Annotated in this window: 50 protein-coding genes (1 of these 50 only partly in view); 23 read left to right on the forward strand and 27 right to left on the reverse strand. The window is 65.1% G+C overall.

Translation table 11 applies throughout. The features are described 5' to 3' along the window. The 3 genes in view from metH to Q0996_RS12230 are tightly spaced (at most 22 nt apart) and all read right to left on the reverse strand, a layout consistent with a single transcriptional unit that may run on beyond the window. Positions 1-2,072: the 5' portion of a methionine synthase gene (gene metH, locus Q0996_RS12220; protein WP_299619720.1), read on the reverse strand. Its footprint begins 1,435 nt before the window's first position; the window shows 2,072 of its 3,507 coding nt (coding positions 1-2,072); its start codon is at positions 2,070-2,072; its stop codon lies off the left edge, out of view. Beyond that, on the reverse strand, positions 2,069-3,022 hold the full coding sequence (gene metF / locus Q0996_RS12225) for a methylenetetrahydrofolate reductase [NAD(P)H] (protein WP_299619723.1): 954 nt from the start codon (positions 3,020-3,022) through the stop codon (positions 2,069-2,071). Before metF ends, metH begins: the two co-directional genes overlap by 4 nt. Before the next feature lie 22 nt (positions 3,023-3,044). Then, entirely contained in the window at positions 3,045-3,977 is a 933-nt protein-coding gene (locus Q0996_RS12230) for a metalloregulator ArsR/SmtB family transcription factor (protein WP_299619726.1), read from the reverse strand. 272 nt (positions 3,978-4,249) lie between these two features. On the opposite strand from Q0996_RS12230, the gene Q0996_RS12235 reads away from it, so the two are divergent. Further along, entirely contained in the window at positions 4,250-5,206 is a 957-nt protein-coding gene (locus Q0996_RS12235) for a patatin-like phospholipase family protein (protein WP_299619729.1), read from the forward strand. Between the two features lie 216 nt (positions 5,207-5,422). Here Q0996_RS12235 and Q0996_RS12240 read toward each other — a convergent pair whose 3' ends face one another. Next, a complete protein-coding gene (locus Q0996_RS12240) occupies positions 5,423-5,809 on the reverse strand; it encodes a histone H1-like repetitive region-containing protein (RefSeq protein WP_299619732.1) in 387 nt (128 codons plus the stop codon). A gap of 539 nt (positions 5,810-6,348) precedes the next feature. Between Q0996_RS12240 and Q0996_RS12245 the strand changes: the two genes are divergently transcribed. The 5 genes from Q0996_RS12245 (at position 6,349) to mdoH (ending at position 12,385) form a co-directional block, all read left to right on the forward strand. Further along, a complete protein-coding gene (locus tag Q0996_RS12245) occupies positions 6,349-7,326 on the forward strand; it encodes a YdiY family protein (RefSeq protein WP_299619735.1) in 978 nt (325 codons plus the stop codon). 97 nt (positions 7,327-7,423) lie between these two features. Further along, positions 7,424-7,861, forward strand: a complete 438-nt coding sequence (locus Q0996_RS12250) for a PRC-barrel domain-containing protein (RefSeq protein WP_299619739.1) — start codon at positions 7,424-7,426, stop codon at positions 7,859-7,861. Between the two features lie 496 nt (positions 7,862-8,357). Then, the gene (locus Q0996_RS12255; protein WP_299619742.1) at positions 8,358-9,773 is read left to right on the forward strand and encodes a glucan biosynthesis protein; all 1,416 of its coding nucleotides are present in this window, start codon (positions 8,358-8,360) and stop codon (positions 9,771-9,773) included. Beyond that, positions 9,758-10,285 carry a hypothetical protein gene (locus Q0996_RS12260; protein ID WP_299619745.1) on the forward strand — a complete coding sequence of 176 codons (528 nt, stop codon included), beginning with the start codon at positions 9,758-9,760 and terminating at the stop codon, positions 10,283-10,285. Before Q0996_RS12255 ends, Q0996_RS12260 begins: the two co-directional genes overlap by 16 nt. A gap of 9 nt (positions 10,286-10,294) precedes the next feature. Continuing rightward, complete coding sequence (gene mdoH / locus Q0996_RS12265) at positions 10,295-12,385, forward strand: glucans biosynthesis glucosyltransferase MdoH (protein ID WP_299619748.1); 2,091 nt, start codon at positions 10,295-10,297, stop codon at positions 12,383-12,385. 28 nt (positions 12,386-12,413) lie between these two features. On the opposite strand, the gene Q0996_RS12270 is transcribed toward mdoH, so the two are convergent. The 5 genes from Q0996_RS12270 to Q0996_RS12290 form a co-directional block, all read right to left on the reverse strand. Continuing rightward, entirely contained in the window at positions 12,414-13,157 is a 744-nt protein-coding gene (locus Q0996_RS12270; protein WP_299619751.1) for a TIGR02186 family protein, read from the reverse strand. Between the two features lies 1 nt (position 13,158). After that, positions 13,159-14,079: a sulfite exporter TauE/SafE family protein gene (locus Q0996_RS12275; protein WP_299619754.1), complete on the reverse strand. Its 921-nt coding sequence runs from the start codon at positions 14,077-14,079 to the stop codon at positions 13,159-13,161. Positions 14,080-14,205: 126 nt separating this feature from the next. Next, complete coding sequence (locus tag Q0996_RS12280) at positions 14,206-15,156, reverse strand: DmsC/YnfH family molybdoenzyme membrane anchor subunit (protein ID WP_299619756.1); 951 nt, start codon at positions 15,154-15,156, stop codon at positions 14,206-14,208. A gap of 19 nt (positions 15,157-15,175) precedes the next feature. After that, on the reverse strand, positions 15,176-15,928 hold the full coding sequence (locus Q0996_RS12285; RefSeq protein ID WP_299619759.1) for a 4Fe-4S dicluster domain-containing protein: 753 nt from the start codon (positions 15,926-15,928) through the stop codon (positions 15,176-15,178). Beyond that, positions 15,925-18,954 (reverse strand): molybdopterin oxidoreductase family protein, encoded by a 3,030-nt coding sequence (locus Q0996_RS12290; protein ID WP_299619762.1) that lies wholly within the window; start codon positions 18,952-18,954, stop codon positions 15,925-15,927. Before Q0996_RS12290 ends, Q0996_RS12285 begins: the two co-directional genes overlap by 4 nt. A 474-nt stretch (positions 18,955-19,428) precedes the next feature. Here Q0996_RS12290 and Q0996_RS12295 point away from each other — a divergent pair, with 474 nt between their 5' ends. Further along, positions 19,429-19,971, forward strand: a complete 543-nt coding sequence (locus tag Q0996_RS12295; RefSeq protein ID WP_299619765.1) for a M48 family metallopeptidase — start codon at positions 19,429-19,431, stop codon at positions 19,969-19,971. Positions 19,972-20,133: 162 nt separating this feature from the next. Here Q0996_RS12295 and Q0996_RS12300 read toward each other — a convergent pair whose 3' ends face one another. The 8 genes from Q0996_RS12300 to Q0996_RS12335 form a co-directional block, all read right to left on the reverse strand. Then, positions 20,134-20,901: an SDR family NAD(P)-dependent oxidoreductase gene (locus Q0996_RS12300; RefSeq protein ID WP_299619768.1), complete on the reverse strand. Its 768-nt coding sequence runs from the start codon at positions 20,899-20,901 to the stop codon at positions 20,134-20,136. A 49-nt stretch (positions 20,902-20,950) separates the two neighbouring features. Next, the gene (locus tag Q0996_RS12305; RefSeq protein WP_299619771.1) at positions 20,951-21,655 is read right to left on the reverse strand and encodes a pentapeptide repeat-containing protein; all 705 of its coding nucleotides are present in this window, start codon (positions 21,653-21,655) and stop codon (positions 20,951-20,953) included. A 92-nt stretch (positions 21,656-21,747) separates the two neighbouring features. Beyond that, the gene (locus tag Q0996_RS12310; RefSeq protein WP_299619774.1) at positions 21,748-22,587 is read right to left on the reverse strand and encodes an amidohydrolase; all 840 of its coding nucleotides are present in this window, start codon (positions 22,585-22,587) and stop codon (positions 21,748-21,750) included. Positions 22,588-22,619: 32 nt separating this feature from the next. Beyond that, positions 22,620-23,654 (reverse strand): aldo/keto reductase, encoded by a 1,035-nt coding sequence (locus Q0996_RS12315; protein WP_299619777.1) that lies wholly within the window; start codon positions 23,652-23,654, stop codon positions 22,620-22,622. A gap of 3 nt (positions 23,655-23,657) precedes the next feature. Further along, complete coding sequence (locus Q0996_RS12320) at positions 23,658-24,743, reverse strand: ABC transporter ATP-binding protein (protein ID WP_299619780.1); 1,086 nt, start codon at positions 24,741-24,743, stop codon at positions 23,658-23,660. Between the two features lie 69 nt (positions 24,744-24,812). Next, on the reverse strand, positions 24,813-26,270 hold the full coding sequence (locus tag Q0996_RS12325) for an ABC transporter substrate-binding protein (RefSeq protein WP_299619783.1): 1,458 nt from the start codon (positions 26,268-26,270) through the stop codon (positions 24,813-24,815). A 112-nt stretch (positions 26,271-26,382) separates the two neighbouring features. After that, positions 26,383-27,390, reverse strand: coding sequence for a carbohydrate ABC transporter permease (locus Q0996_RS12330; protein WP_299619786.1), 1,008 nt, complete (start codon positions 27,388-27,390; stop codon positions 26,383-26,385). After that, the gene (locus tag Q0996_RS12335; RefSeq protein WP_299619788.1) at positions 27,387-28,256 is read right to left on the reverse strand and encodes a carbohydrate ABC transporter permease; all 870 of its coding nucleotides are present in this window, start codon (positions 28,254-28,256) and stop codon (positions 27,387-27,389) included. Before Q0996_RS12335 ends, Q0996_RS12330 begins: the two co-directional genes overlap by 4 nt. Positions 28,257-28,614: 358 nt before the next feature. On the opposite strand from Q0996_RS12335, the gene Q0996_RS12340 reads away from it, so the two are divergent. After that, a complete protein-coding gene (locus Q0996_RS12340) occupies positions 28,615-29,379 on the forward strand; it encodes a sulfotransferase (protein WP_299619789.1) in 765 nt (254 codons plus the stop codon). Here Q0996_RS12340 and Q0996_RS12345 read toward each other — a convergent pair. From Q0996_RS12345 to Q0996_RS12360, 4 genes are all read right to left on the reverse strand, one after another. Continuing rightward, complete coding sequence (locus Q0996_RS12345) at positions 29,376-30,104, reverse strand: sulfotransferase (protein WP_299619791.1); 729 nt, start codon at positions 30,102-30,104, stop codon at positions 29,376-29,378. The genes Q0996_RS12340 and Q0996_RS12345 overlap by 4 nt on opposite strands. A 67-nt stretch (positions 30,105-30,171) precedes the next feature. Beyond that, positions 30,172-31,035, reverse strand: coding sequence for an FkbM family methyltransferase (locus Q0996_RS12350; RefSeq protein WP_299619793.1), 864 nt, complete (start codon positions 31,033-31,035; stop codon positions 30,172-30,174). Positions 31,036-31,151: 116 nt separating this feature from the next. Beyond that, positions 31,152-32,078, reverse strand: a complete 927-nt coding sequence (locus tag Q0996_RS12355) for a sulfotransferase (RefSeq protein WP_299619795.1) — start codon at positions 32,076-32,078, stop codon at positions 31,152-31,154. Next, positions 32,075-33,520 carry an oligosaccharide flippase family protein gene (locus tag Q0996_RS12360; protein WP_299619797.1) on the reverse strand — a complete coding sequence of 482 codons (1,446 nt, stop codon included), beginning with the start codon at positions 33,518-33,520 and terminating at the stop codon, positions 32,075-32,077. The genes Q0996_RS12355 and Q0996_RS12360 overlap by 4 nt, the downstream gene beginning before the upstream one ends. A 165-nt stretch (positions 33,521-33,685) precedes the next feature. On the opposite strand from Q0996_RS12360, the gene Q0996_RS12365 reads away from it, so the two are divergent. The 3 genes from Q0996_RS12365 to Q0996_RS12375 all read left to right on the forward strand — a co-directional run bounded on the left by Q0996_RS12365 (position 33,686) and on the right by Q0996_RS12375 (position 36,544). Continuing rightward, on the forward strand, positions 33,686-34,837 hold the full coding sequence (locus tag Q0996_RS12365) for a glycosyltransferase (protein ID WP_299619799.1): 1,152 nt from the start codon (positions 33,686-33,688) through the stop codon (positions 34,835-34,837). 11 nt (positions 34,838-34,848) lie between these two features. After that, entirely contained in the window at positions 34,849-35,742 is an 894-nt protein-coding gene (locus Q0996_RS12370; RefSeq protein ID WP_299619801.1) for a hypothetical protein, read from the forward strand. A 79-nt stretch (positions 35,743-35,821) separates the two neighbouring features. Continuing rightward, entirely contained in the window at positions 35,822-36,544 is a 723-nt protein-coding gene (locus tag Q0996_RS12375) for a sulfotransferase family 2 domain-containing protein (RefSeq protein ID WP_299619803.1), read from the forward strand. A gap of 31 nt (positions 36,545-36,575) precedes the next feature. Here Q0996_RS12375 and Q0996_RS12380 read toward each other — a convergent pair whose 3' ends face one another. Further along, complete coding sequence (locus Q0996_RS12380; protein WP_299619805.1) at positions 36,576-37,484, reverse strand: SMP-30/gluconolactonase/LRE family protein; 909 nt, start codon at positions 37,482-37,484, stop codon at positions 36,576-36,578. A gap of 318 nt (positions 37,485-37,802) precedes the next feature. Here Q0996_RS12380 and Q0996_RS12385 point away from each other — a divergent pair, with 318 nt between their 5' ends. Next, positions 37,803-38,462, forward strand: a complete 660-nt coding sequence (locus Q0996_RS12385; RefSeq protein ID WP_299619807.1) for a hypothetical protein — start codon at positions 37,803-37,805, stop codon at positions 38,460-38,462. Between the two features lie 33 nt (positions 38,463-38,495). Here the strand turns inward: Q0996_RS12385 and Q0996_RS12390 are convergent, their stop codons facing one another. Together Q0996_RS12390 and Q0996_RS12395 are read right to left on the reverse strand one after the other, a co-directional pair. Continuing rightward, positions 38,496-39,494, reverse strand: a complete 999-nt coding sequence (locus Q0996_RS12390; RefSeq protein ID WP_299619809.1) for a glycosyltransferase family 1 protein — start codon at positions 39,492-39,494, stop codon at positions 38,496-38,498. Between the two features lie 5 nt (positions 39,495-39,499). Continuing rightward, positions 39,500-40,297: a UDP-2,3-diacylglucosamine diphosphatase gene (locus Q0996_RS12395; RefSeq protein ID WP_299619811.1), complete on the reverse strand. Its 798-nt coding sequence runs from the start codon at positions 40,295-40,297 to the stop codon at positions 39,500-39,502. A gap of 575 nt (positions 40,298-40,872) precedes the next feature. Between Q0996_RS12395 and Q0996_RS12400 the strand changes: the two genes are divergently transcribed. The 5 genes from Q0996_RS12400 to Q0996_RS12420 all read left to right on the forward strand — a co-directional run bounded on the left by Q0996_RS12400 (position 40,873) and on the right by Q0996_RS12420 (position 44,530). Beyond that, the gene (locus Q0996_RS12400; RefSeq protein ID WP_299619813.1) at positions 40,873-41,643 is read left to right on the forward strand and encodes a DUF1045 domain-containing protein; all 771 of its coding nucleotides are present in this window, start codon (positions 40,873-40,875) and stop codon (positions 41,641-41,643) included. Positions 41,644-41,691: 48 nt separating this feature from the next. Beyond that, complete coding sequence (locus tag Q0996_RS12405; RefSeq protein ID WP_299619816.1) at positions 41,692-42,276, forward strand: phosphonate degradation HD-domain oxygenase; 585 nt, start codon at positions 41,692-41,694, stop codon at positions 42,274-42,276. A gap of 18 nt (positions 42,277-42,294) precedes the next feature. Beyond that, positions 42,295-42,867, forward strand: coding sequence for a phosphonate metabolism protein/1,5-bisphosphokinase (PRPP-forming) PhnN (phnN, locus tag Q0996_RS12410; RefSeq protein WP_299619819.1), 573 nt, complete (start codon positions 42,295-42,297; stop codon positions 42,865-42,867). Positions 42,868-42,982: 115 nt separating this feature from the next. Then, positions 42,983-43,303: a hypothetical protein gene (locus Q0996_RS12415; RefSeq protein ID WP_299619822.1), complete on the forward strand. Its 321-nt coding sequence runs from the start codon at positions 42,983-42,985 to the stop codon at positions 43,301-43,303. Between the two features lie 447 nt (positions 43,304-43,750). Next, positions 43,751-44,530 (forward strand): DUF1194 domain-containing protein, encoded by a 780-nt coding sequence (locus Q0996_RS12420; RefSeq protein WP_299619825.1) that lies wholly within the window; start codon positions 43,751-43,753, stop codon positions 44,528-44,530. Between the two features lie 66 nt (positions 44,531-44,596). Here Q0996_RS12420 and Q0996_RS12425 read toward each other — a convergent pair whose 3' ends face one another. Together Q0996_RS12425 and Q0996_RS12430 are read right to left on the reverse strand one after the other, a co-directional pair. Beyond that, positions 44,597-45,190, reverse strand: coding sequence for a PEP-CTERM sorting domain-containing protein (locus Q0996_RS12425; protein WP_299619828.1), 594 nt, complete (start codon positions 45,188-45,190; stop codon positions 44,597-44,599). 177 nt (positions 45,191-45,367) lie between these two features. Beyond that, a complete protein-coding gene (locus tag Q0996_RS12430) occupies positions 45,368-46,717 on the reverse strand; it encodes a tetratricopeptide repeat protein (protein WP_299619831.1) in 1,350 nt (449 codons plus the stop codon). 286 nt (positions 46,718-47,003) lie between these two features. Between Q0996_RS12430 and Q0996_RS12435 the strand changes: the two genes are divergently transcribed. The 6 genes from Q0996_RS12435 to Q0996_RS12460 all read left to right on the forward strand — a co-directional run bounded on the left by Q0996_RS12435 (position 47,004) and on the right by Q0996_RS12460 (position 56,070). Then, complete coding sequence (locus Q0996_RS12435; RefSeq protein WP_299619833.1) at positions 47,004-47,759, forward strand: DUF3047 domain-containing protein; 756 nt, start codon at positions 47,004-47,006, stop codon at positions 47,757-47,759. Positions 47,760-47,806: 47 nt separating this feature from the next. Beyond that, positions 47,807-48,499, forward strand: a complete 693-nt coding sequence (locus Q0996_RS12440) for a hypothetical protein (RefSeq protein WP_299619836.1) — start codon at positions 47,807-47,809, stop codon at positions 48,497-48,499. Then, positions 48,496-49,209: a TIGR04283 family arsenosugar biosynthesis glycosyltransferase gene (locus Q0996_RS12445; RefSeq protein ID WP_299619839.1), complete on the forward strand. Its 714-nt coding sequence runs from the start codon at positions 48,496-48,498 to the stop codon at positions 49,207-49,209. The genes Q0996_RS12440 and Q0996_RS12445 overlap by 4 nt, the downstream gene beginning before the upstream one ends. Positions 49,210-49,932: 723 nt before the next feature. Beyond that, positions 49,933-52,902 carry an endonuclease/exonuclease/phosphatase family protein gene (locus Q0996_RS12450; protein ID WP_299619842.1) on the forward strand — a complete coding sequence of 990 codons (2,970 nt, stop codon included), beginning with the start codon at positions 49,933-49,935 and terminating at the stop codon, positions 52,900-52,902. A 106-nt stretch (positions 52,903-53,008) separates the two neighbouring features. Continuing rightward, positions 53,009-54,742, forward strand: a complete 1,734-nt coding sequence (locus tag Q0996_RS12455) for a type I secretion system permease/ATPase (protein WP_299619845.1) — start codon at positions 53,009-53,011, stop codon at positions 54,740-54,742. Then, the gene (locus tag Q0996_RS12460) at positions 54,739-56,070 is read left to right on the forward strand and encodes an HlyD family type I secretion periplasmic adaptor subunit (protein ID WP_299619848.1); all 1,332 of its coding nucleotides are present in this window, start codon (positions 54,739-54,741) and stop codon (positions 56,068-56,070) included. The genes Q0996_RS12455 and Q0996_RS12460 overlap by 4 nt, the downstream gene beginning before the upstream one ends. A 4-nt stretch (positions 56,071-56,074) precedes the next feature. Here Q0996_RS12460 and Q0996_RS12465 read toward each other — a convergent pair whose 3' ends face one another. Beyond that, positions 56,075-56,959 (reverse strand): DUF547 domain-containing protein, encoded by an 885-nt coding sequence (locus Q0996_RS12465; protein ID WP_299619851.1) that lies wholly within the window; start codon positions 56,957-56,959, stop codon positions 56,075-56,077. Positions 56,960-57,062: the final 103 nt, after the last annotated feature.

A 57,062-nucleotide genomic window follows, 5' to 3' on the forward strand; every position in this document is an offset into this window, starting at 1 on the left:
CCGGCACCGAACAGCTCGCCCACCACCTTCATGCCGTCCAGAAGATGGATGTTGATGATGTCGAGGGGCGGATGCTTCTCCAGCGCCTCGCTCAAGTCTTCTTCAAGGCCCTGGCGGTCGCCGTCGATGATGCGGTCCTTCAGACGGGTCTCCACATCCTCGGCGCGGGCCTTCTTCTCCGTGGCGGCGGCACTGCGCCCTTCGAAGAGGGCGATGAAGGCCTGCAGCGGATCGTAACCGGGCTGCCGCCGGTCGAAGATCAGGTCCTCGGCGACCCGCACCTCTTCCTCGGGGATCTTGTGCAGCGGCATGATCTTGCTGACGTGGACAATGGCCGCCGTCAGACCCCGCTTGATGGCATGGTCGAGGAACACCGAGTTCAGCACATGGCGGGCCGCCGCGTTCAACCCGAAGGAGATGTTCGAGAGCCCGAGCAGGATCTGACAGTCGGGCAGTTCGCGGGCGATGCCCTCGATCGCGTCCAGTGTCCAGAGGCCGAGCTTGCGGTCGTCTTCGTTGCCGGTGCAAATGGTGAAGGTCAGGGGATCGATGATCAGATCGCCCGACGGCAAGCCGTAGCGCGTGCAGGCGAAGTCGTGCAGCCGCTTGGCGACCGCCACCTTCTGCTCGGCCTCCTTGGCCATACCCTCTTCATCGATGGTCAGCGCGATCACCGCCGAGCCGAATTGCCGCGCCAGTGCCAGGCGCTTGGCCGCCGGCTCCTCGCCGTCTTCGAAGTTGATGGAATTGAGGATCGGCTTGCCGCCGTAGAGCCGCATGGCGGATTCCAGAACCGGCAATTCGGTGGAATCGAACACCAGCGGCGCCGAGACGGAGCCGCGCATGCGGTTCACCACCTCGTTCATCTCCGCCACCTCGTCGCGGCCAACGAAGGCCGTGCAGACGTCGATGGTGTGAGAGCCTTCCTTCACCTGCTCGACCCCCATGGCCACGCAGGCGTCCCAGTCCCCGGCCTCCTGCAGCTGCCGGAAGCGCCGGCTGCCGTTGGCGTTGCAGCGCTCGCCAATGGAGAGATAGGCGTTCTCCTGGCGCAGCGAGACCTGGCTGTAGAGCGAGGCGACCGAGGGCACCCAGACGCTTTGGCGTTCTTTCGGGGGCGGGCGGTGGGCAGCCTTGCCCGCCTCCTCTGCGCGCCGCCGCAGCATCGCGTCGAGAGCCGCGATGTGTTCGGTGGTGGTGCCGCAGCAGCCGCCGATCAGGTTGACGCCGTCCTCGACGAGGAAGCGTTCCAGCCAGTCGGCGAGCTCCTGCGGCTGCAAGGGATAGCGGGTCTGCCCGTCCACCAGCTCCGGTAGGCCGGCATTGGGCTGGACCGAAACCGGGCCAGGCCAGTTGTCCGCCAGCCATTCCAGATGGGGCGCCATCTCCTGCGGGCCGGTAGCGCAGTTCAAGCCTATGATCGGCACGTCCAGGGCCGCGAGCACCGTCGCCGCCGCCGAGACATCGGCGCCGACCAGCAGAGTGCCGGTGGTCTCCACCGTCACCTGCACCATGATCGGCAGGTCGACACAAGCGGCGAGGCGCGCCGCCTTTGCCCCATTGACTGCCGCCTTCACCTGCAGGGTGTCCTGACAGGTCTCGATGAGGATGGCATCCACGCCGCCGGCGATCAGGCCGCTGCATTGGGTGGTGAAGGCCGCTTCCAGGGAGTCGTAGTCGATATGGCCGAGCGATGGCAGCCGCGTTCCCGGCCCCACCGAGCCGAGCACGAAGCGCTGGCGACCGTCACCGGCAAAAAGCTCCGCCGCCTCCCGCGCGATCTCTGCGGCGCGGCGGTTGATCTCCTCGGCACGCTCGCTGAGATCGAATTCGCCGAGGGTGATGGGGGAGCCGCCGAAGGTGTTGGTCTCCACCATGTCGGCGCCGGCCGCGAAATAGCCGCGGTGAATCTCCCGCACCATGTCCGGCCGCGAGAGATTCAGAACCTCGGTACAGTTCTCCTGGCCCCAGAAGTCGTCTTCCAGGGACAGGTCCATGGCCTGCACACGGCTGCCCATGGCGCCGTCACAGAGCAGCACCTGCTGCGAAAGCTGTTCGAGCAGCTTGCTCATCCCGCAGCCCTGGCAGCGACCGGCGCATGGCCATGCAGGTCGTTGGCCACAAATGCCTCGCACAGCAACAGGCGGCAGACGGCGGCCGTCAGATCCGCCCGGTTCAAGGTGTAGAAGTGGAAGTCCTCCACGCCCCGCGCCACCAGATAGCGGCAAAGGTCCGCCGCCACCGATACCGCCACGGGATCGCGGACTTCCGGCTGGTCCTGCACACCCTCGAAGAGCGCGCACAGCCAGGAGGGCACCGCAGCCTTGCAGGTCGCAGCGATCTCAAGCGTACGCTTGAAGTTCACGATGGGCAGGATGCCGGGAACGATAGGCGCCGTGATACCGGCTGCCCGCGCCCGGTCGACGAAACGCAGGAAGTCGTCGGGATCGAAGAAGAACTGGGTGATAGCGCGGGTCGCACCGGCATCCAGCTTGCGTTTCAGGTTGTCGAGGTCCGCGTCCGCGCTGCGTGCCTGGGGATGCACCTCCGGATAGGCCGCCACGGAGATCTCGAAGTCGGCGACCTGCCGCAGGCCGGCGACCAGATCGGCAGCGAAGGCGTAACCCTCCGCATGCGGCGTGAAGTCGGGACTGTCCTTCGGCGGATCGCCACGCAGGGCCACGACGTGGCGCACACCATCGGCCCAATACCCTTCTGCGATGCGCTGGATCTCGGACTTGCTGGCCCCGACGCAGGTCAGATGCGCCGCGGGCGCCAGGCTGGTCTCATCGAGAATGCGCCGCACGGCCCGCAGGGTTCTTTCCTGGGTCGTACCGCCGGCGCCATAGGTCACAGAGACGTAGGGCGGATCGAATTGCTCGAGCTCGCGAAGCGCGCGCCAGAACCGCTCCTCGGCCAAGGGCGAAGCCGGCGGAAAGAACTCGAATGAAAAGCGCAGTCCCGCCGCGGAGGGCATCGGCGTCGCGCGGGAAGGAAGCCTGTAGTCAAGTGCCTCGGGCATGGTTGCTCTCCGTTTCGCCGACCTAAGCCGCTGTCGCCCGGTCCTGCGCGCCGCCGCGGCGCGCCGACCAGATGGTAATCGTCAGAGGGTCTCCCTGAAGCTGCCGGCTCTCCGCCGGCTGCAATCCGGCCGCCTTCACCCAGGCCCGGATGCTCTTCTCATCGAAGCCGAGCCAGCGGTGTTCGTGTTCGTCGCGCAGGAAGTCGAGGGCATGGGCCTGGAAATCGACGATGAACAAACGACCGCCGGGGCGCAGCACCCTGGCCGCCTCTTCGATGGCCTGACCCGGGCGCTCCGCGTAATGCAGGACCTGATGGATGGTTACGGCATCAAAGCTGCCGGCTGCGGCCGGCAGGTGATACATGTCGCCCTTGCGCACGACGCAGTTCCGCAGCCTTGCCCGTTCCAACTTCGAACGGGCAATCATCAGCATGTCCGGGGAAAGGTCGATACCGACAGCCCGCTCCACCTCGCCGGCCAAGACCTCCAACACCCGGCCTGTACCGGTGCCGACGTCGAGCAGATCAGACACCTTCTCGCGGGCAATGAGCTGGCGCAGCAATGCTTCGACTTTGTTGTCTTGCACATAGAGCGCACGAATCTCGTCCCAGCGCGCCGCCACCCGCTGAAAGTAATCTTCGGCGCGCTGGGCACGGTCTTTCATGATGGCCTCAAGCCTGCCGAGATCGCGCACCACCGTCGGGTCTTGGCCAGGTACTGAATCGACGAGGGTCTGAGCCAATCCTGCAGAGGCCGACTGCTGTGACAGCCGGTAGTAGACCCAGGTGCCTTCCCGATTGCGGTCCAGCAAACCGGCTTCGGTCAGCAGCTTCAAATGACGTGAAATGCGGGGCTGGCTCTGTCCGAGAATCTGCACCAGGTCGGAGACCGTCAGGTCGCCGTGCGCACAGAGCACAAGCAACCTGAGCCGGGTCGGCTCGGCGGCGGCTTTCATGGCGGCCAGCAGGTGTTCCATTCACCCTTCCCCGGTTCTCGCGACGCTCGGCATCAAGATGCTATAATAAAGATATAAAGATATCGTTATGTCAAGGTGAGATTGAAAAAATCCAACGTTGCCGGGACATTGGGAGTACCGCCCTTGCCTCGCCTTGCGCCTCTTCTACCTCGCGCGGTCCTCGCGGTAGGGTGATTATGTATTGGTTAATCGCCCATCCCATATGATGAGCCATGGACCAGATAAGCGACTCCCAGGGGAGCGAGCCCCGGATGAGCGAACCGCAGTGGCGACCGAAGATCGGCCTTGCGCTCGGTAGCGGCGTCGCACGCGGCTGGGCGCATCTGGGCGTGCTCCGCGCTCTCAACCGCTACGGCATCGAACCGGACGTGGTCGCGGGGACCTCCATCGGTGCCGTCGTCGGCGGGATCCACCTGGCCGGCAAGGCCGATGCCCTGGAGGCCTGGGCGCGCTCTCTTTCCAAAGTGCGCATGATCTCTTATCTCGATTTCCGGGTGCGCAACGGCGGCATGCTCGGCGGCCGACATCTCACCGATGCCATGCGCCGCGATCTGGGTGAAACCAGGATCGAAGATCTGACCACGCCCTTCGTTTCCGTCGCCACGGATCTGGTTACCGGCCACGAGGTCTGGTTGCGCAAGGGCGACTTGGTGGATGCGATGCGCATGTCGTTTTCGTTGCCTGGCATCTTCGAGCCCATGCAGCACGAACAGCGCTGGCTCGTCGACGGTGCTCTGGTCAATCCCGTTCCGGTTTCCGTCTGCCGCGCGCTCGGTGCGCAGATGGTGATCGCGGTCAATCTCAACGCCGATATCATCGGCAAGGAACGACGCGCCGGCGCGGCAATTCCAACGGTGGCCGGTTTCGATCTCTTGAGCGAACTGCAAGGCAGCGATGGCGCCGCGCCGAAATCGAGAATCAGCGCACTCGCCAATCGCATCTTCCGGCGCGAGCCGAGTCACCCGAGCATGTTCGGGGTCATGATCTCGGCTCTGGGAATCGTCCAAGACCGAATCTCCCGTTCGCGACTCGCCGGTGAGCCGCCCGACGTTCACATCACCCCGCGTCTGGGCAACGTCGGTCTCTTCGAATTCGACCGTGCCGACGAGATCATTGCCGAGGGTGAAGAGTCGGTCGAGCGGGTCGTCGAAGATCTGCACGACGCGATATCGATCTTCGGACGCGAACCCTACGACAACGGAAACTGACGCCGGCGAAGCCTCTCTGTCAGAGGGCCTCACGCGGCGCTGCGCGCAGCCGTCCCGCGACAGGGAACAGTATCAACGCAGGGCGCGTTGCATCACGGTGATCATTGCAAAAGGAAACGGGGATCCCACTTTCTGGGATCGCCGTCCATGACCATAACTCTTACTGGCTTGGTGAGCGGAGGCGGCGGACCGCCGTCTCGGCGCGAGGTTGTAAGGTTATGATTTCGCTGACTTTTTCGCAGCTTTCTTTCTGGCCGCAGGCTTCTTCTTGGCCGCGGCTTTGCGCACAGTCTTGCGAGCGGCAGGCTTCTTCTTTGCCGCTTTTTTCTTCGCGACTTTCTTCTTCGCCGCGGGCTTGCGAGCGGCAGACTTCTTGACTGCCTTTTTCTTCGCGGCCTTCTTCTTGGCCGCGGGCCTACGGGCAGCCGTCTTCTTGGCTACCTTCTTCTTAGCTACCTTCCTCTTTGCGGTGGTCTTGCGCGCCGTGGTCTTGCGCGCAGCCTTCTTCGCGGTCTTCTTCGCAGTCGCCTTCTTGGCGGCCGCACGTTTCGCCGGCGACTTCTTCTTCGCAGCCGGCTTCCTAGCAGTCTTGGTAGTTGCCAATTGTCTATTCCCCTAACGTCAGAACGAATCCGGTGATGCCACCCCGCGCGGCGAATTGTGCCTCTTTGCTCAAGCAGTGACAAGAAAAGACAGACAACATCGAAGCTACAGCCTGCAAAAAACTTGACGCGCGGTGATGAAGTGAATGGGCAAGTTGCGGCGGTGATCTTGTCAAGCCTGCTTGCGCTGCTCGATCTATGACAAACAGCGATGACGAATACAGCGCTAGCAACGTCGTCGGCGACGATGCACCTGATCCGGTTTCGAGTCGCCACCGCCTGTACCGACACGAAGATGAGGATCGTAGTGTTGCTTCATAGGCGATCATGCAGCGCGACGGTATGTCGATGGCAACAGCGTTCGCCGAGGGACACCAAAGCCGGCGATCGAAGATCTTCGACGAGACGACGAGGTGCGGCCAACACAAAGGCGACACAGCATCGCGCGAGGCCTCGCTTCTATAGTCGTCCCTCATGTTGCGGTCTCTGCAAAGCCAAACGATCGCGCTGCTGCTTCTCACCGGACTGAGCGTCTCCGCCATGCCGGCGAAGGCGTCGCAAGCCAACATGCCGGAAGACCTTCGCAGAGCGATTGCGGCCGCCGCAACGGCTGCGGAGATCGATCACTTCAGGCAGACACTGCGCAATGCCATCGCCACAGCACCGCAACACAAGCTGCCGATCCTTCTGCACGCCATCGAACTTCGCCCCGACTGGGCGGCCGAGCTGCTTCTCGCAGCGCTTTTCGATCCTCCGCTGAGAGGACAGGGTCCTCCGGAAACGCCCCTTGAAGGCGCGCCGCGGGCCCCGCAGCGCGGTCAGCATGCCCTCTCCCCTGCCCTCGTCGAGGCCCCGCCGGATGAGGCACCGGATCCGGTCCCCTGGTACGGAAGCCTCGAGCTCGGCGGCGTCGCGCGCAGCGGAAACACTGAGAACCTCGGCATTTCTGCCGGGGCTGAGTTGACTTACGAGGAGGCCCCCTGGACGCACAAGGCCAGCGCCGCGCTCGATTACCTTCGCACCAGGAGCGACACCGAAGCCCAATCCTTAGAGGCCGAGTACGAGATCAACTACGAGCTGACGGAGCGCAGCTTTCTCTTCGGCCTGACTCACTTTCAGAACGACCGCTTCAGTGGCTTCGACTACGAGATCACCTCTTCGGCAGGGCTCGGCGTCAAGCTGATCGCAGGCGTGTCGATGACCTGGACCCTGGCAGCCGGCCCGAGCCTGCGCGTCTTTCGCCGCGAAGACAAAGACCGCAGCGAGACGACGCCGGGCGCCCGCGTCAACAACGACGTCGCCTGGCAGGTCTCGGATACAGCGACCTTGGCCAACGAAACCGAGATTCGTCTCGACAGCGAGCGAAGCGAGGTGGAGAACGAAGCGAGTCTGACATTGAAGATCATAGAGAGCCTCGCCGGAAAGTTCTCTTTCACGGCGAACTATCGCAGCCCCGTCCCCGCCGACACGGAGAAGCTCGACACCACGACCAGAGCCTCGCTGATCTACGACTTCTGAACCGGCGCAGCGAAACCTGTCGGGAATAATCGCTTCGCCTCGCAGTCTTGACCTGTGAGGGCCTCTCTCACTGAGACTTGCCGGGCAAGGAGGATTCGTGCGCCTCATCTCTTCTCGAATTGCCGGTCTCCTCGGCTGCTGCTTGCTTTCGCTCCTCCTCCATCCAAGCCTCGCGGCGGCACAGGAACAACCGGCCGCGCCGAGCACGGCGGAGGACATCAGCAAGCTCACCGCCGATGTGACCACCGCCCGGGAGATCCAAGGAATGAGCCTCTGGGATCGCGAGAACGCGCTGCTCGGCGAAGTGGCCGACGTGATTCTCGACAAGCGGACCTCACGGCTCCGCCTGGTGCTTGTGTCGCAGGGTGGATTCCTCGGCATCGGGACCAAGGACGTTGCGATCGACTGGCGAGAGATCGAATACGATCCTCAAGCCCGTCTCCTGAGAACCCGCAAGCTCACCGAGGAGGACCTGAAGGAAAGGGAACCCTACGAGGCTCGGCAAACAGACATCTCGATCAGCGATTGGCGATAGGTGAGCGTGCCGTCGCCCTGGGGATCTTCCCGGGGCGATGACTCTTCCTTGACTCTTCCGTGCTGCCGGAGCCGCCGTTTAAATCCGATCTATCGATGCAGTCCGGCTACTATGGCCGACATTTCAAAACCATAGCGACGTGACTTTGAGTGGCACCTATCAACCACGGGAATAGGACCCGGGGTTGGCAGGTCTCAGGTAGGTAGAGCCCGGCGCGCAGCGGGCGATAAGAAAAGGTGTCTGATCCGGATCGGTTTGCGGGCTCTCGTGCCCGCGGCAACGGGTGAGTGTACGCCTGCGCCAGGATCCCTTGGACATAAGAGCCCCTTGGATGTGAGAGGAAAGCGTGCCAGGACAGAAGATTGATCGGCGAACTTTCCTTGCCGGTGTAAGTGCAGGCGGCCTGCTATCGGCGCATACCGGTCTTTCTTCAGCCGCCGCCGTCGCGGCAGGCCAGTGGGCGGAGGGGGACACCCCTCAGGCCTTCAGTTTCACGATGCTGCGGGCGAGAGCCCTGGAGCTCGCGGCGAAGCCCTATGTGCCACCGCAGGCCCCGCCTCTGCCGAGCAAGCTGGCAGAACTTTCACCGCCGCAATACCGCGCGATCCGTTTTCGCCCTGAGGCCTCGATCTGGCAAAGCGACGGCCTGCCCTTCCAGCTACAGCTCTTTCATCGCGGCTCCTATTTCCGCGGGGCTGTGAAGATCAACCTCTTCGACTCCCACCATATCGCCGCACTGCCCTACAGCCCGGCGCTGTTCGACTACAGCCAAAGCGACATCGGCGAGGTGCCGGACGACCTGGGGTTCGCGGGCTTTCGCCTTCTTCACCCTCTGAACCAAAGCGACCGTTTCGACGAGGTGGCCGTGTTCCTGGGTGCCAGCTATTTCCGTGTCCTGGGGGCCGATCAGCATTACGGGCTCTCGGCCCGGGGCCTGGCCATCGACACAGGCCTTGCGAAGAAGGAGGAGTTTCCCGCCTTCAAGGAGTTCTGGATCCGAAAGCCCGATCCTGCTGCGCCGTCGATCGATATCTACGCCTTGATGGACAGTGTCAGCGTCGCCGGCGCCTATCACTTCACGCTGACCCCCGGGACCGAATCACAGATGCAGGTCCGGGCCAGCCTCTTCATGCGGCGTGCCGTGGAGAAGTTCGGCATCGCGCCGCTGACCTCCATGTTTCTCTACGGCGAGAATTCGACACGGCCGCCGGATGACCTGCGTCCCGAAGTGCACGATTCCGATGGGCTGCTGATCGCCTCCCGGGAAGGCGAGTGGATCTGGCGCCCCCTGACCAACCGCGACAAGCTGCAGGTCAGCTCCTTCCAAAGCGAGAGCCCCAGGGGTTTCGGTCTGCTGCAGCGCGACCGCGACAGCCGCCACTATCAGGACCTCGACCTGCAGTACGAGCGACGCCCCAGCGCCTGGATCGAGCCAGCGGAGGATTGGGGAAAGGGCGTCGTCCAGCTCATCGAGATCCCCAGCGACGCCGAACGCTACGACAACATTGCCCTGTTCTGGATCCCGGAAACGCAAACCGAGCCGGGGCAAGAGTGGTCTTTGGCGTATCGCCTGAGGTTTGCCGATCGCTATCCCGACTTCCCCGACACCGGCCGCGCCCTCGCCACCCGGGAAGGAGCCGGCAGCCAGGAGCCGCGGCGGCGCTTCGCCCTGGAATTCGGGGGCGGCCCCCTGGGACCGATGACGGACGAAAGTCATGTCGAACTGGTGGTCAGCGCCTCTGCGGGAACCGTGCAGGACGCAGACTGCCGCAAGAACGAAGAGACGGGGTCCTGGTTCGCCCTCTTCGAACTGGACCCGGGTGAGAACGAGGCGATCGAACTCCGCGCCTTTCTCCGGAATCACGAACACGTGCTGACAGAGACCTGGAGCTATCTGTGGAAGCGCAGTTGATGCAGGCCGACCATCAGAGCCAAGAGGCAGAAACCGGCCGCGATGAAGTCCTGCGGCAGGCCCGCCTGCTTGCCGGGATCGACCGTTACCTCTTGGCGGCTGGCGTCGCCGAGGTGGCCGAACGCCATCGTCTCGTCTCGGAAGTCTCTCTTCGCCTCAAGGACGGCGGCACCACGGCGGCAGGCATTGATTGGCGCGCGGTTATCGACGCCTGTGACGCCGTGCTCGCAGGGCACCATGGAATTTCCGAAGCCGCCGAAATGCTGCCGGCCTGTCATGGCCGCGTTGTGCAGGGTCTCGCTCCGGACCTTGCGAGTTCGGCGGAGGGCCGCGGTCCCTTGGCCGAACCATGCGACTGGGGTACGCCGCCGTCCATGCGCCGCGCCATGCCCGCGCAGGACCTCTCGATCTGGCGCCCGAAGCTGCCGCGGCTCGCGGTCCCGCAATCCTGGCGGCAGGCGCAAACGCTGGTGGTCGCCCTCTGCTGCCTCGCTGTGGCGCTGCTGCCCTGAGGCATAGCAATGACCGCCACACCGCGCCGGCCACGCCTTCGCCGCATTGTCTTTGCGCTGCTGGTGGCGGCCTCCACCACCGCTGCCCTGCTGGTCCTCGGAACCATCCTGGCAGCCGAAGGATTCTCCGTCCTGGAGCTCGGCATCCTCGGTCTCTTCGGCCTGCTCTTCGCCTGGATCACCACGGCTTTCTGGACCGCCGCCCTGGGCTTTGCGCTGCACCTGATGGGCCGCCGGGGCCAGGCCCTGCGCGATGTCTCCGACGATCGCCGGGCCTTAACGCAGGCGAGGCAGGCTGAGTCGCGCACGGCCCTCGTCATGCCGATCTACAATGAGAACCCGCAGCGTGTTCTGGCCGGGCTGCAGGCCATCCTTGAATCCCTGGCGGAGAGCGATCGGCGGGCCTCCTGCGACCTCTTCATCCTGAGCGACAGCACGGACCCGGAGATCTGGCTGGCGGAGGAACTCGCCTGGAGCCGCCTGAACCGGCAGTTCGCCGGGACCTTCTCCGTCTACTACCGCCACCGCCCGAAGAACCATGCCCGCAAGAGCGGCAACATCGCCGACTTCTGCCAGTCCTGGGGCTATCTCTACGACTATATGGTCGTGCTGGATGCCGACAGCATCATGTCCGGCCACTGTCTGGCGACGCTGATCCAACGCATGGATCTGAACCCGCAGGTCGGCCTGATCCAGGTGCCGCCGACGCCGGTGCTGCGCGAGTCCCTCTTTGCCCGCAGCCAGCAGTTTGCCGCCAGCGTCTACGGGCCGGTCTACGCGACGGGCCTCAGCTACTGGTTCGAGGGCGGGGCGAACTACTGGGGCCACAACGCCATCATCCGCCTCGCCCCCTTCATGGCTCACTGCGGACTGCCGCGGCTCGGCGGACGCGAGCCCTTCGGCGGGGAGATCCTCAGCCACGACTTCGTCGAGGCGGCCCTGCTCGGGCGCGCCGGCTGGGAGGTCTGGCTGGCCGACGACCTTGCCGGCAGCTTCGAGGAGCCGCCGCCGACCCTGATCGACCATGCCAAGCGCGACCGCCGCTGGTGCCAGGGCAATCTCCAGCACCTGCGCGTTCTCTTCGCCGAAGGGCTGCGCCCCCTGGGGCGCCTGCACCTCGCCATGGGGGTCATGTCCTACCTCTCCTCCGTCTTCTGGCTTCTGCTACTGGTCCTATCGGCGTTGGAGGCCCTGCGCCGCTCGCGCACGGAGCACAGCTACTTCATCGAGGGGAACCTCTTTCCGAACTGGCCGGTCTCCTACGCCTTCGAAGCGGCGACCCTACTCACCATCACGCTCTCGATCCTCACTCTGCCGAAGCTTTTCGGCTACGTCGCCCTCTTCCTGGACGAAGGGCGGTTAGCGGCTCACGGCGGCGGCCTCAAAGCGGGGCTCAGTCTGCTGCTCGAAAGTCTGTTCTCGGTTCTGTTGGCGCCCATCCTGATGCTGTTTCAGGCGCGCTTCGTCCTTTCAATCCTCGCCGGCCGCTCAGTGCGCTGGGCAAGCCAGCAGCGTGACGACGGCGAAACCTCCTGGCCGGAGGCGACGGCCGCACACCTTGGCCATACGCTCCTAGCGCTGACAGCGGGCTGGTTGAGTTTCACTTATATGCCGGACTTCTTCCCCTGGCTCACCCCCGTGCTGGCCGGCCCCCTGCTGGCCATCCCGCTGTCGCGACTGACAAGCCGGGGCGATCTCGGCCGCCAACTGCGTGCCTGGGGTCTGTTCGTCACACCCTGCGAGAGCGATCCGCCGCGCGTTCTACGCGATCTGCAGCGGCGCATCGAAAAGATCGCGTCAGGAGACCGAGAGGGCGGTGCCGAAGGATCGCTGTTCGAGCGGTCCATCGCTGACCCCTTCGCCAATGCCCTGCACCTGACGCTGCTCTCCCGCGAACCGAGAGCCAAGAGCGAACGGCTGCGTCTCGACGCCCTGGTGGCTCGCCTCCAGGAACGTGGCATCACCAGCCTGAGCGACGCGGAGCGATGCGACCTGCTGTCCGACGCCCAGAGCATGACCAGCTTGCACGCCCTTGCATGGCGCGCCATGGACGAGGGGCCGGTGCGCTTGGGCGAAGGACCGGTCACCGCGAGACGGTAGCGCCTCCGGAGGGCCGTCTCGGTCTCGCCTAGTTCTTGCGGAAGACGAAGGCCGCCAGGGCCCCGGCAGCGGCGGCCAGGATGATCGCCAGAATGCCGTAGAAGGCAGAGTAGCGGTGGGCGAAGAAGAAGACGTCGGCGCCGAGCCCCGCCTTGCTGACGATCAGCGGCGTCGTCTGGGCATGGGCCACGCGGCCGTCGCGGATCATGAAGACCTCGACATCATAGAAGCCGGTGGGAACATTGGCCGGAAAGAACAAGCGGGTCCGGAACAGTTGCCCGCCGAGAAAGTTGATCCGCTCGTCCTCCGCGGCGAAGAGCCCGAGGCGCCGCTTGTTGCGGATGAGCCCCGCCCTAAACTCCGCCAGTTCCACGCTCGTAATACTCTTGTCGGCCGTACGCAGGCGCAGGAAGTTCGCCCCCATCCCGTGGCGCGCGCGGATGGTATCGCTGGTGATCTCCTCCAGAGGGGAACTACTGCGCACGGCAAAGAAGCTCGGCACGTCGTCGAAGACGACGCGCTGGTCGTTGACCCAGATCCCGGCAAAGCGCCCCTTGCGCCAGACCGTCGTTTGCTGTGTGGGTCCGCGCACGACCACCACCACATCGCTCTCCTCATCCACCGTCCCGAACAGCAGCACGTCAGTGCCGGTGAAGCCGGTGGTGATCTGGATCTGATGCTCGGAGAGATCGGCGACCAGCGGGTTCTGGGCGGCCGTCGGCAAGGCCAGGACTGCGATCGCCAGGGAGAGAAGGACCGGCGCCAGCCTCATCTCAATGCCCCCCGCTCGCGCCGATGATGAAGAGATCGCTGGGGGTGACGATCAGGTCATAGGCCAGCTTGCCGCAAACCGCCAGGACCAGGAGCGCCAGCAGGCTGCGGAGATGCTCTCCGCGCAGGCGGGTGCCCACACGGGTGCCGACTTGGGCTCCGATCACCCCGCCGGTGAGCAGGATCAGTGCGAGAATCGCATCGACGGTCTGGTTCTGAGTGGCCTGCAGGAAGGTCACCGTGCCGGTGACGAAGATGATCTGAAACAGCGAGGTTCCCACGACCACTGAGGTCGGCATCCCGAGGAGGTAGATCATTGCCGGCACCATGATGAAGCCGCCGCCGACACCCATGATGGCCGCCAGGATGCCGACGATGAAGCCGATCATGACCGGCAGCAACGCCGAGATGTAGAGCTTCGACTTGCGGAACCGCATCTTGAACGGCAGCCCGTGCATCCAGTGATGCTGATGCAGCTTGCGGCGGACGTCGGCCTGCCGGCGCATGCGAAAAAGGGCGCGGGTGCTCTCGACCAGCATCAGGATGCCGACGACCCCGAGCAGGATGACGTAGCAGAGCGAGATCACCAGGTCCAATTGGCCCAGGCCGCGCAGCAGGGTGAACAGCCAGACGCCGGAGACCGACCCCAGGGCACCGCCGAACAGCAGCACTCCGCCCATCTTGAAATCGACGTTGCCGCGGCGCCAGTGTGCCAGCACGCCGGAGACCGAAGCGGCCATGATCTGATTGGCCTCGGTGGCCACCGCCACCGCCGGGGTGACGCCGATGAAGATCAGCAGCGGGGTCATCAGAAAGCCGCCGCCGACACCGAAGAGGCCCGAGAGAAAACCGACACCGCCACCCATGCCCAGCAGCAAAAAGACATTCACAGATATCTCTGCGATGGGCAGATAAATGTTCATCAAGTCGGCTTTCGAGTGGCCCCGCGTCTAGGACCGATTCAAGGTGGCGTAGCTTATCTTCCGTGGATGGTGCGTCGCAACAAAATCGTTTCAACAGTTCGTGTTAGCGGCCCAAATTGTCGTCTGCTAGACGCGGTCTTCTCCGTAGTAAAGAGTGACCACGTGTTTTGCTTCGGCAAAGAACAGCCACCGTTCCACACCGAGTCCGGCGGCCAGCAGCGCGACCGCCAAGAGGGTCACGGCGAGCCCGAAACCACCCGGCAGAACAAGGCTCAACAGGGTTAACAGCAAGGGCGCACCAAAGCCGCCGATGATGGCGAAACGGCGCAGGGTCTCGGCGTGCTTGCGCGCCACGCGGAAACCCATCTCCTGCATCAGGTAATTGCTTTCGCTATGCGGGGCCTCGAGCAGCCGCACCTGGCCCAGTTGCCCCAGGCCGGTGGCCGACTCGGCGGTGCTGCCGCCGTCATCCGCCGCCAAGGCACGCCAGTAGAGCAGCTTGACGGCAAGCGAGAGACCGAGGAGCAGCATGACCAGCCAGGCAAAGACGGTGCCGATGGGCAGCCGCCAGGCCAGCAGCAGCGCCTGCAGCAGCAGTCCGCCGGAGGCCATCGCCATCACCATGTAGCCCGGCAGGGTCCAGCGCGAGTGCCAGGCCCTGATGGTCTTCAGCGATGCATAGATCATGGCCGTGCAGGCCACGGTCACCAGACAGCTCAGGCTGGCCAGCAGGCCGAGCAGCCCGGCCAGTCCCTCGTTGCGCCCGAAGACAACCCAGCAGAGAGCGAAGAGCCCTGCCGGCACGAAGGTCGCCACCGCCGCCACGCCTTCGCGCGACAGCCAGGAGGAGCGCCACTGGCTGAGCGCCCGCCAGGCGCGCTCCGGATGGCCGAGGTGGAAGGTCGAAGAAAGGAGCCCCAGGACGATGAGGCCGAACCCGAGGGCGAAGGCGAGGAGCCCCAGACCCAGGTCCGCGGGCAGCAGACCCAGCGCGCCGAGAATGCCGAGCCAGGCGATCAGGCCATAGCCCGCGCCCGATGCGGTGGTAAAGAGAATGACCGACTTTGCAGGATGCACGCCTCTCCCCTCGCCTCCCTCAGCGGGTCAAGAGACGGTCGACCCAGCGGGCCAGGAGTCCCGCCGAATCCTCGCCTGTCTCCACCGGCGACAGCGGTGCTGCCTGGGTCTCGCTTTGGTCAGCCGCCTTGGGACGCGGTGGCAGATAGCGGTTGACCGGCGCGCAGCCCTGCTCCGGCATCAGGGCATAGCCCTCCCGCGCGGCCACCAGCAGGGAGACCTCGGAGGTCGGGTCGCCGAGGTCACCGAAATGCCGCGCCCCGGCCGGGCAGGTGGAAACGCAGGCCGGCACCCGGCTGCGCTCCGGCAGGTTCTCGTTATAGATCTTGTCGACGCAAAGCGTGCACTTTTTCATTACGCCCGCGTCCTCGTCGTACTCACGCGCGCCGTAGGGGCAGGCCCAGGAACAGAGCTTGCAGCCGATGCAGGCCTCGGCATTCACCAGGACGATGCCGTCTTCCTCGCGTTTGTAGGACGCACCGGTGGGACAGACGGTGACGCAGGGCGCGTCCTCGCAGTGCAGGCAGGACTTCGGAAAGTGGACGGTGCGGCTGTCGCCCTCGTCATTGACCACTTCGAAGGTGTGGATGCGGTTAAACCACACACCGGTCGGATCGCTGCCGTAGGGGTCCGTGTCCGTCAGCGGCGCCGAATGGCCGCCGGTGTTCCATTCCTTGCAGTTGACCGCGCAGGCATGGCAGCCGACGCAGATGTCCAGGTCGATGACCAGGCCGAGCTTGGTCGCGCCGGGATTGGCCGGAAGAGAGGTCATGCCACCCCCTTGGCGGAGCGTTCCGAGCCTCCTGTCCCCGCTGTCTGGTTTCCGCGGCCGTCGGCCACGCCGTCGACCGTACGGGAGACCTCGTGGCGGTTGCCGATCCACTCCTTCGCCGGCAGATGATCGTCGGACTGCGGGACAGTAGGGCTCTTCAGGTCCGCGCCGTAGCGCAGCACGGGTGGTGAGCCGGCCGCCGTCGACGGCAGGGGTTTCACCGGTTCCATAAACGGCTCGGTCAGGGCCTCGGCCGCCGGCTCGCAGCGCTCCAGGCGCACCCGCAAGTCATACCAGGCCGCCTGCCCCGTCACCGGGTCGGAGTTGGAGTAGCGCGTCCCGCCTTCGCGCGCCGGCAAGAGTTCCGAGATGATGTGGTTCAACAGAAAGCCGCGGTTGCTCTCCGGCGCGTCCTGGTCCAGTGCCCAGGCGCCGCGCCGCTTGCCGATAGCATTCCAGGTCCAGACCGTGTTCGGATTGACGCCGTGCATCAGACGCACCTGGCCCTTCACCCGGCCGTGGTGGCTGATCACCCAGACCCAGTCCTCGTCCTCGATGCCGTGGCGCTTTGCGGTCTCTGGATGCACGAACAGCCGGTTGCGCGCCGTGATCTGCCGTAGCCAGGCGTTCTGCGAACCCCAGGAATGATACATATGCATGGGCCGCTGGGTGATGGCGTGCAGGTCATAGCCGTCATCGGCGACCGCGGCCTCCTCGAAGGGCGGATACCAGATCGGCAGCGGATCGAAGTAAGCCTCGATGCGCGCGCGCTCACTCTCCGGCGGCTGGACCGCCCCATGGCCGCGCGCCGCGAGCCGGAACTTCTGCAGGATCTCGCTGTATAGCTGCATGGTGATGGGCTCTTCCACCGGGATCCAGCCCATCTTCTTGGCGTAGGCCAGGTAGCTCTGGTTGGAGTGCTTGAAATAGAGCTGCGAGGGTTCGAGCTTGTGGCTCCAGAAGCAGCCGTTCTCGATGTAGCGCTGAAGCTGATCGGGGTTCGGGGTGCCGGTGCCCTGCTGGGTTCCTTCCGCTCCTCGCCAGCCGGCCAGCGGCCCGATCCCGGGGGAGCGCTCGTGATTGGCGATGTAGTCGGGATAGCCGCCGGGATACCTCGCGCTGCCGTCCTCTTCGGTAAAGCCCGGCAGGCCCAGCCGCCCGCCCAGATCGATCAGCACATCCTGGAAGGGACGCACGTCGCGGTCGGGCTTGCAGACCGGCTGGCGGATCGCATCGCCGGGCCCGTGGGCCGAGCTGATCGGCCGGTCCAGCAGGGAGATGCAATCCCAGCGCTCCAGGTAGGTGGTGTCGGGCAGCACCAGGTCCGCGTAGGGCACCATCTCCGAATAATAAGCATCGGAGTAGATGACCTTGGGGATCTTGTAGTCGCCGGTTACCGGGTCCTTGTCCGTCAGGTAGCCGAGTGTGCCCTGGACGTTCATGGAGGAGTTCCACCCCATGTTCGCCATGTACATCATCAGCACGTCGACCGGATAGGGATCGCCAGCCCAGGCGTTGTGAATCACCATGTGCATCAGGCCGTGGGCGGCCAGCGGAAAGTCCCAGCTATAGGCCTTGTCGATGCGCAGGGGCTCGCCCGCTTCGTCGACCAGAAGATCGTCGGGGCCGAGCGGAAAGCCCAGCGGCATGCCGGCGATGGGACGTTCCGGCGCCACCTCCTTGCCGGCCGGCGTCGGGCCCGGCGGGATCAGCTTTGGGAACGGCGCCTTGTAGCCGAAGCCGCCGGGGCAATCGATGGAGCCCAGCAGCACCTGCAGCAGGTGGATGGCCCGGCAGGTATGAAAGCCGTTGGAATGGGCCGAGATGCCGCGCATGGCGTGCATGGAGACCGGCCGCCCCACCATCTTGTCGTGGCGGCGCCCGGCCCAGTCGGTCCAGGGGATGTCGAGCACCACCTCTTTCTCGAAGGCTGCTTCCGCCAGCTCCGCGGCGATACGCTTTATGGTGTCGGCGGCGATGTCGACCCGCTCGGCCACCGCTTCCGGTGCGTAGTCCGGATCGAGATAGCGCCGCGCCAGCAGCTCGAAGGAGGGCACGGCGCCACGGCCATCGGGCAGGACGCAGCGGCCGACGACGGCCGCCTGGGCGGAGACGTCGCTGGCCGGCACAGCGGCCCCGCGCTTCGCGTCCCAGCAGAGCGCGGCGCCTTCGCTGTTGCGCACGAAGAGCCCGTCGTCCTCGGCGCCGGGATCGTCGATCACCAGCCAAGTGGCGTTGGTGTAGCGGCCCAGGAACGCCCAATCGACCTTCTCCGCGCGCAGCAGCTCGTGGATCAGGGCCATGACGAAAAGGCCGTCGGTGCCGGGGCGCAGGCCGATCCACTCGTCGGCGATGGCCGAATAGCCGGTCTTGACCGGATTGATGGAGACGAACTTCGCCTGGCCCAGGGTCTTCAGCCGGCCCAGCCCCGCCTTGATGGGGTTCGAGTCGTGATCCTCGGCAACGCCGAACATCATGAAGTAGCGGGTGTGCTCCCAGTCCGGCTCGCCGAACTCCCAGAACGAGCCGCCGATGGTGTAGAGCCCGGCGGCGGCCATGTTGACGGAGCAGAAGCCGCCGTGGGCGGCGAAGTTGGGCGTGCCGAACTGTGCCGCCCACCAGCCGGTCAGCGACTGGCTCTGATCGCGGCCGGTGAAGAAGGCGAGTTTGCGCGGGTCCTTGCGCCGCACCGTCCCCAGCCAATCGACGGCCAGGGCCAGCGCTTCTTCCCATTCGATCTCCTTGAACTCGCCGCGCCCGCGCTCGCCGACCCTCAGCAGCGGCTTGGAGAGGCGCGCCGGCGAGGTGTGCTGCATGATGCCGGCGGAACCCTTGGCGCAGAGGACGCCCTTGTTGACGGGGTGGTCCGCATTGCCTTCGAGATAGCGGATCTTGCCGTCCTTGAGATAGACGTTGATGCCACAGCGGCAGGCGCACATGTAGCAGGTGGTCTGCTTGACCTCATCGGCAACCGGCGGAGAAGTATCGACACGTTCTTGTGGGGTCTCGAATGGGCTCCTGAGCATCGATCCTTCCTGTTTCGCCGGCCTGTTTCCCCGGGGTCGCGTCCGCCGGTGCGATGCCGAGATCGCCCCGCGGTTTCACGAGGCGCAATAACATTCTGCGGCGCCCCTCGCGGAAGGGGCCGCAAACTGTTTTCTTTCCTGTCCTTGAACTGCCCTTTTAGCGCAGAAGAAGAAGAAAGATAACAAAAATCCAAGAAAATCGGGACCTTGGCCCCATAGATTGTTCGCCCTTGGACCGCGTTCGGTCGCGCGGACAGCGCCGCCGGCGTCAGCTAATCCGAAAAAAGCGCTCGGAACCATCGTCTTCGCACGATCTGATGGCGGCTGTTGCCCGGGCTTAAGCCGGTCTCATTTTCCGGGTCTCATTTTCTGGGTCTCATTTTCCTGAAACCCCTCGCCGGCTGGCTGCGTAGGTAGAGGCAGAACCAACAGGCAGCCGGACCTCAGGGCGCCCCGGCGGATGAGAGGCAGAGCATGGACGCCACAACCGAAAGCCGTAGCCGCCGTCTGGCGACCAAACTGACCGCACTCCTGGGCGCGGTCGCGTTGACGGGGATGCTCGCGGTTGCCACGGCACCGGCGGAGGCGGCCGGCTGGAGCAGCAACAAGACCACTACCGCGGCGGACCAGGACTACGTCCTTGCCGAGAAGCGCATCGAGGCCGGCGACTATCAGGGCGCCATCACGCTGCTGTCCAAGCTGGCCGAACGCCAGCCGAAGAACGCGGACGTCTTCAACTATCTCGGTTTCTCCAACCGCAAGCTCGGAAAGTTTGATGAAGCCCTGGTGCACTACCAGCGCGCCCTCTTCCTCGACCCCAAGCATCGCGGCGCCCACGCGTATCTCGGCGAGCTCTATCTCAGCATCGACGAACTGGAAAAGGCCGAGGCAGAGCTGCGCGAACTCGACGCCCTCTGTTTCTTCGGCTGCGAGGAGTATCGGGAACTGAAGGCGAAGATCGCCGCCTACAAGGCGCAACAGGCCGCCCTGCCCGGTGCGCGGGAGAGCGTGAACTGAGTGGCGCAGGTGACGACCCAAGAAGGACAAGCTGAGGCAAGGGCCCGCCCCCTTGTCTTCAGGCGGGGGGCTGCCATCCGCGGATGAGCGGCGCCTGCGGCGGCAGCCTCCCACAACCTGACCCTCAAAAGACCGCCATGCCAAGCGTGGCGGTCTTCGCGTTCAGACCCAGCCGCCGTCGGCCACGTAACTCTGGTTGGTGAAGGCGCTGGCATCGTCCGATGCGAAGAACAGCACCGCCTTGGCGATGTCGTCGGGCACCAACTTGCGTTTCAGACACTGGCGCTGCATCAGGTCGGCTTCAGCCTCCGGCGTCAGCCAGAGATCGATCTGACGCTGGGTCATGATCCAGCCCGGAACCACGCAGTTGACGCGGATGTTCTTAGGCCCGAGGTCGCGCGCCAGAGCGCGGGTCAGGCCGGCGATCGCCGACTTGGCGGTGGTGTAGCAGGGCATGCCCCCCTGCCCGACCATCCAGGAAACAGAGCCGATGTTGACGATGGCGCCGCCGCCGGCGGCCTCCATGTCGGGATAGACCGCCTGGGCGGCGAAGAACTGATGCTTCAGGTTGACGGCGATGCGGTCGTCCCAGAACTCCGGCGTCACGGTATCGATGTCATGGCGCTGGTCGTTGGCGGCGTTGTTGATCAGCACAGTGATCGGCCCCAGGGCCTCGCGCACCGACCCGATGGCGGCACGCAGCGCCTCGATGTCCCGCAGATCGCAGGTGACGAAGTGCGGCTTTGCGTGGCCGTCGGCCTCCATCTTCGCGACCAGATCCTGCGAACAGTCCGCCGCCACGTCGACGAAGCCCACCTTCGCGCCCTGGCGGCAGAAATGCTCGACGATGGCGGCGCCGATGCCGCTGCCGCCGCCGGAAACGAAGACGACACGGTCCTTCAGGCTGGGATAGGTCGCAATCTCGGTCATCGCTGCTCAAACCTTCGAGGTTCGGGGACTCTTGCCGCGGCGGCGCGCATCAGTCCTCCGGACAGGGCCAGGACGCGGGCCGCTGCAGCCCGGCCGGCAGCACCGTGTCCGCATCGCCGCAGGCCGCATCGACCTGCTGCTGGACCAGGCCCGTCGTCCGCGACAGATCGGTGCCCTCGAAGCGGGTAAGATAGGTGTAGGCCTGGCTCAGATTCGTGCCGTCGAGACTGGCGCCCTCGAAGTCGGAGCGGGCAATCTCCGCACGGGTCAGGTCCGCACCGTCGAGAATGGCACCAGCAAGGACGGAGCGCCCGAGTTCCGCCTTGATCATGACGGCGCCGGAGAAGTCCGCCCCGGAGAAGTCGCTGCGCGACATCTCGGCCTTCGTCAGGTCCGCGCCCTTCATCTGCGCCTCCTGAAAGTTCGCCCGGGAGCCGTGGATCTTCTCCATCTTGGCCCCGTTCAGGTCGGCCCCGGCGAGCCGGGCATTGGAGACATTGGCCTCCCTGAGGTCTGCATCGGTCAGAGTTGCGTCCTTGAGATCGGTGCGCCCGAAGTCGGTGGACTTGAAGATTCCCTTGCTGAGATTGGTGCCGCTGAGGTTGAGCCGGCGCTTCTCGCATTTCGTCCAGTCGACCCCGACTCCCGGTTTGGCATTACAGGCTGCGGAGGCCGGCTCGGTCATCAGCACCGAGACCGCGGTCAAAACGAAGGCACAGGCGATGGTTCTGGAAAGCGAAGCCGCTCTTGTCATCCTGCCAAAAGGCTCCTTGTCTGGTTGCGCTTTGGCCGATGGTAGCGAAGCAAAGGGGGCTTGAACAGCGACGCCCAATCGCAAATGCGTGACTACTGGATTCGGTAGACCCGGCAGGCGTTGTCTCCGAGCACCTGCGCCTTCTGCGCCTCGGTGAGGCCCGCCAGGAGGGTGCCCACCGCCTGCCACCAGTCGCCGTAGCCGGCGGTGAGGCTCAGAACCGGCCAGTCACTGCCCCAGATCAGCCGTTCGGGGCCGAAGACGGCAAGCAGATGGTCCACATAGGGGCGCAGGCCGTCCACAGACCAGTCCGCCCCCGCCTCGGTGATCAGGCCGGAGAGCTTGCAGAAAGCGCCGGTCTCCTTCGCGAGGCGGGCCATCGCCTCGGCCCAATCGTCGAAGGCGCCGGCCGCGATCTCCGGTTTGGCGCCGTGGCAGATGACGGCACGCAGGTCGGGATGGCGCCTCAGCAATATCAAAAGATTTGCCAGATGGGCCGGGCGCACAAGGCAGTCGAAGGCCAGGTCACGTTCCTGAATGGCCCGGAAGGCGTCGTTCAGGCTGGGCTGCAGCATCCAGTCGGTATCGGGAATATCGTGGATCATGGGCCGCACGCCCTTGAACAGGGGATTGGCCGCCAGCCGCTCCAAATCCGCCGCCGCCTGCGGCGTGTCCATGGCCACCCATCCGACGACCCCCGCCACCTCGGGGGTCGCCTCGGCCTGCTGCAGCAGAAACGCGCTCTCGGCAACGGTGGCGGCGGCCTGCACCAGTATGACGCGGTCGACCCCCGCGTCCCGGATCAGCGGCCTGAGGTCGGTGGCGCCGAAGTCCCGCTTGATCGGCGCCAGGCCCTCGGTGCCGGGGCCCGTCATCCAGTCGTAGTCGCCCCGGGCGATCTGCCAGAAGTGCACATGGCTGTCGACGATCATGACGGCGTTCCTGTCGAATGCTGCGGCTGGGTTCAGGCGGGCGACGGCGCGTCCTGGCGGAGGAAACCCTCGTTCTTCAGATCGCTCCAGAGGGCTGCGGGGATTTCCTGGGCGAAGGTGGCGAGGTTGCGCGTCACCTCGTCGGGCCGCCGCGCCCCGGGAATGATGGCGGCCACCGCCGGATGGCCCAGGGGAAAGCGCAAGGCAGCGCTCGCCAAGGGTACATCATGGGCCTTGCACACCGCCTCGATCCGGCGCACCCGCTCCAGGATCTCCGGCGGGGCAGGTTCATAGTTGTACATTGCCCCCGGCACCGGCCCGCTGGCCAGAATGCCGCTGTTGTAAGGACCGCCGAGGAAGATACCGATGTCTCTTTCGACACAGAGCGGCAGGAAGCTGTCCAGCACTTCCTGCTCCAGCAGAGTGTAGCGCCCGGCGATCAGGAAGCAGTCGAAATCGCCCTCATGGATCAGGCTCTCCGCCACCTCCCAAAGGTTGAGGCCCGCGCCGATACCGCCGACATCGCCGTTGCGGCGCAGTTCGTCCAGGGCGGCGTAGCCTCCGCCCTTGGCGCCGCTGAACAGCGCCCGGCGATGGGCCGCCAGTTCCTCCTCCGAGCCGATGGAGTCCTTGTCCAGATCGTGGATCAGCAGCACGTCGATGCGGTGCAGCCCCATACGCTGCAGCGAGTCCTCGAAGGAGCGCATCACACCGTCGTAGCTGTAATCGAAGACCGGCTTGAAGGGCAGCGCGCCCTTGAACACGCCCGGCCACTCATGGGCAGGGTCGTGGGGTTTGATCAGCCGGCCGATCTTGGTCGACAGCACAAAGGAGTCCCGCGGCTGGTTGCGCAGGAATTCGCCGACCCGCTGCTCGGCGAGGCCATAGCCGTAGAAAGGGGCGGTATCGATGAAGTTCAGGCCGGCATCCCAGGCCGCTTCGATGGTCGCCGCCGCGTCCCGGTCTTCGATCTTCTCGTAGAGGTTCCCCAGGGGCGCGGTGCCGAAGCCGATCTCCGTCACCTGCAGGCCGGATTTCCCCAGGCGGCGTGTCGCCAGACCGGCCATCGGCTAGAGCGCCCGGCCGCTGTCGGGGTCGAAGAGGTGCATGTTGGTCATGTCCAGGGAGATCGAAACCTGCGCGTCCGGCGCCGCCGGAAAATGGGAATCCACCTGGGCGGTATAGCCGTGGCCCGCGGCCTCCCCGATGATCAGGGTGTGGGGCCCGAGGGGCTCGATGGCCCTGGTGATCAGCGTGATCACGGCCTCTCCGGCCCCGCCACCACTGTTGTGCTCCGGGCGCAGGCCGAAGGTCACCGGCCGGTCCTTGGCGGCACCATAGCGCTGCCATCGGTCCTGCGGGATGGCAAGTTCGCTACCGTCGTTCAGGCGCAACGCGAGGCCACCGTCGCTGCCCACCACTGTCGCCGGAACGAAGTTCATGGAGGGCGCACCGATGAAGGCCGCCACAAAGGTGTTCGCGGGGTTCTCGTAGAGTGTGATGGGATCGGCGGCCTGCTCGATGCGGCCTTCGTTCATCACCACCACGCGGTCCGCCATGGTCATGGCCTCCACCTGATCGTGGGTGACATAGACCATGGTGCTGTTCAGACGCCGGTGCAGGTTCTTGATCTCGGTGCGCATCTCGATGCGCAGCTTGGCATCGAGATTGGACAGCGGTTCGTCGAACAGAAAGACGTCGGGCTGGCGCACGATGGCCCGCCCGATGGCGACGCGCTGTCGCTGACCGCCGGAAAGCTGTTTCGGCCGCCGGTCCAGATAGGGCTCCAGCCCCAGGATCCGCGCCGCCTCGCCGATGCGCGTGGCGATCTCTGGCTTCGGCATCCCGCGCACCTTCATGCCGTAGCCGATGTTGTCGGCCACGGTCATGTGCGGATAGAGGGCATAGTTCTGAAACACCATGGCGCAGTTGCGCAGGCCCGGGCGCAGGTCCGTGACCTCCCGCCCGCCGATGGTGATGGTCCCACCGGAAGCCCCCTCCAATCCCGCGATCATCCGCAGGGTGGTGGTCTTGCCGCAGCCCGAAGGGCCCACCAGGACGACGAATTCGGTATCGGCAATCTCCAGGTCGAGGGCCGGAATGACGGTCACCTCGTCGAAGGCCTTGCTGACACCTTTCAGCTCAACACGCGCCATTGTCAGATAGTCTCAATCGCTAAAGGAGAGAGGTCGGGGATGCCACGGCACCCCCGACCTCTGACCGCCTTACTTGAGCGGCGGCAGGCCCATGGACGAGCGGTAAGCCGCGAGTTGCTCCTCACGACCGAACTCGTCGGTCAGGGCATTCCACTTGGCAGCAATGGCGTCGAGGGCCGCTTTCGGCTCGACATCACCGACGAGCGCCTTGGAAAGCTCGATCTCCAACTCCTCGGTGTAGCTGAAGTAGCCGGGCAGACGCATGTCCAGGGCCACGTTCGGCGCCTCCAGGCTGCCGCGCTGGGCCGCCAGATACATCTTGGCCTCCTCGGGCGAGAAGGTTTTCAGCCAGCGGTCCAGGTTGGTGAAGTGGGAGAAGCGGTAGGGATTGACACCCGATCCGCCGGTCACCGCCGCCTGGCCGGAGTTGTCCGGGTTCGAGGCCCACTCGACATAGTGCCAGGAGGCATCGATGTTATTGCCGGACTGCGGCACCGCCGCCTGCCAGCCGCCATAGGCCATGAAGGGCGAATGGACCGGCTCATCGAACTCGTCCCAGGCGTTGGTCTTGTGGTTCCAGATGCGTGTGGAGCCCGGCGTCAGGGCGGAGCCCACCGAACCGGCGATCTGGCTCTGCGCCTTGTCTGAGGAGATGGTGCCGGTGTCACCCCAGTCGAAGTTCATCGCCACCTGGCCGCCGGCAAAGACCGTGCGGATATCACCGGAGGTGAAGTTGAGGGCACCCGGCGGCGCATAGCCGACCGAGCGGATGTAGTCCTCCAGCGCCTTCACCCAGCCTTCGTTGTTGACCTGGGCGTCCATGGTCTCCGGATCGAAGAACATGCTGCCCGGGTTGTTGGGGTTGTTGGTGTAGCTGGCGGCATGGGTGAAGAAGAACCAGAACTGCTGGCCGCCGCGGCGGAAGGCCTCCGCCGTGCCCCAGAGCTTGTCTTCCGGCCGGGTGAAGAACTCGGCGATGTCGTAGTACTGATCCCAGGTCGTCGGCGCCGCCAGGTCATAGCCGTACTTGGCCTTGAAGGCCGCCTGCTCCTTCGGGTCGTTGAAGAGGTCGAGACGGTAGGAGAGCGTGTGCAGGTCGCCGTCGATGGTCTGGGACAGATGCTTGCCGTTCCACACCATCAAGCGGTCGCGGTACACCGGTGCGATGTCCTCCCACTCCGCGGTGGTGCGGATCTTCTCTGGCATCTCCGAGAGATAGGGCGCGAAGTCCGGCGTCCAGGCCGGCGCGAAGGTGATGACGTCGAAGGCCGCCTCACCCGCCACCATGGCAGTCAGGTATTTCGGATAGAGTTCACCGAAGGGAAACTCCACGACTTCGACCTTGCCGCAGGTCTGCTTCTCCCAGCCCTCGCCCGCGGCCTGCATGGCCGAGGCGATGAAGGGGCCGGTCTGTGAACCGACCTTCAGGGTCACTCCGCTGAAGTCGGGCGAACAGGCCAAGGCCGCTCCGGAAAGACCCAGAGCCACCGTCAGCCCGCTAGCCGTCGCACATAGAATTTTTCTCATTAGCATTTTCTCCCTCTGCTTACTTTCTTGGTTCGTCGTTTAATGCCAGCGCACTAGATCACTGGCGCTCCGTTTCCTCGTGTTCTCCACTCCATCCCGCTCCGATGTATCCCTAACGAATACCGCCCAGCGTCAGGCCGGAGCGCATCAATTTGGCGAGCAACATGGCCACCCCCATCATCGGCGCGATCCCGAACAGGGCGGCCACGGAAATCGCCCACCACTCGTCCCCCCGATAAGAGTTCTGCCCCGACAGCAGGATCGGCAGGGTCTGCCATTCCGAAGTGGTCAGCAGCAGGGAAAAGAGAAACTCGTTCCAAATGAATGCGAGGGTGATGAGCGAGGTGGCAATCAGTCCGGGCCGCGCCATGGGCAGCACGATCTCAAAGAATATCCGGATGCGCGGCACGTCGTCCACCAGGGCCGCCTCCTCGATCTCGACCGGCAGTGCCGCGAGGAAGTCGCGCATCAGCCAGACCACGATGGGGATGGAAAAGGCAGTATAGCAAAGCACCATGCCGAGAAAGCTGTCCAGCAGCTTGAAACCTTCGCGGCCGATCTCGGAGTAGAGCAGGAACAGCGCGAAGGCGGTGACGATGGGCGGGAACATGCGCTGGGAGACGAACCAGAAGAGGACGTCATTGTTGCCCAGCACCGGGCCCGGCAGGGGCAGCCGGTTGGCCAGCAGGCAGGCCGGCAGGGCCAGAAGGAAGGCCAGGCCCATGGCCTGGGCCCGGGAAAAGCCGAGGGTTTCGTTGAACAGCAGAAAGCCGCCGATGGCCAGGGCCGCGAAGATCAGCCCCGAGAGCAGCCGGATGCGGAACTCGAAGCGCACCAGGGCATAGGCCGCCATGGTGCCGAACAGAACCGACAGAGCGGTTGCGGTGATCGAAATCAGGCTCGAATTGATGAAGGGGCTGATGAAATCGCCGCGGATGCCGGAGAAGGCGTCTATATAGGCCTGCAAGGTCGGCACGAAGTCGATATAGGGCAGATAGGTCGGCCCCCCGTTCACGGCCGTGGGGGGCTTCACCGAGGTGACCAGGGTCCAGTAGAGCGGAAACAGGGTCACCAGCGCCCAGAAGAGGCACAGCCCGAAGACCAGAGGGCGCTTCATCATGCCCGCTTCTCCAGATGCGGCCGCAGGACTGCCAAATAGACCACACCGATGATGATCACTACGATGAGGAAGAGGAACGAGAGGGCCGAGGTGTAGCCCAGATTGAACTTCTTGAAGCCCTCCTGATAGGCGTAGAGCGTCAGGGTTTCGGTTGAGACACCGGGCCCGCCGCCGGTCAGCACGAAGACCGTGTCGATGATCTTGAAGCTCTCGATGATGCGGATGAAAACCACCGCCGCCGAGATCGGCAGCAGCATGGGAAAGGTGATGCCCCAGAACTGCTGCCAGGGCGTGGCGTTCTCCAGAGCGGCCGCCTCATAGACGTCCCGCGGCAGACTCTGCAGGCCAGCCAGCATCAGCAGGATGACAAAGGGCGTCCACTGCCAGACCTCCACCGTGACAATGGTGCCCAGGGCCCAGTTGGCTTGGGTCAGGAACGGCAGATTGGGAAAGCCGAGGAGCGTGAAGAAGTGGTTCACCGGGCCGACGGTGGAGTGAAACAGCATGCGCCCCACCAGCGCGACGGCGATGGGCGCCATCAGCATGGGGAAGAGAAAGACCACCCGGAATAGCCGTTCCCCCGGCACCCGGCTGAACAGGGCCAGGGCGACGGCGAAGCCGATCACGTACTGAACGAAGACCGAGGAAAACACGATGCCGGAGGTGGTGGTCACCACCTGCCAGAAGCGCTCGTCCCCCAGCAAAGCCCCATAGTTGTCGAAGCCGATGAACCGCGGCGGCCGCGGCGGAACCAGGCGGATGCTCTGGAAGGAGACGGTCAGCGAGTAGATCAGCGGGAACAAGCCGATCAACAGCACCACCAGAAACGCGGGCCATATGAACAGATATTTGACCGGCTCGCGCACGTCTGGGGCTCCCCTCCCGCTGGGAGGCTCCGGAAAAGCGCTCTCCCGCTGTCGTCTTTTGGACGTTGATTGCGCAAGAGCTTATTGCAGGCGCGGGCGCATCTCAACCTTCATGCGATGGTCTGGGTGAACTTGCCTAGTGGCTGATATCCCTTGGGAAATCAACACCGACACTAGGATCACAACCACAGGCTGGTTGGCGGTGGCGGGCCGAAGATCCAGGGCTGAACGGACCGCCGTTCCCGCCTCAGCGTTGTCCCTTGCAACCCGGATCGAGCCTCCGGAGAGTGCGCCGGAGGCCACGCTGTCCCTGTCCTCGGGACCTGCGGCACCGCTGACAATTGAGGTTTCCCTGCGCATGACGCTCAAAGACGTTCAGAGTCCGACCCGGATGCTCGGCTCCCTCGGCGACAGGCTGCGGCGCGCCGTCGGGCACCGGGACTACACCCGCTTCATCGTGCTGTCACGATCGCGCACCGGCTCCAACATGCTCATTTCCTTCCTGAACTCCCATCCCGATATCCTGGTGGAGGGGGAGGTCCTCGCCAAGCTGAACGGGCGCGATCACAGGGACATCCTGGCCAGGGTTTACGGAAAGCAGCCCCACCACGTGAAGGCCAAGGGCTTCAAGGTCTTCTACTACCATCCCCAGGACGGCGACCCGGACAGCCTCCTTGCCGATCTGATCGGCCAGAGAGACCTGCGAGTCATCCATCTAAAGCGGCGCAATATCCTGCGCACGCTGATCTCACGAAAGATCGCGGCGGCCCAAGACGTCTGGGCGGTCACCACATCCACGCCCACCGAGATCGCGCGGCGCAAGGCCGTCCGCCTGAGCGTCGAGGAACTGGAAGACGGATTCCGCCAGACCCGAGCCTGGGAAGAAAGAGGCGACGCGGCCTTCAGCGGCCACCGCACAGTTTCGATTTATTACGAAGACCTGGTCGCCAGCCCTGAGGCCAGCTTCGAGACCATCCTCGGCTTCCTGGACCTTCCCTACCGGCCCTTGGAGACCAATCACCGACGACAGAACCCCGAACACCTCGAAGACCTGGTGACCAACTACGGCGAACTGAAGGCTGCCTTCGCCGGAACCCCTTGGCAGGACTTCTTCGAGGACTAGCCAAACAGCGCCTGTACGTCGGTGTCCGGCGGAAAGCCGGCGCGCGCGTCAGGGCCGGCGATGCTGGGGCAGTAGATATCGTACTCCAGTTCACGCTCCGGAATTCCCAGCGCCGCGATGCTTCGGCCGATCATCGCCGTATGTTCCGCGGGGCGGGACTTGCGGGTGTTCATGTTCTTCTCCGGCCGGCGGTAGCTGCCCGTCTTCCCGAGAAACCCGCAGATCTTCGTCGCCGCCGCCTCGTCGCGGATGAAGTTCACCACCAGCAGGTCCGAGGGCCGCTCGGAGAAGTACGACAGCACGGAAAGATGATGGGCATTCCGCTCCCGCACCCAGGCTTTGACCGCCTCTTCGGTGGCGTCCCAGTGCGCGCCGCCCTTATAGGTATGTGCCTTCTTTGAGCGCTCCACATGCGCCAGACGGCTGTAGATCCAGCCGTCGAGATCGCGCACCTGCAGGATGAACTTCGATCCGGGAAAGAGCCGGTCGAGCTTCGCCAGGTCCTTCGGAATGCCGTCGCTGAAGCAGTCGTAAGCGCGTAGCAGCGCCAGGTCGTCACAGCTCCGCCAGCGGTTGCCGTGATAGGAGGGACGGCCGAGCGACTCGAAGAGGGCGTGCAGCGACGAGGTGCCGGTCTTGTTGAAGCCGACTGCGAAGACCTTCTTCCGCGCAAGGCCGGTCTGGTTCAGAAGCCGGCGCAGCACAATGCTGGATCTCTGTTTCACCTGAGGAAGTTCCATGAGCTTTCTCTGTCAGGTCATCGGCGAAAACCGCCCTGGCGGCCGCATCGTCTCATGCACTCGCCGCTTCCGATCCCGACGCTGAATCGGCGAGAGCCGGCGGCAGCAGCACCTGGTTGCCGTGGACCTTCCGGTCCATCCGGTATCCAAGGCTGAGGACGCTTTCCGCGAGCCAGCTTTGCGCCGGCAGCGTCTCCAGCACGAGGATCGGCAGACAGCGCGCGATGGTCTTCACCGCGCCGGCCAGCGCCTGCTGTTCGAAACCCTCGACATCGAGTTGGATCACCGAGACCTGCCTGTCGGAGGGCACGACGTCGTCCAGGGCGACAAGGTCGACCGCGGTGGTCAGGCGGTCCGAAAGACCGCCGGCCTCTTCGACGACTTGGCTGCTACCCCCCAGGGCGCGCCCGGTCCGGTCCCTGACCTGCATGACCGCGCGCGCCCGCGCCGGGCCCAGACCGCTGTTCATGAGATGGACGTTGTTCAGCCCATTGATGGCGCAGGTCACGTCGGCGCATCTGAAGTTCTCTGGGTTCGGCTCAAAAGCCCATACCTGCGCACCGGCTGCGCAGGCCCGCGAAAGTGCGGGCAGAAAGTCCCCGAAGTAGGCCCCGGCGTGAACGATGTCGCCCCCGCCGCAGTTGTCTGTCAGGAAGGCGATGGTCTCCGGCTCGTAAACGCCGCCCTGAAGGATGGTCCGTGCTGCGGGGCGATGGCGCGATGAGAGGGGAACGCAGAAGCCGCCGTTCTCGGTATAGGCAATGCAACAGCCCAGGGTTTCCTCAACACCCTCCAAAGGCGCGGCGAAGCGCGGCGAGCTTTGAGCCTGTCCGCTGCCGCCCTGCCGCACCAAGTGGCTGATCACCCGCTTGGGGAGCACCGCCTTTGCCAGGTTGCGGACGGAGCGCTGCACCATGCTATCGAGACCTCCCGCCTTGGTGTTGGGTCTTCATGCCGCGCAGGGGCCGATCCAGACAAGGGCCATAGATGTGGCCAAGCGGCAGTGGGTCGTGCGGTCTCCGGCGCCGCCGGTCATCCATAGCCGAACTCACTTGCGGTCCTGCCGGCACCGCGCTTCAGGATGGCCGCCTCGACCGTGCCCAGCCGGACCTGATCCTTGCCGTCCAGGCCCTTGATTTTTTGCATCTCCTGCGGCCGCGGGACGGGCCAGCCGAGGTAGTTGCTGAGGCGGGCAACCGTAGCGTCCTCGCCGAGTTCCTCGTAGCGCAGCAGCAAGCCGATGCCCTGGCTCTGCAACTCAAGAAAGTCTCGGCTGAGACGGCGCCAGTGGGCGCCGAAGCCATAGGGGGTCGTCACCATCCGGTTGGGCCAGCGGGCATACCAGGAGAGCTTTTGCCGGTAGGACCGATAGGCATTCAGCGGATCGCGGACCAGGAACACGAAGCGCGCCCGCGGATAGAGCCAGCGCAGATAGCGCACCTCGTCCGCCCCGAGGCGCACCTCCTTCAAGCCCCAAAGGCTGCGGCCCAGGGCCTCAGCCGGCGCCGCGAGAAGCGCCTCCAGATAGGCAAGATGCGCGGCACGGAAGGACGCCGCCGGCGGGTAGAGGTTGGCGACCCAGGCGTTGGAGAGATCCACGCCCGCGGGGCCGGCAAAGTCGCTGTCCCGCGGCCAGACCTCCGAGAAGGGCCTGAACTGGTCCGCCAGCCCCTGGATCGGCAGGGCGAGGTCATAGGGCTCGCCCCAGATGATAACCGCCGGGTTGTTTGCCATGACCATGCGCTGCAGCAGCGTCGAGCCGGAGCGCCAGCCGGCGGACAGCAGAAAGACCGGCGAGTCGGTCAACGGTGCGACCGCCCCCTGTTCTCCCGTGCTGCCGCCGAAACGCGCCTCAAAGGCGGCCAGTTGGGAGTCCAGCCTTGCCGCGTAGGTCTTGGCGCCCCGCGCGCTCTGCCGACTGCGGTGGGGACCGAACAACAGGCGTCCCAGTCCCTTCATGGCGAGAGCCTCCGCGCCGCCCAGACCCGGCGCAGCGCTGCCAAACCCTCGAGCCAGACGACATGACCGGTTGCCGCGGCCCCCAACAGCCACAAGAGGGCGCAGCCGGCGATGACCGTCAGCAGATCGATAAGGTCCGTGACCCCCGGCCCGCCCAAGTGATAGGCGGCGGCCGGCACCGACGCGAAGACCGCGACGAACGCGGAGCGAAGGTAGATGATACCGAAACGCCGGCCCTGGAAGCTCACAAGGTCTTTGATCGCAACGAAGTTGGCGGTCACGAAGAAACAGGCGACCAGAACCCGTGACATGGCAAAGGCTTCGAGACCGAGCGCGGCGCCATAGGCCGCGGTCGAAAGCGAAAAGACCGCCGTGGCGCTGCGGAAGGTCAGGAGGCGGGCGATCCTGCCGTGAGGAACCAGGACCTGCTCCGGCTGCGGCAGGATCACGATGATGGCCTGGGCCAGGAGGATCCAGGCGAAGATCTCTCCTGCGGGCCGCCAGTTCTCACCGAACACTAGGGTGATGAAGGGCACGGCAATCAGCCCCAGCGCCAGGAAGACCGGCCAGACCAGCACGGTATTCAGCGCCACCAGCTTTTCCACCCCGGCGGCGATGGAGTGCCCGTCGCGGATCGACTTGGACCAGGCCGGCACCAGGACCCGGGCCACCGGCGCAAAGATGCCGTTGCGGTAGAGGTTGGGAATCTGCGACGCCCGGATGAACTGCGCCACCAAAGCCGGACTGGTGAAAGCACCGAGGATGAACCGCGTGCCCTGGGTGTTGGCCGTGCTGATGACTTGCGAGAGCGATAGCAGACCGCCGAACCGGGTGATGTCCCGCCAGTAGACCAGCGACGGCCGGATGAAGGCATAACGCGGCAGAACCAGCATGGGCAGCAGAGCCGAGAGAAAGGCGGTCAGCAGGATGCCCCAGGCGAGCGCCATGTAGCTGTAACCGGCAAAGGCGAGAGAGACGCTGAGCAGCGTGCCCGAAACGTTGGACAGCAGGCCGATGTTATGCAGGGCCCCGAACCGCATCTCCCGGGTCAACAGAGCCGTGGCCGGCGCCCCGAAGGGCGCGATCAGGAAACTCAGCGCCAAGAGAGCCATGACCTCGGCGATGCCGGAGCGGCCGTAGAACTCGGCCAGGTGATGGCGCGCCAGGAACAGCAGCAGCCCCAAGACCCAGGACATGATCAGCATGACCCCGAAGGCGGAGCAGATCTTCTCCGGATTGAGGTCCGGCTCGCGGATGAGATAGTTACCCACCCCGAAGGTGCGCAGCGCCGTCAGCACCGCAGCCGCCGACATGGCCAGGGCGAAGATGCCCAGTTCGTCGGGCGTCAGCAGCCGCGCGATGATGACCGCGGCGGCGAACTGCAGACCGTACTGCAAGGTCTGCTCGCTGAAGGTCCAGGCCAGTGAGGTGCGTACCGACAAGGCGGCGGTCCTCAGCGAAGGGCCGTGCCGGTGACGGGGGCGCTCAGGCCGGACATGCACAGCCCAAGAATGTCACTTCGCCCAGCCGGCGCTCATGGTGTAGTGACCTGAAAGCAAGGCTGGCCCCCGCTGTTTCGCTCTTCACCATCTTCGGTCCCGCTCCGCATGGCTCGCGATAGACGCAGTGTTCTCTTCCTGCCCGCCTGGTGCGAAGCCAACCCCTATCAGCCGTTGCTCGCCAAAGCGCTCGCCGATGAAGGCTACGGCGTCGACTTTGCAGACTATCCGAAGGCCCGCCTGCCCCTCTTCCGCCTGCTGTGCAGCCGCCGCGATGCCGGTGTGCTTCACATCCATTGGATCGCACCCTGGATAAGGCCGCTGCTGTGGTCTGCCAATCCGCTCAAGCGCCTCATCAAGCTACTGCTGCTGATCCTCGATCTCAGGCTCTGCCGACTGCTCGGTGTGCCGGTTTACTGGACGATCCATAACCTCGTTTCCCATGAGAGCGCGGACCCGCGGTGGGAGCTGCGCCTCCGGCGCCAGATCGCACGCCTCGTCGATGGATGCTTTGTACACAGCCAGAGCGCCCTTGCCCTGTTGGAGCGCGAATACGGTGTTACGCTCGCCGGGAAGACCCGGGTCGTTCCCCATGCGAGCTACGTCGGACAATACCCCGCGGCACCCCCCGATGCTGTGACAACGATGCGCCATGATCTGGGCCTCGAAGCCTCGGATTTCGTCTATCTCTTCGTCGGCGCGATCCGCCGGTACAAAGGCGTTGAGGAGCTTGTCGAGGCTTTCCGAACTCTGCCGGACGACGATGCCCGTCTGGTCATTGCCGGGGCCGCATTCACGCCGGACATAGAAGACTGGCTGCGGGCCGCGTCGGCCGAGGACCCGCGGATCGTCCTGCGGATCGGCTACGTTCCCGACGAGGACCTGCCGTCTTATCTCAGCCTCGCCTCCGTCGTGGTCTTGCCCTATGCGCGGACCCTGGCCTCCGGTTCGGCCCTGCTCGCCATGTCTTTCGCCAAGCCGCTGATCCTGCCCGAAGCCGCCAGGGTCTTCGACGTTCCCGGCGACGACGGCGCGCTCTACTTCGAACCCGGGCAGTTGCCTGAAGCTCTGAGGCGCGCCCGACGCGCCGACCTGGTACGCATGGCTGCCGCCAACCGTGCCGAGGCCGAGGCGCGTACTTGGCCTGCAATGGCCGCGATCACCGCCTCCGCCTATGGAACCCCGGACGTCTCCGCCAAGACAGGTCAGCCCGGCTTCGGTCATCCAGGGGGTCCACGCCCCCAAAGTGGCCGGGTCTGAACGCCAATCCGATGCTCGGAAAGCTGCGGCGCCTGGTCTGGACCCTCAGGGATGGTCAGAAGGACCTCAGCAGACTGAACCGAACCCAGCAGGCGCTGCTGTGGTCGGAACTCAGGCGCGAGTATCGCTCGCTCATCGAGTCGGAGCGGTTCCGTGATCCGAAGAGGCTCAACGGCTTCGGCTACTCCCTCTACTCCCAGGCCGACGAAGACGGCATCCTGGCGGAGATCTTCAGACGCATCGGCCCCGGCCCCAGGACCTTCGTCGAATTCGGCTGCGGGAACGGCCTGGAGAACAACAGCCATGCGCTGCTTCTGGACGGCTGGCGCGGACTCTGGATCGATGCGGACGCGGCCCAGCTCTCCCGCGCGGAACGGCGCTTCGGCGATCTCGTCGCCAGCGAGAGGCTGCACATCAAGGGCGCGCTCATCGACAAGGGTAACATCAACGCTCTGATCGGCGCGGTCTTTCAAGGCGAGATCGATCTCCTTTCCGTCGATATCGACGGCAACGACTTCCACATCCTGCAGCAGATCGACTGCATCGCGCCCCGGGTCATCGTCGTCGAGTACAACGCCCGCAAAGGCCCGGCCATCGACTGGGTCATGGCCTACAACGATCACCATTCCTGGGATGGGACGGACTACTTCGGCGCATCCCTGAAGGCCTACGAGCTGCTGCTCAAGGAACGGGGATACGCCCTGGTCGGCTGTTCGATCTCCGGGGTCAATGCGTTCTTCGTCAGGGACGAGCTGGTGGGAGCGGATCTGTTCTCTGCACCTTTCACTGCCGAAAACCACTACGAGCCGCAGCGCAAACATCTGCGGATGGGCATCCACACCGCCCACGGGCGCAGCTACGGCCCCTGGCAGCGGGCGGAAACGCTGTTGGAGAGCGGCGCATGAAGCCCTGGAGCTCAGATCTGGAGCGGCAGCGACAGGGGCTCCGCGGCACGGCGACGCTTCGGGGCCGGGGGACCCTGCGATGATCTCTCATCACCACAAGTGCGTGTTCATCCATATCCCGAAGAACGCCGGGCAAAGCATCGAGCATGTGTTTCTGGATCTCCTGGGGCTGACCTACGAAACGCGGGCACCGCTGCTGATGCGGCCCAACGACCGGCCCGAACTGGGGCCGCCCCGGCTCGCGCACCTGAAGTGGCACGAGTATGTCGGCTGCAAGTACATGACCCAGGAGCAGTTCGACAGCTACTTCAAGTTCGCCATCGTCCGCAACCCCTGGGACCGGGCGGTGTCGATCTACAAGTATTACCGCTTCCAGAAGACGTGCAGTTTCGCAGACTTCGTCGCCAGGCATCTCAGCGATTGGATGTGGCAGGAGCGACACTGGTTCGTCGGCCCGCAAAGCGACTTCATCTGCGATGCGGAGGGGCGCCTGAGGGTCGACTTCCTCGGACGCTTCGAGAGCCTTCACAGCGACTTCAAGAAGGTCTGCGAGGAAATCGGGCTGCCGCCCATCGATGTGCCCCACGTGAACCACTCGATCTCCCGGATCGAGGCACCGAAGGAGAGGGCGGAGGGGCGCGCCGGCCGCATGCTGAAACACCTCTGGTGCCGGCGCGAGGAGGCGGCCTTTCCCACCTACCCGGACTACCGCGACTACTACGACGAGGCAGCCCGCCGCCAGGTCGCCGACCTCTACGCGCCGGACATCGCGCGCTTCGGCTACAGCTTCGACGGCCCCTGACGGGCACCCCCACGACTAAGCTACTTCGGTGCTAAGGCCACTGCACGCCGCGGCGGTTCAGGGTCACGGCGTAAAGCGAGGTGGTGGCGGTGATGAAGAGCTGGTTCTTCTTCGGGCCGCCGAAGGTCACGTTGGAGACCGTCTCCGGCACCTTGATCTTGCCCAGCAGTTCGCCCGCGGGGGAGTAGCAGTGCACGCCGTCGGCGGCGCTGGACCAGATGTTGCCGTCCTCATCCAGGCGGAACCCGTCGAACACGCCGGCGTCGCAGACCGCAAAGACATCGCCGCCCGACAGTTTGCCGTCGTCGCTCACCTGGAAGGCGCGGATGTGGCGCGGACCGTCGGGGTCGTGGGAGAGACCGGTATCGGCGATGTAGAGGATCTTCTCATCGGGCGAGAAGGCGAGACCGTTGGGCTTGTCGAAGTCGTCGGAGGCCACCGTCAGCTCGCCGCTGCTCGGGTCGAGGCGGTAGACATAGTTGGCGCCGATCTCGCTGTCGGCCTTGTAGCCCTCGTAGTCGGAGAGGATGCCGTAGGGCGGGTCGGGGAACCAGACGGTGCCGTCGGACTTCACCACCACATCGTTCGGTGAGTTGAGGCGCTTGCCCTGGTAATTGTCGGCCAGGACCGCGATGCTGCCGTCCCATTCGGTGCGGGTGACCCGGCGGGCGCCGTGCTCACAGCTCACCAGCCGCCCTTCGCGGTCGCGCGTGTGGCCGTTGGTGTAGTTGGAGGGGCGGCGGAATTCGGTGACCCCGGCCCCCGGCGTCCACTTCATCATGCGGTTGTTGGGGATGTCGCTCCACAGCAGAAAGTCGCCATCGCAGAAGTAGACCGGCCCTTCGGCCCAGAGGGTCCCGGTATAGAGCTTGTCGACCTTGCAGTTGCCCAGAAGATAGTCGCTGAAGCGCCGATCGCGCACGTCGTAGTCCGGGTGCATCGCCCCCCTCCCCTGCAGTTCCGGGCCTCCGCGCCCGCTTGTCCGGGAACCAGTTTAGCGCTCCAATAGTGGCGGGCCAATCTTGGAGGCCTTCTATGGAGCCAACCTTTGACCAGACTCCCGCTTCAAGCGAGCCACCAGTAAGCCATGGATGTCCTTTTTCCCAACGCCTTGGTGGATCCAGGGGAATACCTACAGGCCCAGGCTCTATGGCGGCGTCTTTTCGACCGTATCAAGTGCGAGGACTACCGGGGCCCGATGTGGACCGAGTGGATGAGCACCACCTTCGCGGACGGCACGCCCTGCTACGATGGGTCCATGGCGATCTACAGCCAGCACTGCGCGGAAAGACGCAAGGGGATCAAGATCTGGCAGGTCGACCCGGCCGAGGACGGGATGACCGAGTCGTACCTCATCCCCTCCATTGAGCCGTCGGGGGAGTTCGGCGAGATCGATTCGCTCGATATCTCCTGTGTTCTCACTGAAGAGAACATCGCAAGGGTCGAAGGGCTGATTCGCCTCTATATGGTCGAGGACCTCACTCCTGAGGCGATGATCATGCGAATCGGCACGCAGTTCCCTAAAGTTCACAAGGAACCCCTGCAGCACCCGGTCCTCGTGTCCCTGGACTATGGTCTCCGCAAGCACTTCTGCGCCTTGCGGGGGACCCTTGCGAACTGCGCGGCAACCTATGACGCGAGCCCAACGCCAGGCACTCCGATCAATGCTCGGTTCAGCTTCTCGCGTTCACCCGGCGACAGCGCCAAGATCGAGGTTGTCGCCCAGGCAAAGGCGGGCGGCAGCGGTCTGACGCTCACCTACCGGATCAGCAACAGCGATGGTCGGTTGCTGGCCGAGGGTCCGCGCGCAACCGTCGGCGAAGACATGGCCGCCCCAGGCGTCCAGGCCGTCGCCGATGCGTGGCTTGGTGAAATCACTGACTTCGTGCAGGAGAACCGTCACCTCTTCGTCAGGTGATGGCGGTCTCTTCGGGTCGCTTCGGTTCTGGTCCTACACCAGCCGGTGGAGATTTTCGCGGAACATCTGGGCGCAGTGGGCCCAGGAGAACTTCAGGGCGTGCTCGCGACAGTGGCCGCGGTCGATCTTGATGGCCTCGCGGGTGGCGCTGCCCAGGTCCTCGCTCAGAACCCCCACCCCGGCGCCGTCGACGATGTCCAGGGGACCCGGCACCGGATAGGCCGCCACCGGCATGCCGCTGGCCAGGGCCTCCAGCACCACCAGGCCGAAGGTGTCGGTGCGGCTGGGAAAGACGAAGACGTCGCCGGAGGCATAGTGGGCGGCCAGATCCTCACCCTGCTTGGCGCCAACGAAGTGGACGTCCGGAAAGGCCGCTTCCAACTCCGCGCGCTGCGGGCCGTCGCCCACCACCACCTTGCTGCCGTCCAGCTTCAGGTCGAGGAAGGCCTGAATGTTCTTCTCCACCGCCACGCGACCGACGTACATATAGATCGGCCGCGGCAGGTCGAGGGCCGGCGTCGCCTCCGGCCGGAACAGCGTGGTGTCCACGCCGCGTGTCCAGTCCACCAGTCGCTCGAAGCCCCTGGATTCCAGCTCCTGGCGCATGGACTGGGTCGCCACCATGACGGCGGCCGAGGGTCTGTGGAACCAGCGCATGAAGCGGTAGCCCAGGTCCGGGGAGACCGGCGCCCGGGCCGCGAGGTACTCGGGAAAACGGGTGTGATAGGAAGTGGTGAAGGGCAGCCTGCGCTTGACGCAGTAGTTCCTGACGGCGACCCCGATGGGCCCCTCGGTGGCGATGTGAATGGCGTCGGGGGCGAAGGCATCGATGCGCTTCTTGAGCCCGAGGGACGGCAGGATCGCCAGCGGAATCTCAAGATAGGTCGGACAGGGCAGCGTCTTGAAGAGGTGCGGTGCGAGCACCTCGAAGACATCGCCCTGGGGCTCCAGCTCCTCGCGGACCCGGTTGAGGGTACGCACGACGCCGTTGATTTGTGGATACCAGGCGTCGCTCGCCAGCAGAATACGCATAACGCTCAGGCGGCGGCGGTTGCCGGCTCCAGCATGGGAAAGGCCCGCAGTTCGGCCCAGTGCAGGATCTCCAGCCGGCCGTCCATATGCTCGACGAGCGCCGTGCAGCTCTCCACCCAGTCGCCGTCGTTGACGTAGAGAATACCGTCGATCATGCGCATCTCCGCCAAGTGAATGTGGCCGCAGATCACGCCGTCCACCTTGTGGCGCTTGGCCTCCGCCACCACCGCGTCCTCGAAGTTGCTGATGAACTGGACCGCGTTCTTCACCCGATGCTTCAGATAGGCCGAGAGCGACCAGTAGCCGAAGCCCAGCTTACGCCGCAGGTAGTTGAAGACGGTGTTGACCTGCAGCATGGTGACGTAGGCCCAGTCGCCCAGGAGCGCCAGCCAGCGCGCGTACTTGACGATCCCGTCGAACTCGTCGCCGTGGATCACCAGCATGCGCTTGCCGTCGGCGGTCTCGTGGATCACCTCCTTGATCACCTCGACGCCGCCGAAGTGCATGCCGAGGTAGTCGCGCAAAACCTCATCGTGGTTGCCCGGCACATAGACCAGGCGCATACCCTTGCGCACCTTGCGCAACAGCTTCTGCACCACGTCGTTGTGGGCCTGCGGCCAGTACCAGTTTCTTTTCAGGCGCCAGCCGTCGAAGATGTCGCCGACGAGATAGAGCGTCTCGCACTCGGTGTTCTTCAAGAAATCGAGCAGGTAATCGGCCTTGCATCCCCGCGTCCCCAAATGAATGTCGGAGATGAAGATGCTGCGATATCGCGAAGGTCGCGTAGGTGCCAGGCCGTCCATCGGTCGAGTCCGCATATCCCACAAGGCTTGCCACAGCGGCGGTCTTTGCGCGGCTTATAGCAACTCGCCCGAAGCGGAAAAAGGACGGCTGTGCAAATGCTGGGGAATATAACCTCAGCTTCACTGCATTGTAACGAAACCTACATGTAGCGATTACTTTTGGTTAATTATTGCTCCACTAACCCGAGTCGTTCGCTTTTGGCCGAATACTTACGGAAGCCGAATCATCCCGGAGGACGGTTCGAACGCCGGCCGACTCCGCCAATCAGTTCCGTCGCCCGGCGGAGTCGATCAGGTCAAATCCAAACCCCCGACCCAAGTCCCCCGACCCAGATATCCCGGCCCGGATATCCGACATGGAACTGTCGCGATACCACAACCTCAACGTCACAGAATGTTCATGATAGCCATGCAAGCAGACGGGGCTCGCCGCCGCTCCGCAGCCACGGACGGTGCCTGCGGCCTCCCCGGGCGAAGGCCCAGGCCGATCTGCCTGACGGTTCCGGGAAACCCACTTTAGGCCAGAGGGTTAAACCTGTTATATCGCATGTCGTGTTAGGAGTATGCTTGCCGCTGTGAAAACACTATCGACCGCCCGCTATGCGGTGTACTTCGCGCCGGTCTACGAAGCCGCCTTCTGGTCGGCGGCCCAGCGCTGGCTCGGCCGCGACTGCATCACCGGGGAGCCGCTGTCGCCGGGATCGGTCGACGGCCTCGATCAGGGCGCGGTCGCCAAGGCCACGGAAAGTCCCCGCCACTACGGATTTCACGGGACCCTGAAGGCGCCCTTCCGGCTGGCCGAGGGCTGTTCGCTTGACGACTTGCGGGCGGCGACCGCCCAGCTCGCCGCGTCACAGACGGCCTTCCTGGCTCCGCCCCTTGAGGTGACGGCCCTGGGGCCTTTCCTGGCAATGACCCTCTCGGCCCCTTCGCCGGCGATGTCCGGCTTGGCCGATGCCTGCGTGCGCGACCTCGAGGAGCTACGCGCGCCCCTTGGAGAGGCGGAGTTGAAGCGGCGGCTGTCCGCCGGTCTCAGCGAGCGCCAGGAAGCGCATCTCCGCCGCTGGGGTTACCCCTATGTCTTCGAGGAGTTTCGCTTTCACATGACCCTGACCGGGCGGCTGGACGAGGAGATGCGCCATCGCCTGAAGACTGTTCTCGCCGAACGATTCAGACCGCATGTACAATCGCCGCTGCCGGTTCGGGAGATCGCCCTCTATGAGCAGCCACTGCCGGAGGAGCCGTTCCTGCTGGTCGACCGCTTTGTCCTGTCCGGGCAGGCCTCGGCCCACCCGGACGCCGGACTGCAGGACCCGGAAACCCTGTCTTCCGGCTCCCCGGCGTGAAAACGCTGCGCGCGCCGGATGCAGAGGAAATACGAGGAGAGAGGACTGATGCCTGAAAACCAAACGGCAAAGCAGGAGGTTGCCGATCCCGTCGAACACCTGCTGACCATCCTTGAGGAAAAAGGCGGCACGCAGTACGGCGGCGAAGAGGTCGACCAACTCGCCCATGCCCTGCAGTGCGCCACACTGGCGCAGGAGAACGGCGCGCCGGAGAGCCTGGTCGCCGCAGCCCTGCTCCACGACGTCGGGCATCTGGTCAACCCGAAGGCTGAAGGCGCCGCCGAGGCGGGCATCGATGCCGCGCACGAAAGAATCGGCGCCGGCTATCTGGCGCGCTGGTTCGGCCCGGCGGTCACCGCTCCGGTGGCGCAACATGTTGCCGCCAAGCGCTATCTCTGCCAGGCCGAAGAGGGCTATTTCGAACGCCTCTCGTCGGCCTCGGTGCTCAGTCTCCAACTTCAAGGCGGCCCCTTCTCGGCGGCGGAGGCCGACGACTTCCTGGCCGGACCCTATGCCAGGGAGGCGGTGAATCTGCGGCGGTGGGACGAAGCGGCCAAGGACCCGGCGAAGCGTACGGCGAGCCTGCGGGCGTTCCGACCTCTGCTCGAAAGGGTCCTGGCAGCGCAATCCTGAGACGACGGCCGCCGCGATATGTCTGGCGACTCCTCCGCCGGGCGCCTCTTCCTCGTCGTTGGCCCCAGCGGCGCGGGCAAGGACAGCCTGATCAATGCCGCCAAGACCCGGCTCACCGGCCGCCGCGGCTTCGTCTTTCCGCGCCGGATCATCACCCGGCCCAGCGACCCCGAGAGCGAGGTCCACGACAGCGTCGGCGAGGCGGAGTTCGAGCGGCTCTGCGCCACGGGGGCTTTTTTCCTGCATTGGGGCGCACACAGCCTGCGCTACGCCCTGCCCGCCTCGATCGCCGATGATCTGGCCGGCGGTGCCACGGTCATCGCCAACGTTTCCCGCGCGGTCATCCCCCAGGCCCATGCGAAGCACCCCGCCACAACGGTGGTCTTCGTCACCGCGCCACAGGAGGTGCTCGAGGAACGCCTCCTGGCCCGCGGGCGCGAAGACCGCGACACGGTGCGCCGGCGCCTGGCGCGCAGTGCCGAGCTGCCGGCGGGGCCACCGGTGGTGACTGTCATGAACGACGGCAGCCTGGAGGCCGCCACCCTGCGTTTTCTGGCCGTGCTCACGCCGCCCGCCTCCCCGGGGCCCTAACCGACTGCCATCGCCAGCCTCACCCCGCGGTGAAACCCCGCCGATCCGGGCTGCGTAAGTTAAGACAGGAAGCCAAGGGGGTACCACCGATGCCCCGAACCTGAGGAAAACGATGATGTTTGCTGCCCAAGCTACCCTTTTGACCATGGCCAGCGAGTCGCTTTTGCGGCCCCTGGGGAAACGGCCCGCCCACAAGCCCCAACGCCAGGACCGCTCAAGTCTGGGCCTGGATGACCCCAGTGCCCGGCTACTCGCCGCCTTGGCGGAGATGCTGCCATCAACCCTGGACGAGATCGCAGATGCCGCCGAAGTGGAGCGGACCACGGCAGAAGCCTATCTGGCCCGCATGTCGGCGCGCTGCGAAGTGATGTTCAATCCTCTGACGAAGCGCTACAGCCTTCCGAGAACCGCCGCTGGATCGACATTCGCCGCCTAGCGGACAGATCCTTATTGTCCGCCTCCGCGGTCAAAGTCAGGTCTACAACTGAAACGAAACGTCATCTGTTAAGAAATCCTACCGAAATGAAGCCCGACTATTCTCATCGCCCAGCATTCACCATAGACGACTGTGATAATCACCCTGAAGTTTTGCAATGACATGTGTGCCGGGTAAGACCCGGACCGATTTCGAGGACCAGAGAATTTGCGGTGATCTGCACCGCGACAGTAACGCAAAGCCAGCCATTCCAAACACCAATAAGCCCCAAGCAATCGTCGATTTCGCGGGCGCAGTACGGGGTATCTCCGGCTAACGCGTTACTCCAAAGTCCCTGCTGAGCCCCGGGGCAAACGCCGCTGATAGTACTAGTACGCAAGAATACTGGATTCTCATTAACCGGATTTCCATCTTGCGTGCGGATATTTGAGCTGAGGAGCAGAAGACATGCTGTTCAGAATACTGACTCTTATCCTATTTTCCGGCTTCTTCGCGATCGCCAATCCGGCGGCCGCCCAACGTGCAGCCCTGCCTCTGGCGACGGATTTCAACGTGGTCACAGCGGTCGACGTCTCCGATTCCATCACCCGACACGACGAGTGGCTGCAGTACACCGGCCTGGCCCGCGGCGTCGTCGATCCCGGATTTCTTTCGCTGATCGGCGAGGGACTGATGCAGCGCATCGGTTTCATGGCCTTCACCTGGTCGAGCGACGGCCGGATGCGTGTCATCGTGCCCTGGACGGTCATCGCCGGTCCCGAGGACGCCGCCCGGGTCGCCGCACAGTTCCGCGGCGCGCCGCGGATCGACCGCTCCCACTATGAAGGCAACCACCAGACCCCCGAGGCGGCGGCCGTCAGTCTGCCGGCCGCCAGCGGCGGCATGACCGATATCGCCCAGGCTGTCGGTGCCGCCACCCGCTTTGCCGCGAACGCGCCCTTCCAGGGCCGCCGTGCGGTGATCAATATCCTCAGCAACGGCGTCGACAACGCCGGCTTCGATCCCAGCCTGACGCGGGACGAGGCGATCCGCCAGGGCGCCACCATCAATGGGGTGGTGTTCGGGGGGCGCCGCGACCTGCCGGCCTATTTCAGGCAACACGTCATCGGCGGCCCGGGCGCATTCCTGATGAGCGTGCAGAAGCCGGCGGACCTGCCCAGGGCGCTGGAGAAAAAGTTCTGGCGCGATCTGATCGCCGGATCGATGGCGCCGGCCGGCCACGGATAGGCCCCCGACTTTAGCGCCGGACTGACCGCAGCGAGCTGAAATCGAAAGCTGTCGGACTGAATGCTGTCAGGCGGTTGCTCTGCGACGGCGCAGCAAACACAGAACCGCAAGTCCAGCGCCGAAGACGGCAAGACCCGCCGGTTCCGGAACCGCGCTCGGGGTGTTGTAGGTGAGCGCAACCGCGATCTCGTTGGTGGTCCCGAGGACAGCGACACCGGATCCGAGATCGACCTCAACCGCCACCATCAGGTCCCCCAGCATCGATGCCAACACGGCGCTGGATACCGGAACTTCGAAGGTAAAGTTCGCGTTGCCGCCGTCGATGATGGTGTAGTCCGCTGCCGGGATATCGGCGCGCCGTAGCGGCCCCAGCATGATGAGCCCGTCGATGTCGATTGAGAAGCTCTCGGTGGAATTCGCCAGGGTTCCCGTGACATCGATTTCCGAAAAGGTAAAGAGAAAGATCCCGGTGGCCGCAGGCGCGGGCGGCAGAATGCCATCCGCACCATCCAGAGTGAACAATAGGTTCTGCCCCGCGGTGGTTTGAGATTGGCTTTCAGAGACCGTGATGGGTACGGCCTGCGCACCCGCCGTGGTGACGATCAGCAGCAGAGCCGTCATCGCCAAGCGCAAGACGGCGCCTTTCGCCCTGTCGATCATCTGCGCTCCCCCATTCAGCTCGCGCTCCGGACCACGGCAAGGCCGAAGCCGCTGGAGGGAGTATAAATGATTCCGGCAGAAATCTCGCCTGCAAGCGCATCAAGCGCCTTGAACCTGCGACGAGGCGAGATTGTTCTGGGAATCCCTCAGCCTCCGCGCGTCCGGCCCGCGGCAGGGTCAGACCATCGCCACGCCGGAGAGTTCGGCCAGGCGGCGCGAGGCTTCTTCCCGGTAGCGCTGGTTCAGGGGGCTGGTCGGCTTCAGTTCGATCCGCTCGTTCGCCAACTCCCGCACCAGGGCAAGCTGCCCGTCCCGCCGCGCCGCCTCCATCAGGGTCAGGTCCACGACGTCGCGCTGGTCGTGGCTGCCGCCAAAGCGGCTGAGGCGGCTGCGCAGCGGCCGCAGCAGATGCACAGCGGTCGCATAGTCACCGCGGCCGAAGGCCCGCAGCGCATTGCAGAGCGGATGGCCGACCTGATGGGTCACCATGGCATTGCTGGCATTACCCACCATCGCTTTTTGCTGTGCGACCAGCAGCGCCGCCGCCGCCTTGTCCCGGTCCGCCGCGGCGAAGGCCATCATCGCATGTGCGTCGTTGAAGGCGTAGAAGCCACCTTCGGCCAAGGCTTCCCAGGACTCGGCCAGCTCCGACCAACGCGTGGCGCTATCGATGCCGCGCAGGTGGAGGCGCCACATCAGCGCCGTCGCGTCGATCAGGTCGAGCACGGCCGGGGAGCGGCCTCCTCTGATCGGCCCATCGTAAAGCTCGAGAACCCGGTCGATCTGATCGAGATCGAGATGGAACAGGGCCAGATGCCACCAGTTGTGCACCGCAAGGGCATTGTCCCCAGCCCGATGGTGCCTGCCCTGATTCATCCAGTCGATGCCTTCCTCCTGGCGGCCCTGCATTTCCATGACATGGGCAACGGCGTGCTGGGCCCAGGCATCGCAGGGGTTCAGAGCCAGCGCCTTGCGGCCCATGTCTTCGGCGCGGGCATAGTCGCCGCACTCCACCAGGCCGAAGGCATACATGCCTAGCAGCGCATGATAGCCGGGGTCGTCCACCGACCACTCGGGCAGCACCCGGGCCACGTGATCGCGCAGGTTGCGGGCGTCGCCGAGGAAGAAATCGCTGAGGTGCAGAACCTGCAGGGCCAGCGCATCCCGCGGGCTGTCGATGAGAATGTCTTCCAGGACTGCGACGGCCCGTTCCCAGTTGCCGTTCAGCAGATGCCCGACGACGTGGAGGTGGCGGCGTTCCCGCGCCAGGCTGGTCACGTCGCCGGCCGCCTCATAGCTTGCCCGCACCTCAGCCATGGCCGATTGCTCGGTGGTCAGGGCAAAGACATAGGCGCGCAGGCAGTGCGCCATGATGAAGCCCGGGCTGTCGGATATCGCCGACTCGATGGTGGCCACCGGGTCGCCCTGATAGCACTGGAGCTGGGCCAGCGCGGTCTCGAAAAGCGAGATGGCTTCCTCGGACGCACCGCTGACCGGCTCACCCCGCGCATCGACATAAGATAGCATGCGTAATTCTCTCCCCGAAGACGGCTGCACCGCGCGGCGATCGGCCAGCCCTAGCGACGGCCCCTGCCTACGCCGCGTTGTGGATAGGCCCAAGTGGGATTTGTCACAGCAGCAACACTTGAAACAGAGAAGCGGTGCGGAGCGCGCTGCCCCGGGGTGCCGGCCCCGCGAGCGCAGGCCTGCCTCCGTTTGCCCGATCAAGGGCATTTGATCGCGATGTGATTTGCCGAACTGCTTGGCGATCAACAGTTTTTCCGGAAGGACAGCGATTTCGCGGAACTTCCCCATGGGCTCTCTCTTCCGTCTCGACCATGCCTGCCGCCGGGCGATTGGAGCGACCCTCCTTTCCCTTGGCATCGTGGCGTCGATCCTCCCCAGCCCTGCGCAGGCGGCAGGTGTGCAGGCGAAGGAGAACCTCTTTGCCGATTGGAGCCTGCTGACCCTGCCCGACAAGGCCCCCGCCTCCTTCACCGCCCTCGGCGAGGACGGGCTGCGGATCGAGGCGGATGGGGCGGTGGCCTTCCTCTACAAGGAGATCGCGGCTGAGCAGAACAAGCGGTTGGCCTGGCGCTGGCGGGTCGACAAGGCCATTGCCCCGGCTCCCCTGGAGCGGGTGGGCCAGGACGACCGACCGCTGGCGATCCATGTCTGGTTTCCGCCCCCCGCCGAGGAACGCTCCTTCTTCGACCGCCTGGGCAGTCTCTTCGGCTATCCCTCCATCGGCCGGGTCTTGACCTATGTCTGGGGCGGCACTCAGGCCCGCGGGACGGTCCTCGCCCATCCCCACTTCGAACACGGCCAGATGATCGTGCTGCGCGGGCCCGAAGCCCGGACAGAGACCTGGTATGAGGAGACCGTCGACATTGCCGCCGACTATCGCCGGGCCTTCGGCGAGGCCGCGCCGGAACGCCTCTATATCGCCATCTCCGCCGACACCGACGATCTCGGCGGCAGCTCTTCGGGGATCCTGGACCGCTTCCGCTGGATCATGCGGGCAGCGGAGAATACCGCCGAGGCTGTTCAGGTGGCATCGCGTCCGTGACCGATGCGCTGGACTTCAGGCTCCGGCGGCTCGCCGAGAAAAGCCGGATGGCATCGGTGCGTCCCCTTGAGGCTGTCTGGCAGGAGATCGCCGAACGCCCGGCGGCGCGGCACGACTCCCTTGCCATCAGCCTTGCCGGCCAGTTTCTCCAGGGGGAGGAACTGACGGCCTTGACCTGTTCCGCCCTGCGGGACCGGCTTCCCCTGGCATCGGCCCGTGCCAGCCTGGCGCTGCAGGGCGAAGACGAGCACCGGCACGCTGCGCTCTATCGCCGCTACCTGGAGGCAAGGGGCGCCCGCCCCGATGCCGCTTCGCTGCTCGCGCCCGCGGCCGAACGCTTTCTGGCGTGGCAGGGACCGCCAGAGGCGATCCTCCTGGCGCTTCATGTGATCATCGAGGGAGAAGCCCTGGCCTTCCAGGAACAGGCACGGCACTACACGAACTGCCCAAGCTTCGCCGCGCTGTCGCGGCTGGTCGCCGCCGATGAAGCGCGCCATGTCGCCTTCGGCAGGATCTATCTGCCGGCGGCACTGTGGGCGCTTACACCGTCGGAGAAACAACGCATCCACGAATGGCTGCGCGCGCTCTGGTTCGAGTGCAGCGAGCGCCTGCCGCAGGTCCTGCCGCGCCCGTGGCTGGGCCGCTTCGTCACCCGGCACTGGGCGGAGCGCCGCTGGGACCACTGGCAGGCGCAACTCGCGGAACTCGGCCTGCCCACCGGGAATGCCGGCCGGCAATGAAGCTCTCCATCGTCATTCCCACCTTGAACGAGGCTGAGCGCATCGGCGCGCTGGTCGAGGCCTTGCGCCGGCAGGACCCGGACAGCGACATCCTGGTGATCGACGGTGGCAGCAGCGACGAAACCCTCTCCCGCGCCCTCAAGGCCGGGGCCCGAGCGCTGCGTGGCGTAAGGGGCCGCGGACAGCAGCTCGCCCTGGGGGCCGAAGTCGCCGAGGGCGACGTCATCCTGTTCCTCCATGCCGACAGCACCCTGGGAAACGGCGCCCTCAAGGCCCTCCGCGAGGCCCTGGCGGACCCGGCGGTGGCAGGCGGGAACTTCCGCATCCTCTTCGACGGAGCGCGCCGCTTCGACCGCTGGCTGACGGGCTTCTATGCCTGGTTCCGGCGCCGTGGCCTCTACTATGGGGACTCGGCGATCTTCGTACGGCGCTCCGTGCTGGAGGCGATCGGTGGCATTCGGCCCGTGGCCCTGATGGAGGACTTCGACCTCTGTCGCCGCCTCGAACGCCATGGCAAAACCGTCTGCATCGAGGAGCCACCGGTCGTCACCTCGTCGCGCCGTTTCGAACAGCGCTGGCCGCCGCGAATCGTCGCCGGCTGGTTGCTGATTCACGGGCTCTACTACCTCGGCCTCTCGCCGGACCTTCTGGCGCGGATCTACAACAGCTCGCGCCGTCCACACGACAGACCCAAGCCGTCCGGCTCCTGAACGGCCGTCCGGTCTGCCTAAGCGTCGCTGCATACAATTCAGCAGGCGCCACGAAGCGGACTGTTCCTCACCAAAAGTCTGAGAACCAACCGAGACCGATCCTTGGGTGACGGAGGCCTGCGGCCATCCAACTTGTGGCCTGGTTTCAAGAAAAATTCGGCTTTATGTCACGTGACCTTCATGGCTCTGGAGCCACCTTCGCAGTGCACGCACAACAAAGAAGAAGGGTCGCTTGCGGCCTCACTTACACCGAAAGCATTGCCCGTTTTGACTCCAATCGACTGCGCATCAACACATAGAGCCTCGCTCGCGAAGCGGTCGGGACCAACGCGCTGTGTCCTGGCTCTGGCTTTGCGAACGACAACCGAAGCGGAGCCATCATGTCGGCCGTCATCGTGGAAAGAAGAATGATCGCACTTCATCTCCTTTCTGAAGTTCTGACATAGTTCTGACACAGAGAGACGATGCCCCGAGACGATACAACTTGTGGCTGGGTGAGAAACAACCGGGCGGCCCGTCATGCAACCGCCGTGGCACCGCACAGTTTCTTACCCCTTCGATCGCTGAAAAGGGCCGTCAGAAGCTCTTGCGAAAATCAAAAACCGTCGCCGAGTTGGTCAGCTCTCGATTTCGCACAACGGCAGCGCCGCTGCCGGCCTCTTCGTGAACCGACAGGCCTTCCCTGTGACCGACTCCGCGCAGCACATCTGAAGGGGAGCCACCATGTCGGCCGTCATCAATGAATTTGTCTTCAATCACTCTGGCAGTGACAATCTCGAGTTCGTTGAAATCTTTGGCGATCCCAACACCGACTATTCCAACCTCTGGCTCATTCAGATCGAGGGCGACAGTAATGCCAACGAAGGCACCATCGATGCCGCCATCCAGGTGGGCACGACCGATGCCGACGGCTTCTGGACCACCGGCTTCCTAAGCAACGTTTTCGAGAACGGCAGCGTCTCCCTGCTGCTCGTCGAGGACTTCACCGGCGCCGTCGGCGACGACCTGGACGTCAACGACGACGGTACCCCGGAGAGCGCTCCCTGGACCTCGGTCGTCGATTCCGTCGCCGTGCGCGACAGTGGCGCCAGCGACCTGACCTACGCCGAGACCGAACTGGCCCAGGGCTTCGACGGCAACTCCTTCACCGTCGGCGGCGCCTCGCGCATTCCCGACGGCGCCGACACCGACAGCACCGCCGACTGGGTGCGCAACGACTTCTCCACCCCCGCCCCCGGCACCGGATCGCCGCGAGACGGCGAGGCCGTGAACACCCCGGGCAGCAGTAATATCCAGGTGGAGGCCGGCGCACCCGTCGCCCGCACCATCACGGAAATCCAGGGCGCCGGGCACAGCTCGCCCTTCTTCCTCCAGGCCGTCACCACCACCGGCATCGTCACCGCCCTTGGCAACGGCGGCTTCTTCATGCAGGACCCCACCGGCGACGGCGACGACGCCACCTCAGACGCGATCTTCGTGGCCTCCGGCGACAGTGTCGCCGTGGGCGATGCGGTGGAGGTGACCGGCGTCGTCGGCGAGCTGGTCCCGGCCGGGCGCACCAACGATCTTGCCTTCACCCAGATCGGCGGCGACACCACGGTTACCATCCAGAGCAGCGGCAACGCCCTGCCGGCGGCCACGGTGCTCGGCACCGGCGGCCGGGTGCCGCCGCAGCAGGTGGTGGAAGACGATGCCTTCGGCTCCTTCGACCCGGCCACCGACGGCCTGGACTTCCTCGAAAGTCTGGAGGGCATGCGCATCACCGTGCCCGATGCTGTCGCCACGTCGGCCACCAGCCGCTTCGGCGAGACCTGGGTCGTCGCCAATGGCGGCGCCAACGTCGGTCCCGAGGGCCTCAACCCCCGCGGCGGCATCGACCTGGAAGCCGACGACATCAATCCGGAGCGCATCCAGATCCAGGGCAGCTCCGGCGACGGCGTCGATGTCGGCGACGGCCTGGGGGATGTCACTGGCATCCTGAGCTACAGCTTCGGCAACTTCGAGGTGCTGCCCGATGCCCCAATCTCGGTGGTGACCGATGCGGGCCTGGAAGCCGAGACCACCGAGCTGGTGGGCACCGAAAACCAGCTCACGGTGGCCAGCTACAACGTGCTGAACCTTTCCGCCGCCTCCAGCGACGATGCGCAGCGTGCCATTCTCGGCCAGCAGATCGCCAACAATCTGGGCAGCCCGGACATCATCGCCCTGCAGGAAATCCAGGACAACAACGGCACCACCAACGACGGCACCACCGACGCCACCCAGACCCTGCAGGAACTGGTGGACGCCATCGCCGCCGCGGGCGGGCCCACTTACGAGTTCTTCGACATCGCCCCGATTGACGGCACCCAGGGCGGCGCGCCGGGCGGCAACATCCGGGTCGCCTACCTCTACAATCCGGAGCGGGTGGAGCTGATCGACGGCTCGGTCGAGGCACTCGACTTCCCGGCCTTCGTCGGAACGCGCATTCCCCTCCAGGCCCGCTTCGACTTCGAGGGCAACGAGATCACCGTCATCAACAACCACTTCTCCTCCAAGTTCGGCTCGACGCCGGTTTACGGCTCGACCCAGCCCTTCATCGATGCCGGCGTCGACGCCCGTGAGGCCGAAGCCCAGGCGATCAATGACCATGTCGACGGCATCAAAGCGGCCGACCCCAATGCCAAGGTCATTGTCCTCGGCGATCTCAACGACTTCCAGTTCGCCTCCCCGCAGCCGATCCTCAGCGGCGAGGCCGACGGCAATCAGGTGCTCTTCAACCAGATCGAGGAGCTCACCGACGACGAGGTCTACACCTTCAATTTCGAGGGCAACTCCCAGGTTCTCGACCACTTCCTGGTCACCGAGAACCTGCAGGAAGACACCGACTTCGACATCGTCCATGTGAACGTGGACTTTGACGACGGTGCACGCTTTGGCAGCGAAACCGGCAGCGACCACGAGCCTATACTCGGCCGGCTTTCCCTCGAGGAACGTCCCGACGGCATTGCCGAAGACGGCACCCGACGCGACGACCTGCTGGAGGGCACCGCCGGCCACGATACGCTGGAAGGCGGCCGGGGCGACGACACGGTGCTGGGCGGCAGTGGCGACGACGATCTCAACGGCGGCCGGGGCGACGATTCCATCGGCGGAGGAACCGGGGCCGACACCATCGAGGGCGACCGTGGTGAGGACACCATCTCGGGCGCCTCGGGCAATGACTCGATCGACGGTGGCCGCAACGAGGATTCGATCAGCGGCGGCAGCGGCGAGGACACCATCGATGGCGGCCGGGGCGACGACACCGTCGACGGCGGCGACGACGACGACCTGATCGATGGCGGGCGCAACGACGACCTCTTGATGGGCGGCGAAGGCAACGACACCATCGAAGGCGGCCGGGGCGAAGACACGCTGGAGGGCGGCGCAGGCGACGACGTCCTGGAGGGCGATCAGAACGACGACGTCTTCATTTTCGCGGCGGGCAGCGGCTGCGACACCGTCCTCGACTTTGAGCCGGGCGACGACCTCATCAGGCTCGACGGCTTCTCGATTGCCGATTTCGACGGCGTTTTGGCCGCCGCCGAGAACGACGGCGACGACGTGGTGATCACCCTGGACGAAGAGGCAGGTGACAAGATCCGTTTGGTCGGCGTCAACGAGGAAGACCTCTCCGCCGACGACTTCGACTTCATGAATTCCGTCGCCTAGCGAATTCGTAGGAACAGAGGGCGGCCGGGCGGTGGCACCCAAGGGAGTATCCACCGCCCGCCCCGCAGCGATTGGACAGATAGATCGAACGAAAATGGGTAAATCATTGAGCAATAAGAATAACAACCCGCTCGGCCAAGCGCTCAAACAGGTGCGCGCCACCTTCCTTTCCGTGGGCTTCTTCAGCTTTTTCATCAACCTGCTGATGCTCACCGGCCCGCTTTACATGCTGCAGATCTACGACCGGGTGCTGAGCTCCGGGAGCCAGCACACCCTGATCATGCTCACCGTCGTCGCGGTGGGCATGATCCTCACCAGCGCTCTCCTGGAGCTGGTGCGCTCGCGGGTGCTGGTGCGCATCGGATCGCGGCTCGATTCCTCCCTCAGCAACCAGCTCTTCGCCGGGCTGCTGCGCCAGCGGCTGCGCCAGAGCGAGAGCGGCCAGGCCCAGCCGCTGCGCGACCTGGAGACCCTGCGCAGCTTCCTCACCGGCAACGGCCTGATCTCCTTCTTCGATGCGCCCTGGACCCCCCTCTTTCTGGCCATCGTCTTTCTGTTTCATCCCCTGCTCGGACTCGTTGCCCTCTCCGGCGCGGTGATCCTCTTTGCCCTGGCCGTCATCAGCGAGTTCGCGACACGCCGGCCTCTGCAGGATGCCTCTCAGGACAGCGCCGCCGCCCACGGCTTCACCGAGAACACGCTGCGCAATGCCGAGGTCATCGAGGCCATGGGCATGCTGCCGGCCCTGCAGGCGCGCTGGCGCAGCCGCCATCAGGGCGCGCTTGCCGCCCAGGCCAAAGCAAGCGACCGCGGCGGCCTCCTGACCGCCTCGGCCAAGTTCATCCGCCCGGTGCTCCAGGTGGCGATCCTGGGGACCGGCGCCTATCTGGCCCTGCAGCAGATCATCACTCCCGGGGTGATGATCGCCGCCTCCATCATCATGGGCCGCGCCTTGGCCCCGGTGGAGGGCGCCATCGGCCATTGGCGCAGCTTCGTCCTCGCCCGTGGCGCCCGCGTCCGCCTGAAGGACTTCCTGGCCAAGCAGCCCCTGCCCGGCAGCGCCCTGCCGCTGCCCCGGCCGAAGGGCGCCGTCTCCGTGGAACGTCTGGTGGCCGCACCGCCCGGTCTCGACAAGCCGGTGCTGAAGGGCATCTCCTTCGCCCTCGATGCCGGCGAGAGCCTGGGGATCATCGGACCAAGCGCGGCAGGCAAGTCCACCCTCGCCCGCCTCTTGATCGGGATCTGGGCACCGGCGGCCGGCCACGTGCGGCTCGACGGCGCCGACATCGCGGAGTGGAACCATGAGCAGCTCGGCCCCTTCCTCGGCTACCTGCCGCAGGACGTCGAGCTCTTCGACGGAACCATCGCCGACAACATCGCCCGCTTCGGCAACGCCAATCCGGAGAAGGTCGTCCGCGCCGCCGAACGGGCCAACGTCCATGAGATGATCCTGCGTCTGCCGCACGGCTATGACACGGTGATCGGCCAGGGCGGTGCCGCCCTCTCCGGCGGGCAGCGCCAGCGCGTCGGCCTCGCCCGCGCGCTCTATGACGACCCCGCTTTCATCGTTCTGGACGAACCCAACTCCAACCTCGATGGCGAGGGCGAGGACGCCCTGCGCCGCGCCGTCGCGGACCTCAAGGCCAGCGGCACCACCGTGGTGGTGATCGCCCACCGACCCTCGGTGCTCGCCGGCATGGACAAGCTGCTGGTGCTACGCAACGGCCTCATCGAACAGTTCGGCCCACGAGAGGAGGTTATGCCCAAGGTCACCAAAGCGGTGCCAGTGGCCGCGACCGACGGCCGACGGCCCGTCGAACCAAAGGCGGTGCAATCATGAGCAAAGCCATGCGCAAGAAAGGCGAGAGCGCCAATGCGGCGCCCACCAACTCCCGCCCCATCATCTTCGCCGGGCTGACGGTTGTCGCCCTCACCTTCGCCGGTTTCTTCGGCTGGGCTGCCTATGCCGAGCTCTCCTCGGCGGTCATTGCCTCCGGCACCGTCACCGTGGACAGCAACCGCAAGGCCATCCAGCACATCGAGGGCGGCATCGTGAAGGAGATCCTGGTGCGCAACGGCGATGCCGTGCGCCGGGACCAGCTTCTGGTGCGCCTCGACGAAACCCGGGCGCAGGCCTCCCTCGCCATCCTCCAGGGGAGGCTCGACGAGGCGCTGGCCAACGAGGCACGGCTGATCGCCGAACGCGGCGATGCGGAGTCCATTGCCTTTCCTGAAGGGCTCCTCGCTCGGGTCAGCGACCCCCAGGTCGGTGACAGCCTCAAGGGCCAACAGAGTCTGTTCGACGCCCGCCGCGAAACCCTGAAGGGCGAGATCGAGATCTATCGCGAGCGCATCGCCCAGGTGGGCGAGCAGATCAGCGGACTGCGTGCCCAACAGAAATCCAAGGCCCGCCAGATCGAGTTGATCGGCGAGGAACTGGAGGGTCTGCGCAAGCTGCTGGCCAAGGGCTTTGCCGAGAAGACCAAGGTTCTGGCCCTGGAGCGCGAAGCGGCGCGCCTGGGCGGGGAGCGCGGCGAACATATCGCGGAGATCGCCGCCGCCAAGACCTCCATCAGTCAGGCTGAATTGGAAATACTCCAACTTCGCAAGGGCTTCCGGGAAAGTGTTGAGATCGAACTGCGGCAGGTCCGCGCAGAGATCTTCGACCTCCGCGAACGGGTCACCACCTCACGCTTCGTGCTGGACCATCTGGAGGTCCGCGCACCGGAGGACGGCGTCGTCGTCGGCCTCGAGGTCTATGCCCCCGGCCAGGTGGTGCAGCCCGGCGCCACCATCCTGGAGTTGGTGCCGGTGAACGACGAGTTGATCGTCGAGGCCCGCGTCCTGCCTTTCGACATCGACTCCCTCGCTCTTGGCCTCGAAGCCGATGTGATCTTCACGGCCTTTCAGCAGCGCACCACGCCGAAGCTCAAGGGCCAGGTGGCCTACTTCTCGGCCGATCGTTTCGAGGATCAGCGCAGCGGCGAGGCTTACTACCTCGCCCGCATCTCAATTCCCGAGGCGGAAGTGGCCCGCCTGGGGGAAGAGCAGGTGCTGCGCCCCGGCATGCCCGCCGACGTGATGATCAAGACCGGGGAGCGCACGGCGCTGGACTACCTGATCCAGCCGATCAAGGACAGCGTGACCCGCGCCTGGCGGGAGAACTGACGCGTCAGGAACCGCCGGCGTTGGCAATGCCGTTCAGGTTCCAGTCGTAGGCCGTCCCCTCGATGGTCCCAATCTCGTCAAGCTGCGCGGCCAGCGCCGGCTCGGCATAGCGCTTCAGATGGGCGAGCACCGAGCGGGTGCTGCCGCCGAAGTCCTCGTGGAACCAGTCGTAAATCTTGGAGACCGTGACCTTGCCGTTCGCGATGCTGACGCCCCTGGGATCGTTGATGTAGGCGCGGGCCGCCGCGTCGAGCTGGGCTTCCAGGCCGCTACCGGTGAAGGCCGCCTCGGCCAGGTTGGGACAGCCGATGGAGGCGCAGTTCACCGCATAGTGGATGCGCGGATCGTCCCAGATCGGCCGCAAGATCCGATGCTCGATGTCGTTGAGCGTCAGTGCCTCACCCTCCACGGTCACCAGTTCCTTGTCCCAGGGGCCGTCGGCGAAGAGGCCGGGGGAGATGTCCACGTCGCGGATGGAGTCCACCGGGAAGTTGTCGGCAATCACCTTCACGGTCACCGCGTTGTAGAGGTTGACCCAGTAGGCGAACTGTTCGCTGCGGGCATAGTCGCTGATCGGGACCGCGGCCATCTCGGCGACGATGCGGTCGAGGGCCGCGCGTTCGCCAGCCGCCAGGGCCCCGTAGTCCAGGCGGTGAACGCCCGTCCCGTCGACCGTGATATGACGCTTCAGGAAGGCATCCCAGGCAGAGAAGTCGAGCACCGCGGTACTGGCGGGGTCGTGGCGCTCCCAGCGCGGCCAGAGGTCGGCGGAGGGGGCGAAGAGCCGCTCTGCCGTGGTGAAGGCGGCAAGCGGCACCACCAGGAGGACGGACAGCAGAACCCGGCCGAGAAAGCGTCGGCCGGAGGCGAAGGCCGCAAAGATGGGCATCGTTAACTCCGAAAGCGGTGGTCGATCCTGCCTGAAGAACTTTGTCCGCGGGACCCGAAAGTGAACTCAAAGGATTGCGAGCGGCCCGTGAAAGGATGCGTCC

The sequence above is a fragment of the Pelagibius sp. genome (assembly GCF_028289705.1).
In the GTDB taxonomy this organism is placed as follows: domain Bacteria; phylum Pseudomonadota; class Alphaproteobacteria; order Kiloniellales; family Kiloniellaceae; genus Pelagibius.

Bases quoted from the DNA above. Each gene is read 5' to 3' on its own strand.
- metF (WP_299619723.1), bottom strand. From the start codon at position 3,022: ATGCCCGAGGCACTTGACTACAGGCTTCCTTCCCGCGCGACGCCGATG.
- Q0996_RS12230 (WP_299619726.1), bottom strand. From the start codon at position 3,977: ATGAAAGCCGCCGCCGAGCCGACCCGGCTCAGGTTGCTTGTGCTCTGT.
- Q0996_RS12235 (WP_299619729.1), top strand. From the start codon at position 4,250: ATGAGCGAACCGCAGTGGCGACCGAAGATCGGCCTTGCGCTCGGTAGC.
- Q0996_RS12245 (WP_299619735.1), top strand. From the start codon at position 6,349: ATGCCGGCGAAGGCGTCGCAAGCCAACATGCCGGAAGACCTTCGCAGA.
- Q0996_RS12255 (WP_299619742.1), top strand. From the start codon at position 8,358: ATGCTGCGGGCGAGAGCCCTGGAGCTCGCGGCGAAGCCCTATGTGCCA.
- mdoH (WP_299619748.1), top strand. From the start codon at position 10,295: ATGACCGCCACACCGCGCCGGCCACGCCTTCGCCGCATTGTCTTTGCG.
- Q0996_RS12270 (WP_299619751.1), bottom strand. From the start codon at position 13,157: ATGAGGCTGGCGCCGGTCCTTCTCTCCCTGGCGATCGCAGTCCTGGCC.
- Q0996_RS12275 (WP_299619754.1), bottom strand. From the start codon at position 14,079: ATGAACATTTATCTGCCCATCGCAGAGATATCTGTGAATGTCTTTTTG.
- Q0996_RS12285 (WP_299619759.1), bottom strand. From the start codon at position 15,928: ATGACCTCTCTTCCGGCCAATCCCGGCGCGACCAAGCTCGGCCTGGTC.
- Q0996_RS12290 (WP_299619762.1), bottom strand. From the start codon at position 18,954: ATGCTCAGGAGCCCATTCGAGACCCCACAAGAACGTGTCGATACTTCT.
- Q0996_RS12295 (WP_299619765.1), top strand. From the start codon at position 19,429: ATGGACGCCACAACCGAAAGCCGTAGCCGCCGTCTGGCGACCAAACTG.
- Q0996_RS12300 (WP_299619768.1), bottom strand. From the start codon at position 20,901: ATGACCGAGATTGCGACCTATCCCAGCCTGAAGGACCGTGTCGTCTTC.
- Q0996_RS12305 (WP_299619771.1), bottom strand. From the start codon at position 21,655: ATGACAAGAGCGGCTTCGCTTTCCAGAACCATCGCCTGTGCCTTCGTT.
- Q0996_RS12310 (WP_299619774.1), bottom strand. From the start codon at position 22,587: ATGATCGTCGACAGCCATGTGCACTTCTGGCAGATCGCCCGGGGCGAC.
- Q0996_RS12315 (WP_299619777.1), bottom strand. From the start codon at position 23,654: ATGGCCGGTCTGGCGACACGCCGCCTGGGGAAATCCGGCCTGCAGGTG.
- Q0996_RS12320 (WP_299619780.1), bottom strand. From the start codon at position 24,743: ATGGCGCGTGTTGAGCTGAAAGGTGTCAGCAAGGCCTTCGACGAGGTG.
- Q0996_RS12325 (WP_299619783.1), bottom strand. From the start codon at position 26,270: ATGAGAAAAATTCTATGTGCGACGGCTAGCGGGCTGACGGTGGCTCTG.
- Q0996_RS12330 (WP_299619786.1), bottom strand. From the start codon at position 27,390: ATGATGAAGCGCCCTCTGGTCTTCGGGCTGTGCCTCTTCTGGGCGCTG.
- Q0996_RS12340 (WP_299619789.1), top strand. From the start codon at position 28,615: ATGACGCTCAAAGACGTTCAGAGTCCGACCCGGATGCTCGGCTCCCTC.
- Q0996_RS12350 (WP_299619793.1), bottom strand. From the start codon at position 31,035: ATGGTGCAGCGCTCCGTCCGCAACCTGGCAAAGGCGGTGCTCCCCAAG.
- Q0996_RS12355 (WP_299619795.1), bottom strand. From the start codon at position 32,078: ATGAAGGGACTGGGACGCCTGTTGTTCGGTCCCCACCGCAGTCGGCAG.
- Q0996_RS12365 (WP_299619799.1), top strand. From the start codon at position 33,686: ATGGCTCGCGATAGACGCAGTGTTCTCTTCCTGCCCGCCTGGTGCGAA.
- Q0996_RS12370 (WP_299619801.1), top strand. From the start codon at position 34,849: ATGCTCGGAAAGCTGCGGCGCCTGGTCTGGACCCTCAGGGATGGTCAG.
- Q0996_RS12375 (WP_299619803.1), top strand. From the start codon at position 35,822: ATGATCTCTCATCACCACAAGTGCGTGTTCATCCATATCCCGAAGAAC.
- Q0996_RS12380 (WP_299619805.1), bottom strand. From the start codon at position 37,484: ATGCACCCGGACTACGACGTGCGCGATCGGCGCTTCAGCGACTATCTT.
- Q0996_RS12385 (WP_299619807.1), top strand. From the start codon at position 37,803: ATGGCGATCTACAGCCAGCACTGCGCGGAAAGACGCAAGGGGATCAAG.
- Q0996_RS12390 (WP_299619809.1), bottom strand. From the start codon at position 39,494: ATGCGTATTCTGCTGGCGAGCGACGCCTGGTATCCACAAATCAACGGC.
- Q0996_RS12395 (WP_299619811.1), bottom strand. From the start codon at position 40,297: ATGGACGGCCTGGCACCTACGCGACCTTCGCGATATCGCAGCATCTTC.
- Q0996_RS12405 (WP_299619816.1), top strand. From the start codon at position 41,692: ATGCCTGAAAACCAAACGGCAAAGCAGGAGGTTGCCGATCCCGTCGAA.
- phnN (WP_299619819.1), top strand. From the start codon at position 42,295: ATGTCTGGCGACTCCTCCGCCGGGCGCCTCTTCCTCGTCGTTGGCCCC.
- Q0996_RS12415 (WP_299619822.1), top strand. From the start codon at position 42,983: ATGTTTGCTGCCCAAGCTACCCTTTTGACCATGGCCAGCGAGTCGCTT.
- Q0996_RS12420 (WP_299619825.1), top strand. From the start codon at position 43,751: ATGCTGTTCAGAATACTGACTCTTATCCTATTTTCCGGCTTCTTCGCG.
- Q0996_RS12425 (WP_299619828.1), bottom strand. From the start codon at position 45,190: ATGATCGACAGGGCGAAAGGCGCCGTCTTGCGCTTGGCGATGACGGCT.
- Q0996_RS12430 (WP_299619831.1), bottom strand. From the start codon at position 46,717: ATGCTATCTTATGTCGATGCGCGGGGTGAGCCGGTCAGCGGTGCGTCC.
- Q0996_RS12435 (WP_299619833.1), top strand. From the start codon at position 47,004: ATGGGCTCTCTCTTCCGTCTCGACCATGCCTGCCGCCGGGCGATTGGA.
- Q0996_RS12440 (WP_299619836.1), top strand. From the start codon at position 47,807: ATGGCATCGGTGCGTCCCCTTGAGGCTGTCTGGCAGGAGATCGCCGAA.
- Q0996_RS12445 (WP_299619839.1), top strand. From the start codon at position 48,496: ATGAAGCTCTCCATCGTCATTCCCACCTTGAACGAGGCTGAGCGCATC.
- Q0996_RS12450 (WP_299619842.1), top strand. From the start codon at position 49,933: ATGTCGGCCGTCATCAATGAATTTGTCTTCAATCACTCTGGCAGTGAC.
- Q0996_RS12460 (WP_299619848.1), top strand. From the start codon at position 54,739: ATGAGCAAAGCCATGCGCAAGAAAGGCGAGAGCGCCAATGCGGCGCCC.
- Q0996_RS12465 (WP_299619851.1), bottom strand. From the start codon at position 56,959: ATGCCCATCTTTGCGGCCTTCGCCTCCGGCCGACGCTTTCTCGGCCGG.